Below are 57,671 nucleotides of genomic sequence, written 5' to 3'. Positions count from 1 at the left end.
TCGTGACGGAGCTGGCCTCCGCACGCGGCATAGGCCGCGGGGCGGACTCCGATATCACGGTGATCGGGCACGACCAGGCTTCCCGCCGGGTGATAGGTGTCCTGAACCGGCTCCGATTGAGCAAGCAGCGCAATGAGGTTTCCTCGAGCGCATCCAGGCCCGTGGCGATGGTGCTGCCGGTGAACGATCCGGAAAAGATCATCCGGGACGCATTGCGGTGGGCCGGGATGTCGAGCATCCAGGACATGGTGCTGCCCGCCGGTGCCACCTTTGCCGATGCGGCCGAGATGGGTGCGGCCAACGCGAGGCGGTGGCGCGGGTGGCCGAGCTACGTGCAAGAAGTGCTCAGCAAGCACCATCCTGATGTATTGGCCCAGGCCGTCGGTCTACCCGACGAGGTACGTCACAACGCGAACCAAGCAACATTGGCGACCGACATGGCCGCAGTCGACGCCGCAACCGCCGCTGGGGAGTCATCCGGCGCCGCACACCGGCAGCGACTGGCGGAGGTCAACGACACGGACCGAGCGATGAAACTGGCTCGACAGCTCCTGCGGCGGGAACTGGACGAGGATGAGATTCAGTTGTTGTCCCGCACCCGCACCCCGGACGGCGATTTCGAACTGATGATCGGCCTCGGAAGGCCCAGTACTGCGGCCAAAGTGCAAAGGCTCGTGCTGGGCACCGCGAAGACCGGCAGTCCGAGTGCGCCGATCTCGCTGGCAGTCACGCAGTTCCGGACGCTGCGCCGGTCGTCGCCCGATGCCGCACTGGTCTTCATCGTCCGGGTGGCCGACACCGATCGGTCTGCGGGTTCGGGCGGTGTGGCCGAATCGGCCACGGCCGCCGCCGAATCGGCCGCGGAGCGGTTCGTAATCGAGATCGTGGCCGACAATGCTGCCCGCCGTGCGTTGCACCCGTACGAACAGCGCCCGTACAACCACCTTGTCGGCCTGCCGGCCGGTGCGCCCGGGGTACTGCACGCCGCACGGCTGCTGTACCGGCGGGGTGAGATCGACCTGGTGTCCGGGGATTCGGCCCCCGTCCGGTCCGAGAACCCCGTCGGGAGCATTGCCCTGCTGCTGGCGGATGCTCGGGCAGAGGTGGCCGAAATCCACGGCGAGATCGAACGACTGATCGGAAACCTGCGATTCGGCGGTGCCGCTCCGCTACTGCCCGCGCAGGCGTTGGAACTCGACCGGATCGATGACACCTTGCAGGATCTGGCCGCTGCGGGAAGTCCCGATGCGGGCAACGCGGCGATTCTCAGCGAATGTGTCGGGCTCGCAGCACAATTGCGACTGGCCGTCGTCTTGGGGAACCACCTCGGCAAGGATCGGCAAACAGGACGCGACGCACAGTTCTGGACGGATCTGGACAACCGCCGGCAGGTCCGGGAAGCGGTGAGTGTGCTCGCCGGGCGCCAGGTGCTCGCGGTTCGGATCGCTGATTTGGTGCAGGGAGCGTTGTCCGACAGCACTATCGATCTGGACGAGGACTCCGAGCTCTGGGCGCTGGAAACGCTGAACGAGCTGAACCTGGACCGGATACGGGACTGGGTGGCGGAACTGTCGGCCTCGGCGCACACCTCCGAGCACCGGGATCGCGTCACCGAATTGATCGGCCTGGCAGCCGAATTGACGGCGATCGATATCGAAGCCGCGTATCTGCGCTCCCGGACCCGCGACGCTGTCGAGATGTCGAGTGTGGGCACTCTGGAAAATGCTGTGTCGGAGGCCTATACGTATCGTGCTGGCCTGCGACAGGGATTGGATGGTCAGAGCGGGGCCCTGAATGTGCCCGCCGACACGGGCATCAACCCCGATCGGGTGCGCAGACTGTATGACGAATTGCTCCGGGATCTCGGTGAACGGTTGCGGCTACCCGAGCAAGAAGTGGACCCGCGTCGCATACACGGCGCGATCGAGTTCCTGAAAACCGTGAATGACCCGCGCGTGGGCGAGTTGTCCGGGCTGGAACTTCGGCTCCGCGGTCTGCAGCGACTGCTGGAGAGCTCGAAGAGGTTTGCCGAAGCCGATGAGAAGTTGCGGTGGTTGGTGCATCGAGCAGAGCTGCTGGCCGCCGCTCGCAACGCGAATGCCGCGCTCGACGACGAGGTTGCCGGTTTCGCCGTCGGCCTCGGCCTCGACCTGGACGTGTGGGCGGATGAACAGCTCGCGACGGTGCTGTCCGAGATCACCGAAAAGTACCGGCCCGCAATGGCTCCGCGGCCACCGGCGGCGCCCACGATCCGGTCGGGCGTCGTGCCGGAGTCCGAGATGGCCACGACTGAATACGATTTCGAGGAGCGTCACAGTCCGGCGCTGGTGTGCGGCCCGAAGGTGCAGGCCGTCATCGTGGCCGGTGCGGGCGAGCAGGCCGCCGGAATGAATCCGGCTTCGGTCGATGACTGGGAGATCATCACCGGGGGGATGACCGGATCGGCGTTCGCGAAGGGGCTGGATGCGAACTGGGAGTCGAATTCGCCACTGAAGGGGTCGGCGGCGCTGGCCGAGCTGGTGTGGCAGGTCGGACTGGACGACAACGACGTGTCCATGGCCGCGGCGGTGCTGGATATCAGCGGTCAGGGTTTCGCGCACGCGGTCGCCGTGGTGCGGGTGAATCAGGCGCTGATCGACGAGTTCCCGCAATTGGAGGGGCAGATCGGTCGAGTCGCGGTGTTCGACAATGGGTACGACGAGACCGACAGTGGGTGGATCGTCGGTGACGTCGCGATCACTCGGTGGATACACCGCGCCGGTCCGGATGTGCGGAAGGTGCACCGCCTGCTGTTCGGTGACGACGGCGCACCGAAGCAGAGATTGGGCGATCGGCAACCGTTGTCGCTGCTGGGACCCGCCAAACCAGTGGGTGTGCGAATGGCCGGGCCGGCCGATGGCAATGGGCCGTTCGCACACGGCCAGCAGGTTTCACCGGTCGGGGACCTCAGCCGGTTGGCGGCGCTCAGCCGTCGCTGGTGGGGACTCGGCCCGAAAACCGGCGCGCTGCCCGACCCGATGCCGCCGCTCGAGGAGCTCGAGTATCAGGAGCCGCCGCTGCGTGACGACACCGATCGGCTTGCCGATGTAGTGGAGCCCCACCGGGTCGACTTGATCACTCATCGCGGCCGGCCCGTCGCGGTGGCCAAGACCCGCGTGCAGCGCAAGCGGGACGGGACCAACCGCAGAGGCCGCATCGCCTGGGAATTCGATCGAATGGCTCAGCTGGGAGTTGTGCCCGAAGTTCGTGAATGGGAGGGCAAGTACGGCCCGGCGCTTCTGGTGGAGTACGTGCCGAACGAGGGAGACCGCAGCGCGGAGAACCTCGAGGCCCTGGGCATCTCGGAACTCTGGCTGGACCCGGTCGCTGTGCTGCACTTCGTGTTGGCGGATAGAGACGCGATGTACCCCAACACGCCGTTGGTGCTGAACCGGGACGCCCCCGACGACGCGCCGGACCACGAGCGGCGGGGCATCATCAGCTACGACCACGAGGGAATCCTCGAGGGGCTGAATCTGTCCGAGCGAGCCGCTGAGGACCTGTCGGAAGACGAGCCGAGCATCTGCTCGGCGGTGGTGCTGGCGGTGATCGGCAAGCGGGTCAACGACGGGCTGTTGGAGCGGCTTCGCGCGATCGACCTCGAGGATTTCCGCCACTTCGTTCAGGGGCACGGATTCTCGGAGATGGTTGCGCGTGCCGCGGTCGACCGATTGGCGGAAATCCAGCGGTATGGCCGCATCACCGGAGAGAGCTGGCCGTATTCCATCTCGGGGAACTCCCCCGGCGATGCCTATCTCGCGCTGGAGAAGGCGATGCGCCGCCTGTCGGACGAGCTGGCGGGATACGGGGTGTCGACGGACGGCCTCGGCGACGACGAGTTGGCCGCCTTGATCGACAGCGAAACCGACGAATTCCGGCTCGGCGCGCTCGTCGCGTTCCGGGGTGTCGCCGGCCGATTCCGGAAAGAGGCGGGGGAGCTCGCCAATCGGCGGGCGTACGCAGCCCGGTTGGAGCACGAGCGTGCCGAGAGACAGGAGCCGGGCCAGGCCGTCGGGCCTGTTGTGTCCGTGGTGTCTGCGGTGGCGGACCTCAAGCGGACGGGTGTGGGCGTCAGCGATTCGCTGTCGGATCCGCAGCTGTCCGCCGAGGCGGTGACCGAGCTTGCGAATGCGTTGGGCACGGCCATGATCGGCGCGGTGTTCCCGGATTTCTTCTTGACGGTGCAGGAAACTTCCGATGGCCGGCCGTTCGAGCTCTTCTACGACGGCGAGCAGGTGCTGGGGCTCGCGGTACACCCGGACGTCCTGACCCCCGGCAAAGCGTCGCGGCTGCGCCCGAACGCCATGTGGGGCGATCACCGCGAATTGTTCGAGGATCGACCGGTCTACAGCGCGGCGCTGGAGGTGTGCGGAAGGCTGCTGGCGGTCCGCGTCGCACCGGGTCGGCTGCTCGAAGAGCTGCAACGCGGCTATGACGCGCTCTCCGAAGCCCGCAGGGCCGAAAAGGATTTCGCAGGGTGGGCGGAACCGATTCCGGTCGGCGAGCTGGATCAAGATGCGGCACTGGGTGTCGCCTTCGCCGTGGGCTTCCAGGAGCTGCCCCTGCCGCGTCGCCCGCTGGGTATCGCATACGCCCTGATATCGGACTTCGTCGCGGGAGACGGTGGCGACGCTGACGCTGTCCCGGACGCAGCGAAACAGCTGCGACCAGGTGTGGCCGCAGCGGGTGACGATGCCACCATGTCGTCCGTCGCAGACAGGGACGTGCACGCAGAACTTGACAGTCGACGGCGTCGTAGCACGACCGCGCCGGCACAGACCGAGCCCTTGTCCGGAGCCGTCGGCGGGAAGCCGGAGTTCGTCGATCCGGCGGTGGCGAGGCCGCGGAGAGGGCGCGGCGCGCCTCCGGCGATCAACGCCGATTCCGAGGGGATGGGTAGTGGGCGAGCGGCAGCCGGTCCGATCGGCGCTCCGTCCGGCGGGAGCGATACTCCACAGCTACCGCTGTGGCGTGCGGTGGCTGTGGATGCCGCGGTGTCGGTCCGGACGGTGTTGTCCGTGGTCAAGGGAATGCCGGTACCCGGCCCGATCGGCGCACGGGTCGCCGCGGCGGCGGAGCTGCACGGCCTGGAGCTGACCGCGCCGGTGTCGGCGGACCCGGAATTGGAGACCGAGTCCGATCCATGGGCAACGGCGTGGGATGTGGCTGCGGCAGCGGGGGTTTCGCCCGCGACGGTGCGAGAGGTGGTGTCCCGGCGTGTGTCGGTGCACGACCTGTCGAACCGTCGCGTGCTGGCCGCCGCCGTGCAGCTGAGCTACCCGGACCTGCCGATCAGCCTGCATGCCGCCATGCGCCAAACCGCGGCGATCGCTGCGGCTGCCCGCGTCGACGAGGACGTTGTCGTCTGGGTGCTCGATGGGCGGCTCTCGGTCGAAACCGAGTACGGGGCAAAGGTTTTCGACACCATATTGCAGCTGATCGAATGGGAGGCTCAGCCGGCGCGCGGTGTCGAGGGATTGATTTCCGCCTCGGCACCGGAATACGCGGCAGCACCGAGGAGAATGCCGGATGCGCAGCCGCCGGAAGGGGTGGGAGACGGCGTAACATCCTCGGCCGCAGGTGAATTCGACGCTTATGACGCGTTGGAGCAGCTACCCGAGCAGGCCCGCATAAAGAAGGTGGCGGACAAGGCCGGGGTAGCCGAGGTCACCGTCGTGGATCTGCTGGTAGGTCTGGAAATCGACGAGCGTGTCGCGCAACGGATTCGGCGCGCCGCCACCCGGATCGAGTCGAGGTTGCCTCGCCCGCGGACGGCGGAGGCGGTTGCGTGGATCGCCGGCGCTTCGGTGAACTCGGTCATGAAGGTGCTCAACGGTCAGCCGTTGCACAACGAGGACGTCGAACAGCACGTCAGGGATGCACTCGAGCTCGTCGGGCCGCTGGTTCCGGGACAGCGCCGAGCGGACGGCACGCCGGGCGCGGGCGGCACTGTGCCGGGGCAGCGGGAACCGGAGGCCGGGCCAGGTCGGGCGGATGGTCTGCTGCCAGGACAGCGGCAACCAGAGGGCGACCAGTCCGGCCGTCCACGCGGTTTCGTCGAATTGATCGCCGCCATGCTGCCGCAGTGGGCGACGGCGCAAATCGCCGGTGAGCAGGCCGCCGGCACCACCCAGGACGGTGCCACGACGCCGTCGGCCCCGGATTCCGACGACCGGCGAGCCGCATTGCTGCGCGCCGCGCAGAGCGGAGATCGCGACGCCATCCGCGAATTCCGCGCCGCGCAGGACGCCGCGCTGCTGGAGTGGCTGAAGTTCGAGGTGGAGGACAAGGAGGTAGCGGCCCGGCTGCGGGAGCGGGTCTTCGATCTGGTCTTCGCCAAGACTCTGCCGCCGGGGCATCGATCCAACATCTGGTTCATGAGCCAGATCGGCCTGGTGGTGGCCGAAGAACGGGCGCGCCAGGCCTTCACCGAACGGGTGTGGGCGTCGTTCCTGCGCGCGGGCGGTGTCGACGAGAGCCGGATCGCCGGTGCCGCTTCGGGATCCCACCCCGGCGGTCCGCTGACCGCCGTCGCGCCCGAGGTGCTGCAGGCCGCCCTCGCCTGCCTGGCATCGCCGGATGAGTACTGGATCATCTGGGAGCACCACGTCCACCGGCACGATCTGGATACCCTCGCCGCGGCCACCCACAGGCCGGTATCCGAGCTCGAGGACCTTGAACGCCGGGCCGTCCGGGCGTTCCTCACCGAGGCGCGGTTGCTGTCGGACCCGAATGCGCTGATGCGTCATGTCGATCGGGTCGATGGTGAAGGCACCGATATCGACCGGCCTGTGCACGACGTGGCCGCGCGGATCGAACAATTGGCCGGGCAGGTCGCCGTCCAGCTGCATGAGAGGTTCCGGGAGCAGTTCCACGTTACCGAGACGACGTACACCCAGCAGTTGCGGATGCCGGACGGTTCGAAGATCCCGACCGGCATTTCCAAGCAGACTCGCGCCGAGATCACGGTCGATATCGCGAACCTGACCTTTGTGGAACTACCGGAATACTTCCAGGAGGAGTACCGGCACCAGGCCGAGACCGCGCTGCGGATTGCACTGGCGGTACAGGCTGCGGGCGTGGAACTGTCCACCCCCTCGGCAGTCGAGTTGATCTCCGCGCAGATTCACGAAACATGGGTCGACGAGCAGGTTTTCGTGCACCGCGACCCCGGCGTGACTCCCGAGCAGATGCGGCCGTTCGAGGGTCTGACCGTCGATGAGGATTTGCACGCCACCGACCGAGCGCCCGGCCGCGTCGCCGCCGAGCTCGCGGTCGCAGCGCTGACCTCGCAGGCCCTGGATCACGCCGGTTGGCAACAGCACCGCCATGAGGTTCTCGAAGAGTGTGCCGACCTGATGGCTTGGTACGGGTGGCACGATTCGCTCGACACCCGGGCCGCGCTGCCGCCCGCGGGACCGATGGACGGGAGACCTGCGAAGTCGGTTCCGAAACCACCCGCGGTGCTCGGACTCGCGGCAACCGTCGTGGACCTGGTGTTTGCGCATACGCCAGGGGCACAGGTGACGCTGCGCCCGCGCGTGGAGGGCAGCGCAGGTGGCCGCGAAATGTCGATAGATGTTGTTTTCACCGGCGCGGCCTTGTCCGACGAGTCGATGATCGCGGCGTCTCGGGCGCTCAGGGAGCTGCCGGATCGGTGGCGGTTCGAATCCGACGGTGACACCGACACTTTCCGGATCGAATTCCGGGAGCGGCCGTCTACCGGTTTCGAGGAGGAGCGTCGCATACGCGATCAATTCCTCGCCGGAGTCGGGACCGGTGAGCGGCGGGCCGACCTCCCGAAGGTGCGGGCCTGGCTGGCCGCGTTCCTGAGAAAGAACAAATGGCCGGAGGACTCGAGCCTCGAGAGCGAACTCGCGGTCTCCGAATGGGGCTCCAATGCGTTGGACCACACCGACGGTCCGGTGCTGCTACGCGCGACGCTGATCGAGACGCCGGGCAATGCGGCGTCTCCGAAGCGCATGCTGGTGGAAGCCTTCGATGTCAGCAGCCACTTCCCGCCACCGCTGCCGAGCGGCGGGAAATCGGCGGATCACAGCCAGCTCGACGACATCCCGGACGATCTCTCGTTCAACGAGGCAGCAGACCTGTACTTGGCCGGCTTCGAAGAAGGCGATGACTTCGGCCTGCCGGGTATCGATCTGTCGGCAGCCGACGACCTCACGGCGGTCGAGGCCGAAGCCCCGGCCGCCGACGCGGAGCGTGAGAAGCCGGTCGAGAACCGGAAGTTGTCGCGCAACCGCGGCCGCGGCATCGTCGCCGAACATATGGATCAGCTGGGCGCATATCCACTCGTCCGCGGCCAGCGCCACCCGTACCTCAAGGCGGTGTGGTTCATCAAATTCGCGGCGGCGCAGGAGGAGTCGTCCCCGGCAGCCGATCCGTTCGAGCCGGCACCCACCGATATCTACGGGATCCGCGCGCTGCTGGCCGAGAACACCGATATCGACCCAGATACCCGGGCCCTGGTGGCAGCTGCCGTCGACACCGCGGTGGTGACATCGGCATTCGAGGTGGAGCGCGATCCCGCAACCGGCGCCGAGCGCGACGTCACCGCCGGTACGGCGCGCGGCTCCGGTCTCTACCGCTACGACCTGTACCCGGCCAGCGAAGTGCGCACCGAACAGCACCGGCCCTGGCACACCGCGGATGCCCCGGACTCGTCGGATACCGGACAGAACGAGTCCGCGCACACCGGGTACCGGCTGGATCTGCTGGATATGGCCGAGACCGGCACGGCCCGGATGAGCTTGCGGGTAGTGGGCGGCGAGCAGCCGACGCTGGAAGTATCGGCGCGGCTCGATGACCGCCACCCGAGGCGTATCACCGCACTGGAACAGGTGATTCGCCGCCTGACTCAGGACTGGGTGACACCACGCCAGGCGGCCGACGCCGCAATGGCTGCTCTCGGCCGTCAGCTCCGCGACGCGGTCGCCACGGGTGCCGCGTACGCGCACGCGTCGATATCGGGTGCGCCGGGCGAGCGAACCCTGACCGTCTGGAGCAGAACCGCGCAGGGACTCACCGGTGTGACGGTGACCGAAGCCGACGGGGCCGTTGCGGATGCGGATCCGGCAACGGCTCCGCCCCAGGTGAATCAGGAGAGTACCGAAAAGCCGGTCGGGACAACCAGTTTCGCAAGCGGATTCGCCGATCTCCTGGGCGCGCCGGTAACGGTGCGCGGCGCGAGGCGGATGGCCCCCCTGGCCGCCCACGCCAAGGTATGCGGTCGCGAGGTAGAGCTGAAATTCCAGCAACTGCTGGGCGCCAACGGATCTCGGATCACTCCCGCGCCCTTGACCGACGAGCTGGTAATGGACGGCATGACCGACCGGTCCTTCGCCGCCGGTCTGGCCGCGGGCTGGCGCGAGCAGCCGTTCGGCCGGGGCGTAACCGGCTTGGAGAAGGCGCTGGACGCGGTGCGCAACGGCGAGGTACGCCCCGGAGACCGGGCCGCCATCGCGGGCATAGTCGATCACGGTGCCATCGGCGCGCACGCCTTCGCCATCATGCGCGTGAACAAGGCACTGGCCGCAGCGAACTCGAAACTGCGCGAAGGCGATGTGGTCGTGTTCGACAACGCCGATCCGGTAGCGGCCCACAATGGTGGCTGGGTCGTCGGAGACACGGCGATCGCGGCCTGGATGCAACGCGTGACCGCCGGCAGCAACGCCGTGATCAGAGGTATCGAGTTCGACGAAAACCTCGACGCGGTAGTCGATTTCGCCGAGCGCCCGAGTATCGGCCTGGCCGGAATGATCGGCGCGCCGCCGGAAGTGCCGTCGTTCCGCGACCGGGTGCACAGAGCGATGACGTTCGGCGAACCACGGGTGACGGTGCTCAGCGAGTCGGGTGACGTCCGGGTGGAGTTGGCCACGTTCCCCGATGGCAGTACATACATCCGGGACGTGAGCGACACTGCGGATCTGACAGGGGCGAAGCTCGTCAGCCTTGTCGAGCAGATTGCCGCAACTGCGGTCGAGGAGCTGGTCAACGAGACACTGCCAGAAGCCGATCCGGAACTTGCACAGTGGGCGGAGGCCGCGCGCGCACTGCGCAAGGCAGCTGTCGACACCGAACTGGTGGGCATCGCACCTCATCATTACAAAGACCGCAGCAACTTCGGTGGCATGTGGCTGTACCGGGACATGGACGAGGCGAAATACCGTCGTACGCTGGCGGATCGGCCCGACCCCAGCTCGCCTGCCGGTTTGCTGCGTGGCCTGGTAGAGGCTGTGATCGGAGTGGCCGATAGCCCGTACGCGGCACGATTCCGGGATGAAACTTCGCGGTGGCTGGATCATGGTGTGCCGCGGCCGATCGTGGCCGCGGTGTGGCGGCACGTGGCGCCATGGGGCAATGGACGTTTCGAGCGCTTGGGCTTGTCGGACAGCGAATACGAGCGCCTCATGGACAAGTTCCGACAGCTCGAATTGCATGCGCCGCGAACGCCGGAGCAGGAGCTGGCCGACACGCATTTCATCGCCGACCCCTTGGAGCGGGAGCGGCGCGTCGCGGCACTGGTCCAGCAGTACCCGCAGCTCGAGCAGCTGGCCGCAACCCAGCTCGATGCCGCGGTCGCCGCTGCGCTCGGCCAGGAGTTCGACGGTGTACATGCGGCGGTGGACCGCCTGGAGCGTGCAGAGGGCCGAACCTACCCCCTGCCGGACCCGGTTGTACGGGAGCGATTCATCGCCGATCCTCGTGAACGGGGACGCATGATCGCGGATCTTGCGCGCCGGGATCCCCACCTTGCCGCCGAAGCCAAAGCCATCCTGGTCCGGGAATTCCTCGGTAACCTTCCAGGGCAGGATCAGGACCTGATCATCACCGGGCACGATCACCCCGATGTCGGTGTCGATGCAGTCCGCGACGCGTTACGTGGTTTGGCCAGAGCGTTTGCCCTGATTCCCGACCTGGCAGACCATCCGCTCGAACTGCAATTCGGATACCCGCCGGAAAGTCTGGATGCCATCGGTCAGGCCAGGGCCCTTGTGGGCGGCCGGGACCGGATCATCCTCAACCGCTGGATCGCCTCTCGCCCCGACGTGCTGGCCGAGAGGCAGCGGAACAGCGCGATGACCGGTTATTTCGGGTACGGCACTGGGAAAACCTTCTACGACACGGTCGTACACGAGGCCCTCCACGTGTACGACCACATTGTCGGCAGATCGTCGGGCGTTCTGCGACGTCTCAGTGATGGCCTGGCGCCCATGCTGATCGCCCTGCATGCGGAGGTGGAAAGGCGTACCGGGATCTCGCGTGCGGACTGGTTCTCGTCTTTCGGCGTTCTCCGCAATCTCAGTGATGGCTTGGAGGCCGTGCTGATCGCCGTGCATGCGGAGGTGGAAAGGCGTACCGGGATCTCGCGTGCGGACTGGTTCTCGCTCCTGCCTGCATACTGCTTCGCCCCGCTCGAGCGGGATCCGGAGACCGGCCGGCCTATCCCGGTAAGGGACCCGGAGACCGGCAAGCCCATCACAGTGCTCAATCCGGTTGAGGCGCTGGCGCAGGGCGCCGAGGAGGGGGAAGTCCGCGGCGCGATGGTGGGCACGCCGCTGTGGGCGATCCGCGAATACGTCACCACCGGGCAGGTCCCTCATATTCCTGTGAACGCGCCGATTCATTTGCCGCCGCATCCCCTGGATGCTCGGCTGACCGGCTCGGTCGCGCACATTGCGAAGGTGTTGCGTGACTCCTACGGCCGGGACATCCTGGATGCTCAGTCTGTCGGTAGTGTTACGACACTGCGTGAGCTGATGACGGCTGCCTCCGCGGCTACCGGCGTCAAGTCCACTCTTCCGAATACTGCCGCCGGCCGACTCTTGAACTCGGGACACGGCTCAATCGCCGTGATCGCTGATGTGAGCCATACCGACGGCCGGACCGGTTTTCAGGCCGCGCCCTACATCATGAAGAACATCCATGGCGAGATCTACGTCCAGCGGGAATCCGGCGAGCTCCAGCCATTGCTCCAGGCGGAGTCGTTCGTCCGGCCGGGTGAGTTACTGAAGTCGCGACGGGGCGTCTACCACACCTATTCGATCATCTATGACCCTGAGGGCACGATTGTCCCGGCACAGCCTTATGTGATCCCCAATCCTGTTCCGCCGAAACGGATCCGGAGGCCGCACAACACCTCGCGTGACGACTTCATGGACGCCGGGCACCTGAAACTCCCACTCGGCGAAGGCGAACAGCCGACCGGCACGCCGGAGACGGATATGCCACGCCAGGTCCTGCGTGGTGCGCCGGAGGACGGCGTGCGCCGCGATGAATCGGTGCAAGCGGCCGATGGTGACGGGTCCGCGGTGCTAGGCACGGAAGCATGGCAGGGACGGGTCGCACAGGATGGGACCCCGGTGTTCCGGCTGGGTGTGGACCGGCTTCCGGATTCTCCCGCGGAACGGGCCGCGTTGCTGGCGGCCGTGACCCGCAGAGCGCCCAAGGTGCTTCGCCCGGTGATGCCGGATTCCATCGAGGAATTCATCAATGCGGTCGAGTCGCTGCATCCGACCTACCGGGAGTACTGCGATCTGGCGTTCTTCCAAGGTGATCCGCCGAAGAACTCGAGTACGCTGCGAACCCGCATCGCAGACGCGCTGCACCGGCGGTTCAAGCCGAGGGACGTGCGCCAGACGCCGATGCGGGAACCCGCGCCCGGCCGGACCGGAACGTTCTCGCTGGCCGATGAGGGGCTGTCGCCGAATCCGGTGTTCCGGCTGGGTGTGGATCGCCTCGAGGACCTCCGACAGATAGAGCGCGTCGCCCTGTTGGGAGCTGTCGGGTCGCGCGTCCCCGACGAGGTCCGTCATGCGATGGCTGGTGATCTCGAATCGCTGTTGGATGCGATTGCGCAGCTGCCGCCGGACCAGCGGATGTACTGCGACCTGGTGTACCTGCAGGGACTGTCCGACACGGAGGTCGTTGCGCGAACCGTGGGCATCGAGCCCGACGCCGTGGACGCCCTCGGCAATACGGCCGGCCGGGCGGTGCGCGGCATCCTCGACGGCGCATCGGAGCATCGGGCGCGCGGCGGCTCCGGCCACCGGTCGACACCGGACCGTGGTCCCGAGGGACTGATCGGCGCTCGCCCACCTGTCGATAGGCCGGTACCTGACGGCGAGACGGCGCCCGACGACGGTGCGATCTCCATCCTGGTCAACGAGCTGACACGACGGCTGGGGTTGCAGCGCGGTGTGCTCACCCAGGGCATGTTGCGGCATGCGGTGGAGATCATCCAGATGCAACTGCGGCTGATGCCGGCCGGGCAGTGGCAGCAGATGGTGCAGAACCGGGACGTCGATGATGTCGCGGCGCAGGTTGCCACCTGGCTGGGCGAGCAGGTCCGAGTCGACGCGAAGATTGCACAGCGCACGATGGCGATGAACAAGACCGCGGTGCGCTCGTCCGCCGCACGCGAAAGCCTGCGGAAGTCGCTCGAGGCGCTGCGAGCGGCCGAAGCCGAACGCCTGGACCGCGGGCTGTGCCGGATTCTGGCTGTGCCGGAGTTGGACCGCGGATTTGCGCTCGGAGATCCCGAACAGCCGTTGGCAGCGCTGCGGCGGATGGCCGAGGACCTGGGTTCACCCGAGCTGGTCGAGCTGGTCGAGCTCGCCGACCGTTATCTTGCGGTGCGCTGGCAGGAACTCGCCACGGCCACAGCAGATTCCGTGGTGGCGACCGATTCCGCCGGACAGCTGCCGCGACGTATGTCGAATGCCGAGGTGCGGGATGTTGCGCGGCGGGCCGAGGTAGGCACCAACTTGGTCCGCCGTTTCCTGCGGGGCCTCGAGCCGGCCGATCCGGCCAGGCTGACGCGCATCCGGGAGGCGTTGGAGCATTTCGGACACAATCCGCTGCCGAATGTCACCGCCGGTCCGGAATCGCCGGCACCGACGCCGCGGCAGATCGGCGGCAGCGATGGTGTGCGTCGTGGTGCCGGTGCGGCAGATCCGGCGGCGATCGCCGGGAGCGTCGAAGTCGCCAGCGAGACAGTCACATTCGAACTCCCGGATGCGCTGCGGGACGGACCGTTCAACTGTGCGCCCGCGATGGTCGGGTTCGTCAACGACTTCCAGGACGAGATCGGCGCGCCGCGTGGGCCGGGGTTGGCCGATTCGCCGGAGATCGACCAGCACGGTGTCTCCGAGGAGGCGATCGCGCGCGGGATCGGCCTCGAGTGGGAAGAGGATGGGTTCGGCGTTGGGACCGAGGGGCTACTCGCGGTGCTGCGGTTGGTCGACGATCCGGCGGCCCGCAAGGATCCGACTAAGCGCCGGGCAGTGGCCGGTGTCATGGAATTCGGTGATGCGGGTGGGCACGCGTTCGCCGTGAAGATGCGTGCCGACGGCCGGATCGAGGTCTTCGAGAAGGTCGGTGGAAAGGTACAGCGCTGGGTCGGCGATGCCGAAGTCCGTGCGTGGCTGGCTCGTTGGTCGGGAAAGGTCGGTCGAGTACTCGGGATCGTCGTCGGAAAGACACCGGGCTCGGGCAAGCTGTTCGTCGAAGGTCGCAACCGTGCCGAAATCATCGCTCGCGCGGCGCCGAGGGGACGTATTCGCGGCTTGGCGGTCGGGGTGCGCACCGAAGTCGCCGGGGCGCCTCTCGCCTCGACCGAGACTTGGAGTCGATCGCAGCGCGCATCGGCAAAGTTGTTGGGCCGGGCGGGTTTCCGGGTCGAGCGGGGCAGCCTGGACCTGCGTCTGGACGGCCGGGAGTTCGCACACGCCGTGCCGCCGGTGTCCGGTGTCCGGGCGCTGCGCTCATGGCTCGAGCACTTGGTCATAGGGCGGCGAGCCGATCGGATCGTGGTCGACCTCGTCGATGCCGGTGCCCGGGTTCAGGAGCTGGCGCGCGAGTTGGACCGCAGGCCGATCGCGGGGCTGCACGAGCTGGTGGTCATCGACCGCTACGGCACTGTCGTGCAGCTGGATTCGCTCGATGGTTCGGATGCGTCGGACGAAAACGCATCGGCTCCGGATGCGCACGAGCGCAACGACTCCGAACAATTCGATAGCGATGTCCAGGGCAACGCCGAGTCGGGCGGGCGTGGGCGCGGCGACGACGGTGGCGACGGACCCCCCTTGCCGCCGGAGTATGGCGACGAACCGAACGGCCCGCAGCTGCCGGCTGCCCTGGCCGCCATCCGATCCGCCGATGAACTGCGCCTGCAACAGGTACTTGCCGAACTGGTGACCAAAGACGGTTATCGCACCGACGATCTGACGCCGGAAAAATTGTCGACGAAGCTTGCCGACTTCTATCGGGAAATGGAGAAACGGAGCAGCCAGCCGCGGGGGACGGTGACCGATGCGGCCGGGGTGCAGCGAGCTATCGACATTCTGTCGGAACACCTCCCGCCGGACGTACAGGCATCGGTCAGGCAGGCATTCGGGGATCGGTACTCATGGATCGCTCGAGTCGATGGCCTGCATGCTCGGATCACGATGATCGACCGGTTGGACGCACTGCTGTTCGACACATATGCCGACGGTGAACGTGACGAGGAGTTCCGATCGCTGGCAGCCCAGGTTGTCGAGCTCGGCACGGTCGCTGCCGAATTGAGTGAGAGGCGGAACGTACCGCTGTTGCCGCAGCAGGTGCTCGGTGTTCCCGACTGTGGTTGGGAACCTGGGGAATTGCATCCGGATGCGACCGTCAAGCAGGCTGTGGGAGACCGATTCGCCATGGCCGGTATGCAGCTTGCCGAGGCGCTGCCCGGGGTGGATCTGGATGCTCCGGCGGTTGCTCAGGTCGCAATGTTGCTCGGTGACGATTTGCTGCGCGTGCTCGAATTGGAGCCGCTGGCGGCGGAATTCGAGCGGCTGCGCGCGGCGAAGGACGCGATCGATGCCATCGACGCGCAAGCCGAGCGGCTGCGTGATGCCGCCCGCCGATTGGACGACGCCCTGGCGGGAATGGTTCCGGCATCGGATGGCTCGCCGGCCACACGGTTCGGGCTGGGGCTGGAGCTCTTTGCGTTGCGGCTGCGCACAACGGCCGAACTGGACGCCGAGCGCGAGTATCTCGTCGGCGATGGTGCCCCATTCGGAGTGCACCCGGGCGAATTCGACAGTGAGCAGTTGCGGCGGTTGCGTGCTCGCCGGGCAGCGCTGGCGCAACAGCTCGCCGGGTTGCTCAACGGTGTCACCGCGCAGGATTTGACGCCGGGCCGGGTCGACGAAATGGCGAAGGAGCTGGGACCGGCGCTGGGCAGCTCCCCGGTGTTCGACGCTATTCTGGCTTTGGTCGAACTCGATGTGATATTGCGCGACGCTGCCGAATTCATCGATGAGACCAAAGCCGCCGGGTTCCGCGCCGAGGTGTTCGACAAGCTGGAGAAAGCGCTCGAGGAAGCGCATGCGGAGCAACGAAATTCGGCGCGTCGGCTCGCTGCCCTGGGGCGTTCGCAGTCCGCCGAGCCCGCTGGGCAGATGGCGGCTGCGGTCATCCGGTTGCGGCAGGCGGAAGAGCGGTTGGCGCGGTTGCACGCCGAGCGCAAGAAGCTCGGTGACCTCGCGAGTGCGCTCCTCGACACCGGGCACTACCTGGGTATCAGGATCGAAGCCGTCCTGGACCAGATCGACTGGGTCGACGAGGATGGCATCGACGCGCGAAGGCGGCTGGATGCGGACCTCGACCTGGCGCGCCTCCACAGCGTGCGTGCCGAGCTGAGTATGCGGCTGCATGCCGCCCTGGCACGAACGTTTGCGCTGATCACCGCCCCGCGAGAGCTGTCGGCTCCGAGGTACTCGCACCAATTCGAGGTTGCTGTCGGTGTTGATCGTGGGCCGGTTTTCGGTGAGACGGCTGCGTTCGAGGTCCCGGATGTGTTGCGGGATGGGCCATTCAATTGCGCACCGGCGATGGTCGGATTCATCAATGATTTCCAGGACGAGATCGGTGTGGCGCGTGGGCCGGGTTTGGCGGACTCGCCGGAAATCGACCTGCTGGGGGTGGACGAGGAAGCGATCGCGCGTGGGGTCGGACGGGAGTGGAAGGATCGTGGTTTCGGACTCGGTATCGGCGGGCTGCTCGGGGTATTGCAGTTGGTCGACGATCCGGCGGCCCGCAAGGATCCGAGTAAGCGCCGTGCGGTGGCCGGTGTCATGGAGTTCGGCGATGCGGGTGCGCATGCGTTCGCCGTGAAGATGCGAGCCGATGGCCAGGTCGAGGTGTTCGAGAAGGTCGGTGGCCGGGTCCGGCGCTGGGTCGGCGAAACGGAAGTCCGGGCGTGGCTGGCTGAACGGGCCGTAGGGGTCGGCAGGGTGCTCGGGATCGTCGTGGGGAAGGAGCCCGGTGCGGGCCGGGTGTTCGTCGAGGGTCGTGATCGTGCCGAGGTCATTGCTCGTGCGGCGCCGAAGGGCCGGGTTCGTGGCCTGGTTGCCGAAAGTACTGCTGCACAACCGGTTCCGGGCGGCGTATTGGCCGCGTTGCGATCGGAGACGTATATCGGCAAGTCGGCTGAAGAAGTGGTCGAGGCAGCGCTGGCCGGCGATGCGGAGTCGGTGCGGGAGTTCTGGAGTGCGGTCGATCGATTGCCAACCGAGGACCAGAAGCGGTTGATGAGGCTGACCTACGGGCGGGCGCCGGGGCAGCGGGAACTCATCCGTCACGACATCGTCGACCAGCTGGTCAGGGCGAAGAATATTCGGGCGCTGCGGATTCGTGCACTTCATCACGTGGCGGCCATGCTCACCGGCCGTGAGAATTACGTGACGCCCGTTGGTCCCCCGTTGGAGGCTGTCAGGACTGCCCTCGGCGGTGACGCGGAGTCGGTGCGGGAGTTCTGGAGTGCGGTCGGCCGGTTGACGGCGGAGAACGAGAAACGGCTGCTGCGTCTGAAATTCGCTCCGGAGCCGGGGCAGTTCGATCTCGAGCCGGGGCAGACAGAACCCACGCTCAGGGATATCGCGCCGCTGATGCCCGAGGTCAAGGATCTCCGGTCGTTGCTGACGCGCGCTGCGCGGCATGTGGCAGACAGGCTTGCCGAAGGTGAGCCGGACATGGATGCCGGTAATGCTGATTCGAAGTACGCAGGACACGACAGCCCTGCAGGGGATGTGGTCCGTGCTGCTTTGCGTGGTGACGCGGAGTCGGTCGAGGCGTTCTGGCAGGCCGTCGGTGAATTGAATTCCGAGAACCAGAAGCGTCTGCTGAAGCTGAAGTTCGCTCCGGAGCCGGGGCAGTTCGACCTGAAGCCGGGGCAGGCAGAACCCACGCTGACGCAGATCGCAGCGGCGATGCCCGAGGTCAGGGATGTCAGTTCGCTGCAGTACCGCGCTCTGCAGGATGTGGCGGACAGGCTCACCGGCGGTAGCAAGGAGGCTTCGAGTCCGGATGGTCCGGCAATGGACGTGGTCCGAGCCGCCCTGAGTGGTGATGCGGCGTCGGTTGCGGCGTTCTGGCGGGCCGTCGGTGAATTGAATTCCGAGAACCAGCAGCGTCTGTTGAAGCTGAAGTTCGCTCCGGAGCCGGGGCAGTTCGTGCTGGAGCCGGGGCAGACCGAACCCACGATGCCCCAGATCGCGCCCCTGATGCCCGAGGTCGATGATCTCCCCTCCACATACAAGCGCGCTGTTCGCTTGGTGGCGGAGGCACTCACCGGCGGCACGCCGCCTGCGGCGTCGAGTAGTCCGGCATTGGATGCGGTCGCAGCGGCACTGGCTGGTGACGAGAAGTCGGTGCAGGCGGTGTGGAATGCCGTCGCGAAGCTGAGGTCCGAGTACCAAAAGCAGTTCATGACGCTGAGGTACGGACCCGAGGAGCTGGAGCTGTGGCAGATCGCGCGGCGGTTGCCCGCGGGCATGGACATTGTGTCGCTACAGAAACGTGCTGTCGGTCGCGTGGCGGCGGTGCTGGCCCGGCACGAAAGCGCCGCCGGTGCAGCAGCCGAGGTAGTCGATACCGGCACAGAGACTCGTCCGGCGAGGCCGGTTCCGCAATCGCGAAAAGCGTTGGCCGCGCTCGAAAAAGCCTGGGAGACGAACTGGAAGCGGATTTGGCGGCTCGCTCGGCGAGAGCTGCCACCACGGCAGCTGGAGTACCTCGAGAAGCGGTTCAAGCTGGGTTTGGAACCGGATGAAGCGGCGGCGGCACTCGGACTGGACGCGAGGGCATTCAATGCCTTGCAGTACCGCGCCATGCTCACGTTGGGGCCGTTGCTGCCCGCAGAGCCGACGGTCACAGACGGCGCAGCGACCACGCTGGTGGCGAGCCAGGATGCTCCCACCGAGGCATCGGTTGTTCCGCAGTCGGATGGTGACCGTTTCGGCCGGTGGTTGACCGACACGGGGCATGAGCCGGGCGAGACCGAAGCCGGGCCGTTCAATTGTGGTCCGTTGGTGCAGTGTTTCGTTCGCGATGCCGTACCGGGTGATGTGGGTGCGCTGATGCGTCCGAAGGATGTGAACGACGAGGCGATCGCGCTGGCGGGTATCGGCAAGGTCGAGCTTGTCGAGGGCATGAATATCGGTTGGGGCGAACAGCATTTCGGCACGGGTAGAGATGGCTTGGCCGCCATGGTCGAGCATGTTCGTCTGCACGGTGGTGTTCTGGTTGGTGGTATCGACCCGGCGGGTGACGGACTCGGTCACGCATTTGCAGTGGCACGGGTCGATGAGGCTTTCGCCGAGAAGCTGAACGCTTTGCCTCCCGAGCTGCGTGGCCAAAATGATGTCGTGCCTGGTGAGGTGGTTGTCTTCGACAATGCTGCCGGCGGTTTGCTGCGTGGTAGGGCGGTAAAGCGCTGGGTGAACTCCGGCTGGATCGGCTCCGCGAAAATCCATGTGGCGGGCCTCGATGCCGAGGGCAAGGCCATCGATGAGTTCGAGAGTGCGAAGGTTCAGGCTGGACGTGGTCCGGCCGGGAACCTGGGTGCGGCCCAGGACCGTGGCGACGGCGATGCGAACGCTCCAGAGGCCGGTCGCGTTTTTGGGCGGAATCCCATTGGTGGGCAGCCTGTTTCGGGTCGATCGGGTGGTGCTGAGGCGGGTGGTTCGGGTTCGGGAGTGACGGTTGATCGGTTGCGTGTGCAACACGAGGCCGCGGTGGCCCAGTGGATGGCGGTGATACGCAATCCGAGGGTTAGGGCACGGTTGATCGAGGAGGTGTTCCGCAGGGCAGGGGCTCGTATCGGCGAGCTGGCAGAGGGCGCGGATGCCGGACGGTGGATCAAGTCGCTTGTCGCTGACGTGCTGGCGAATTTCGCACGGTATATGAACTTCCGGCGTGCGGTCGCGAAGGCGGTAACGGAAGGGCAGCGACGGGTACTGGTCGAGGCGAGTAACGAGGCCTTCGGAAATGCGGTGGCGACGCTCAACGACAGTCAGCGTCGGGTGCTCACGCTCCTGTTCATGGACGGCGGTATGTCGTACGAGGCCGCTGCTCGCAGGGTGCGTCTCAGTCCCGACTTGGTGGCCGCAATGGTGCCGCAGATTCTGCGCCAGTTGGTGGTCGAGCTCAGTGTGCCCGTATTGCCGACAGACGGTGCGGCACTGGCAGATCTGCTGGCCGGTGGCGGCGTGAACCTGGCCATGTCAGATGGCAAGCTCGCGCCCCAGATTGCCATACTCCGGGCGGCACGCGACGAACATCTCGATGTGCTCCGCGTGCTGGTCGAGCGGTCCCGCCCCACCCACAGGGAAACATTTGTACTGTGGTTCACCGGCTACTCGGTGGACGATATCGCTGCAAAACACAATGTCGAGCGAGCCGCCGTCTATGGGAATCTGCAAGCGGCGATTTCCGCCCTGGCCGAAGAACTTTCCGCAGCGATCGAGGAAGCAGACGAGAAGGCGCGTTACGCCGAAGAGGCACGCCGGTTGGCTGAGGTGCGGGACATTCGTCGTGCAGTCGAACGGGATGCGACTGCGACGGAACGGTTGGTCCTGACACAGGCAAGTGATAAGGCACTGCGGCGTGCGCTGGATGACTTGACACCGAAACACCAGGCGGCGATCTTCCTGCGGTACTGGAAGAATGGGATGTCGTCGCAGGAGCTCGCCAGGGCCCTCGGAGTCGGCGAGCCTGAGGTGGATCACCTGGTGCGCGACCGGATTGCCCGCCTCGCGGAGATGCTGACCCCCGACAGTGAAGTACTGCTGTTGGTCGAAGCTGTCCACGCGCATGAATCGGCACTGCTGGAAGCGCATCTCGGCGATCTTTCCGAGCTGGAACGTGAGTGTTACGAACTCTATTTCGAACAAGGTCTGTCTGTTCCGGAGATCGCTGCCAGGCGACCCAGGAGAATCCGTGCACGCAATTCGCGGGCATTGACCGAAGATGGCGTGAGCGCCAGACTGTGGCGGACCGCGCGCACTCTGAGCGATCGACTCCCCATCGAGGTCAGGATCCGCTACCGCAGTGCTGGTCCGCTGCGGCGGGTCACCGTTGCGGATGTGGCGCGAGAAGCAGGGGTGAGCCTGAGCCTTGCCGGAAAGGTGCTTCGGCCGAGCAGCGGCGTTGTGGTGTCGGATACGACCCGCGCAGCGGTGGAGGATGCGTCCCGTCGGCTCGGCTACCGGAAGAAGCGGCCCGGCGTAATCGTCGATGCCACACCGTCGGGAATTCGCTCGACCACGGGCGGCGCCGCAGCGTCGTCGCCGGTCCCGACGGTGAACGAGGCACCGACCCCGATCGGGGAGACGCGGCTCAGCAAGGAGATGCGGAAGGTTCGCGCCGCGGAGCGGGGGGATCTCGGGCGAGCCATCGGCAGACTTCCCGATCAGGATCAGCGGGTCGCCGCGCTGCTGTTCCTGCGGCGGATGCAGGTGCCCGAGGTGGCGCGCGAGCTCGGCACCACCTCGTGGTCGGTGCGTAGCCAGAAGCCGGGTCTCGCTCGTGCGCTGGCGGCTTTGCTGTCGGGAGGTCGGCCGGTCACTGACGCCGAAGCAGTCAAGGCGCTGCTACGAATCCGGCTTCATGAGCCCGATGTAGTGCAACGCATACGGGCGGGGCTTTCCGAGGAGCAGCGAGCCCGCTTCGACCGATACTTTTCCGGCCGGGCGATATCGGAGGTCGCGTCCGACGAAGGCGTCTCCACTGGGGTGATTCACAAACGGATGTACCGGCTGGCAGGTCTGCTGGTACGTGATCTGCCGCTTCGCTTGCTATGGAACTATGCCTCCGGTGGAGCGTCCGCCGGTCCGGCGTTGGCGTTCATCGAGGCGGTCAGCAAGGACGACCTCGATGCGCTGACTCTCCATCTGTCCGAACTCACACCGCTGCAACGCGACTACTTCACGCTGCATTTCGTGCGGGGTGCCTCGGTGGCCGAGATCGCTGAGTCGCAGCAATGCGAGCAGGTATCCGTACGTGACCATCTCTACCGCATCGCCCAGAAGTTGATGCCGCTCCTCCCGCCCGAGCTGGAGGAGCGCTATTTGAGTCAGGGGCCACTGTGGCGGGTCACCATCGCGCGCCTGGGAAGGTTGCCCCATGTCGTCGCAGTGGATCTTGTTGCGGACGCGTTGACGGCCAACACCGATGCGCTGCTGCCGTATCGGAATGAGTTCACCCCACAGCAATGGCAATGTCTCGCACTGGAATTCATGCACGAGCCACCTGTCCCAGCCGAGGGATTGGCCGAGGCGCTCGACCTGACCGCGAAGGCCGCCGACAGTTTGCGGCGCCGCGCCGTCGCGCGGGCCGCGGAACTACTCACCATGGAATTCGATCCGGCGCAGGTGCCCGGAAGCCCGAAGCTACCCGCCAGCGGCGGTCCCGATCTGGATCTGATCCGCAACACCTCGCCCGACACGGTGTGGGTCGCAGTACGGACATTCCCGCCACACCAGCGGGAGTTCATCAGGCTGCGATTCCTGTCCGATCCTCCGCTCACCATCTCTGAAATCGCCCATGAGATGGGGGTGGGCTATTCAGCAGCGAGCGCATTACAGGATCGGCTCGTCCCGAAGGTTGCTTCGGCACTCACCGATGGTGCGGTTTCCACCGTGGGTGGCCGGGCATTGGAATTCGTCAAGCTGACCTGGCATGACGATCGGAAGGCGTTCCGGCGTGCGCTACGGCAACTGCCGGCCGATGAGCAGATGTGTATCCGTTCGCGGATCATCAGGGAGGAATCCCGTGCGCAGATGGTGGTCGCGCTGGCCGAATTGGAGCGCACCGAACAGGGTCTCGCTCAGCTGTACAAGTCGGCAATCCGCCACCTCGCCGAGGAGATCACCGGCTTCAAGCCACCCACCCCCGCCGAGGCAACCGAGCGGATCGAGGCGGCCCAGCGTCACGCCGTGACCGAGTTCGAGGAGCTCGTCCGCGAACTCGACCCGGAGCGGTTCACCGACGACGAGAAGCGTTATCTGGAACTGCGATTCGCCGGTGGTTTGTCATCGGGAGAAGTCGCCGCCGCGCTCGGCAAGACCACGAACGCGGCTGCCCGGCTGCGGGCCCGTGCCGTTGTCAAACTGGCGGAAGTGCTTGTCGCCGAGCTGCTTCCCGGTGCCGATCGCGACAAGTACACGATCCTGGACACGGTACGGCCCGTCACGATAGCCGACGTGGCGAACCTTGCCGGGGTATCCACCGGTACCGCTCTGCTCGCCTGCAACGGCAGCATCGACTCGCCCGCGGTCGCGGCTGCCATCGACCGGCTCGGCTTCCGGCCGTCACGACGGGCCCGGGGCACGATGGGTGGCGGCCGGCCATTGACGGAACAGGCCGGTCCTCCCGACGTCTTCCGCGCAGTCGATTCGCATCTGTCACCGGACCACCGGGCATTCGCTTCCGGGCGCGGACTGCGCGGCGATGCCTCCGGTGTCGACGGTGTATTCGACCGAGTCGGCGGTACCGTCCCGGAACTCACCGCTTTCGCTTTGTCGCTGGATGTGATCGGTAATCGGACGTCGTCGGTCGATTCAGTGGGTGGGCGGGGTGCTTCGACACTGCACGGTGAGCCGGGGCATGTGAATGATTGTGTGCCGGTGGCGTTTCGGGGGTTGGAGGTGCTGCACGGGCCCGGGTTGGTGGATTGGGCCGAGTTGGGTGAGGTCGGTTCGGCGGGTGTGTCGGGTGGCCGGATAGCGCGTGCGCTGGATCATCGGCCGCGGGGTTTCGACGGTCGTGCCGCGGTGGTTGGTGAGTTGGCTGGGCGCGGTGTGGGTGCGGCTGCGGTGTTGTTCGAGGTGTACGGCGACACTCGTATGGGACATGCGGTGTTGCTGGTCCACAAGGGTGGCGGCCGGGTTGTGGTTCGTGAGGGTGGGGTGGAGACGGATTTCGACGAGTGGGTCGATCGGCGTGATGAGTGGGGTGTGCGGCGTCCGGAACCGGCCGAGGTATGGGCGGTGGTTGTCGAGGAGGGTGGGGAGGTTGTCGAGGAAGTCGGTGATCCGGGTTCGCTGTTGCCGTCGGATCGGGTTTTCGGGCGGAATCCCGATGGTGGGCAGCCTGTTTCGGGTCGATCGGATGATGCCGGGGTACGTGGTCCGGGTTCGGGGGTGACGGTTGATCGCTTGCGTGCGCGGCATGAGGGCGCGGTGGCGCCGTCTGTGCCCGAGTACGACACCATGCTTCCCGCTTATTCCGCGACCGAGCCCCGGTCGGGCGCGGCGGTGTTCCGGCTTCACGTTGTCCGCGACTGGGAATTTCCCGACGGTCGGCGTGGCACGGTGTTCCTCGGGCCGGACAGGGATCCCCACAGCACTGCCGACCAGTCCGGTGATCCGCTGATCCTCGGGTCGAGACCGCAGGACTACTACAGCGGCGAATTGTTGCACTACGACGCGTACGTCAACTACGTGGAGAACGGAAACGGACCGGGCATCGCGGGCGTCGGGACCGCCTGGTTCGTCGAGGGCCGGCTTACCAAGCTCGAACCATTGGGCGGCGGGCTGTTCGCGAACGTGAGCGCCGACCCGAAGAACGCCGCAACCCTGTTGTTCGATCTGGCCGAGGCAGGAATCGATCTCGATACGGTCGACTTCGATCCCGATGACTTCACTCCGCCGGGTTTGCTGTGGCGGAACGAGTTCGGCGCGTTGACGTTCGACGAGGTCCTCGCGGGGCGTGGCCGCGATATCGCACGATTGCTCGTCGGCTACGGCGTCGGCTTCTCCGTGGACCTGGTCGGGATGGAGTCCTCTGGCGACGGCATCGAAGTGGTATTGAAGCTCGACCCGGTGCGCGGGAAACCCGGCCGGGTCACCGTGGTGATGCGGCGGGTGGATGGCGTTGCGACGGTGGAGCTTCGCGATGTCGATTTCGGCGCGGAGCCGGATCGGGTCGCGGTGATAGTGCGTGATCTGCGGGAACGGCTGACTGCGTGGATGACAGCATCGGGCGCCGTGTGGTTCGAGGCCGGCGAAGCATCGCCGGCCTCGAACCAGACGGCGTCGGAGCCCGCCGCGACCGTATTCACGACGGATGGATCGACGCGACGCGTGCAGCATGTTGTACGCGCCCGGGACACCGAGGTCGATCCGCAGGCGAAGGCAGCGGCGGTGTCCTGGTTGGCGCACCAGCTACCCGGCTGGTCCGAGGTGAACATCGAGCACGCCGCCGGCATACTCGGCACCCTGCTGGACAACGCACTGGTGCATACCTCCGGCAATGTGCAAGTCGCGGTGGAGACGACCGGTGATCTGTTGCGGGTCACCGTCTTCGACGAGAAGACCGTTTTTCATACCGAGGTCGATCTACCTCCCGTGCCGGGCCGGGTCGAAGCGGCCGACGGGCCATGGATGCGGTCGGGTGTCGATCTGCTGCGCTACCACGAGGAGGGCTGGCAGAAACGGGTCTGGTTCGAGCTGCATCGGTCTGATTGGGTCGAATCGGATCGACCGGTTGGGGACGCGGTTGCGAACGACCTACTCGGCTTCCGGCCGGTGCGCGGGGAACGGGTTGGGCCATATGGCGCTCGACCTGCGGCCGCGCCTACCGGTCGCCCCGATAGCAGCCATGCCGTCGATAACCGTCTGCCGCCGGATACCTGGACATTCGTTGCACCGCGCGGATCCGGGGGTGACGCGGCTGGTGTCGACGCTGTGCTTGCCGAAATCGGTGGTTCTCGGTCGGGGAGGCAGTACGGGCAGGCGCGGGTATCCGTGCTGCCGTCGGTTTCGGTCGACGACGGTGTCGTCGCTCATGCCGCACCGGCGGATTCGACCGGTGCGCGGGTCGGCCTGAATGATTGTGTGCCGGTGGCTTTCGACCAGTTGGAACCCGGTCTGGTGGATCGGTCAGCCTTGGGCGAGGTGGGACCGGAAGGGGCATCCGGGAAACGAATTGTCGCCGCGTTGCGTGGGCACCGTCCGGCCGGGTTCGCGAGTCGGGCTGCGGTCGCTCAGGCTTTGCGAGGTCGTAAGGCGGGGGCAAAGGCCGTGGTCTTCGAGGAGTACGACGGCATGGATATGGGCCATGCGATTGTGCTGGTGCACCGCGGCGAGGGTGAGATCGTGGTGTTGGATCGAGGCCGCGAGAAGGCGTTTGTGCCGGGTGAGGAGCCGGCGGGGACGACCCGGGTGTGGGCAGCGGTGGCTGAGGACCATACGTTGGTGGAGGGGCTCGGCGACCCGCGACTGCCCGCTCTGCCGGATGACAAGTTCTTCGGTTTGGCGCACGACCTGATCGGCGATCAGCTGGTGGCAGTGGTGGCCGAGGCCGGTCCGGAGTGGCTGGCGCGGTTGCTACCCGGCGTCGAGATGCGGCATGTGCCGGACATGGAGCGGGGTGTCGCCGGGAACTTCGAATCCGCCGAGATGACCTATTTCCTCCCCGTATCCGGATTGGATCTGCTGACCAGGGGTAAGGGCCTGGTTCACGAGAACGAGCATGCAGTGGACTTCACCGACGAACCTCGGGCGGACGCGCGCACCATGCCGATCGCCGAGTACACGCGCGCAGTATTGCGTCGTGAGGCACGGGCTTTCGCTCGTGAGGCAGTCTGGTCCATCTCGATGCGGGCTCGTGGGTACGCCGTCGATACCCCGCACGGCTCTCACTTCTTCGTCTATGCAAAGGCCCATGACGCGGCAGTCACGGCCGCTCTGAAAGCTGACCCGAATGTCCCGGATTCGCGGCAAATGACGATCGGGTTCGCGGCCGGTGCTCGGGCCCTGGAGCTGTTTCTCGCCTCGCCGCACAAGTTCGACGAATATGTCGTGCGCCCGAACCGGTTCGATGAATTCGTCGCAGCGCCGGATGAGTTCGAAGAAGCCATGGCATCGGTCAAGAAGCTTTTCAGATTCGGGTCGTATGTGTCGAAGGCGCATCGTGAATGGCGCGATGTCCGGGCGTCCGCGGGGCAGTCGAACATACACGAGCCGACCACACAAGAGCGTGCGGCAGATATCCGCCGGGCGGCCCTGGCACGAACTATTGCCGACCGTGATCTCGACCTGGTGGATCGCGTGCTCCAACAGGAGTACGAGCGACAGAGCGCTATTTCGCCCGGACCGGTGTCACACGCCGAAACACGCCGCCGCGACCATGCCGCGCTGCAGCTCCGCGATGTGGAGGCGGCGTGGGCGGCAGCGGAGCGGGATGCACTTGCCCGCCGCGACGAGGTCGATGCGCTGGTAGCGCGTGATGTATTGCGCAGGGTGCTGGACAGCGAGCCCGGCCGGCCGTTGACCGATCACGTCGCGGTGGTCGCCGGTGACCGACCGCGTCTGGTGGTGGTGACCGGCTCGGAAAATCATCTCGGGCTGCGGGATGCCGCGATCGCCGACCGTCCGGATTTGGCCGATATGGCCTGTGAGTATCTGTCTGCCGACAGCGACTCGAACGGCATTGTGACCCTGGACCGGGTCGAGAGTCCTCAACTCCAGCCGGAACCGCAGCCGGCGGGAGTGCCGTGGCTGAATTTGGCCGGGCAGGCTTCTGCGACTCGGGTCGCCCGGGTTCGGGAGTTGCTGCGTAAGACGGAGACCGGCCGGTGGGCCGATAAGATGCTGAGCGACAACGGCATTCATGTGCTGTTGGACGCGCATGCCGACGACCGGCTGTATCCGCTGTGGAAAGTGCTGGTGCTCGATATCGGTGGTTCCGATGCGGAACTGGCCGCCGCTATGGTCGCGGGTGCTTTCCATGTCCAGCAGCAACAGGCTCGCGGCCATACCGCGGTGCGGGAGTTGATGACCTCCGACGACCCGGACGAGTGGGTGAAGCGCCGGCTCGCGGAGGAAGCCGAGGCACAGGCTGGGCGCGCCGAAACGCTGCGGCAATTACGACAGCTGTGGCGAGACAGTCCCGACACCGAACCGCCTGATGTAGCGGCCCCCGATCCGCTGGAACTGGCTTATACGAAGGCTTACCAGCAGGTTCTCGACGGAGTGGAGCCCGGTCGTCTATCGGCGGCCGACATCGGACGCGCTTGGCAGGCCGGCATCGCAGCAGTGCTGCCGTTGCTGGAACACGTCGGACCGCGGCTGGCCGCCGGAACCTATGCCGAGATCTACAAGCGGGTGTGGACCGACGCGAAGGGGATCGAACCGGAGTCCGATACCGAGACCGACCCCGCCGCAGCTCGGCTCACAGATCTACGTGGCGTCGCCGCAGTGCTCGGAAAAGCTGTGGGGCACAAGGAGGCTCAACTCTGGTCGGTGGCACGGTCAGCGGAGTTGCCTTCGGATCCGGTGGATGATGGTGTGGTTGTTCATGCCGCGCCGGAGGATTCGGCCGGTGCGCGGGAGGCGGGCCACATCGCCAATCAGTGCGGGCGGCTGGTGTTGGAGTTGCTGGATTGGGTTGCTCCGGACCTGATTCCGAGTGCGGCGGAGCTCGGTCTGGGTGGCATGGTGGTGAAGGACATCGTGCGTATCGCGGGGGCGGATCCGAGGCATGTTCGGCGGTTTGCGATTGATCCGGTTCGTCCGCATCGGGGTGTTGTGGACGCGTTGCTGGCGTTGCCCGAGGATCAGCGCGAGGGTGCGTCGGTGTTGGTGTTCGACGGTTTCGACAAGGCAGACGAGCATGGTGTGGCCGGGCATGCGTTCCGGTTGGTGGTGCGGAACGGTGAAATTCATATCGAGGATCCGGGTAAGGGGGTGTTCGGTCGGTTCGAGGATGTGATGGGTGCGGGGTTGGTGGATTTGAAGGGGGTGTGGGCGGTCGGGTTCGATCGCCTCGGGAATTCGCTGGATCTGCCTGGGGCACAGGCGAATGCTGCCGATCTCGAGTTCGCGGTCGGTTTGTCGCAGAACCCCATTGCCGATCAGGTAGTGGCGATGGTGGCCGAGGCCGGGCCGGAATGGACGGCATGGTTGGTGCCCACCGTCAAGACTCGCCATGTGCGGCATCTGCTGGACGCGAACGGTGAATTCAGATCCAAGGATCTAACGAGGTACATCCTGGCATCGGGTCGTGATTTTCTTTCCCAGGCGATTGACTTGATTCACGAAAACCAGCACGCCGTGGATTTCCTTGCAGGCAGTCTCGTGAACCGCTTCACGATGTCGCTCGATGAATATGTCGATGCTGTTTTGCATCACGAAGCAAAGGCTTTCGCCACACAATCCTTGTTTATCAAGGCGATGATCGCACGCGGCTACGAGGTCAGCCCTCGGAGAAGTTACCCGGTCTTCACCAACGCCTATGATGCCGCGGTTGCGGTTGCGCTTGCGCGGAAGAATTCTCCGAACCTCACCGAGTCGCAACTCGAGGCTGTCGGCTATCGGGCCGGTGTCAGGGCCCTTAAAAAATTCCTGGCGATGCCCGAAGCGGACGGGACACCCGCAGACTATGTGGCAAGGGCCGAGGCGCAATGGCACAGTAGCCGGGCCGAAGTCGATCAGGTGAACCTACACACTCCGAGCACACCGGAGAAAGCGGCAGAGATCCGGCGATTGGTGCTGGCCAGAACTGCCGCCGACCGGGATCTCGCAATGGTGGAGCGCGCGATCGAGCGGCATCGTACTGTCCAGCCCACCGGCACGTCGCCTGCCGATACTCGCCGGCGGGAACATTCTGATCTGCTGCTGCGCGACCTGGTCGCATGGCGGTATGTGGCGGCGCGGGACGCGGCCGCGACCCACGCCGCGGTCGATGCGGCGGTCGCGCGTGACGTGCTGAACGTGGTGCTCCAGCACGAGCCCGGCATGCTGCTGACCGATCATGTCGCGGTGATCGGCGGCGATCGACCACGCCTGGTCGTTGTGGCCGATGAGGCCGATCATCTTCGCCTGCGCGACAACGCGATTGCCGCGCACGCTGAACTTCCGGATTTGTTCGGTCTGAGCTGTGAGTACCGCTCGGCCCGCAGCGATGTGGATGCTGTGGTGCAGGTGGAGCTGATCCGGAATCCGGAACCACGCCCGGAGCCTGAATTGCCCGAGGTTCCCTGGTTGGACTTGGCCGAACAGACGTCAGCTCGCCGTATACGCCGGGTCCGACAGATATTGCGCGAGACCGAAATCGGGCAGTGGGCAGACCAATTGCTGAGCAGTGGCATCCACATACTTTTGGAGGCGAACGCCGACGACAGGTTGTACCCGGCCCGGAAGGTTCTGGTGCTCGATGTCGGCGCCTCCGATGCCGAACTTGCCGCCGCCATGGTCGCGGGCGCGGTGCATGTCCATCACGAGCGCAATCGCAGCGCTGGCAGTGCCATTCAAGATGTGATGGATCCGGATCGTGAGAGATACGTGGCCGCTCGCCTCGAGGAGGAAGCGATAGCGCAGGCGGCGCGAGCCGAGGCGATGCGGCAACTGCGGGAGGCCGGCCACGACACGGAACCACCGGATTCGCTGGAACTCACCTATTCGCAGGCATTCCGCCGTGCCCTCGATGCGGCTGCGCGGGGGCGCCCGCCGTCGGTAGCCGAACTCGAACTTGCCCGGCAGGCCGGTGTTGCCGCGGTACTACCGCTTCTGCAGCAGGTCGGGCCACGACTGGACGGAATGAGCTACGCCGAGTTCTATCGTTCGGCCTGGCGCGATGCTGGTGGGCATGATCGGGTCGATGCCACAGCGGTTGGCCGAACAACCTTGGATGCACAAGGCGGACACCCTGATTCCTACCTCGAGCCCTGGACTGAGCTCGATGTCGAGGGGCAATTGACTGCGCTGGTCCCGGAATTGCGTGCGGCGCTGGAGCATCGCGATAAGGCGCGCGCCGAACTGGCAGTGCTGACAGATGAGAAGCTGGCCGAATTGGGACCGGTTTCCGGTGAACTGGAACTGCTTCGGCGGGCCACCGATTCGCGGACCCGTGCCTTCGTCAGGTCGATCGACGCGTATCACCGATGGGCTTCCCGCGCCGCTGCACTCGACGCTGCGGTCCGTGCCTACGAGGAGGCCGACCGCCAGCGTGCCACCTGCGATCTTCTAGCCTTCGAGCGCTCGCTGGATCCGGTACAAGTGCGGCCGGGCACACCGTTGGTGGGTGACCTGACCCAGGAGCGCGATCAGGCGAAAAACGAATTGGCCCGATTCCTGGGTATCGAACCTACGCAGGTCACTGCGGACCAGGCCTACAACCTGCTGGGCCAGGCCCAGCGGCACCAGCAGTTGTCGAACTCGCTGGGCGATCGCGTCGACCGGATGGCCGCATTGTGTGAACGGTTCCTGGCCGTGGATCCGATCGTGCGGGCCGTCGAATTGCTGCGCGAGCGGGAGGCGCAAGCCCGGCAGCTCGACGCGCAGATCCATCCTGTGGTTCCGGAGCCGAAGTCACCGGAAACCCAGATCGCCGAAGCGCTCGCCCAAATGCCGGATCTCGGCGCCGACAACCGGGCCGCAGTCACCGCAGTGCTCGGAAAAGCGTTGAAGCACAACGGTGCCCGGCTCTGGCCGGTGGAATATATCGGTCCCGGACATCGCGTTCAGGTGCGCGATGCCGACGGCGCCCGGCTGCTGGACGTCGAGATGGGTAATGGCACGGTACGAGTGCAGGCACGTCTGAAGGCTCAGTCGCAGCCCCGGGCATTGCAGGCGGAGCTGCTGCTGCCGGAGCTGATGACCGGATGGACCCATCCCGATGCAGTTACCCGGACGTTTACCGCGGTGTTGAAAGGGCTTGCCGGTATCGGTCCGCGTCCCGGCGCACGGCTCACCGAGGGCGACGGTGTGTTCACCATGGAGCTGTCGGGTTCGAGGGGTTCCCGGCAGCTCGATGTCACCGCCGACACCGACCGCGGCAACCTGGCGTTGTATTTCGATGAGGGAGACGATGATTCGGGAGGAGGCCGGGGTAATCGAGGGCTGCTCCCCGGCCCCGATAGCGGTGGCCCTGTGTCGGCGTATTCCGGCATTGCACCGATCCGTTCGGTGCCGCACGGTGATGTCGGTCATGTGACCGAGCAACTCGGTATACATCCGCGATCGGATTCGATGGAGCCCGAGCCCGAACCGGTTCGATCCGGTGCCGACGTCATTCGCGAAACCGTGCGCGCGGCAACGAGAATCGACGACACCGCCCGGGACGCGATCGTCGCCATCCTCGACCGGGCGCTGTCGGTGGACGGCACCCGGCCGGCGGTGACGACGACCGGCGAGGACCACACCCTCCAGGTCGTCGGTGCGGACGGCCCGCCGGTCTCGGTAATCGCCGGCAGTGATTCCACCGTGGTGGTCGAACTCCCGATCGGCACCATCGGCAAGGCACAGGTTCACGGCGTCGAGCATGCGGTGCGAGAACTGTTGCGCGGCTGGCCCGCACATCAGGTGGGCACCGCTGTCGCCGAGGTCGCCGCGTGGAGTTTCGCTTTGCTGTCTTCGCGCGACGGCCAGGTGACCGCGGAGTTGGACTGCACTCCCGGCGACCGGCGGCTGAAGGTCACGGTGGACAGTGATCGCGGTACGCAGACCCTGATGTTCGGCGAGACGGACCCCTCTCACCCGGCCCCGGCTTCCGTCCCTGCCTACACCGATGGCACCACCGAGTATCAGCTGTCGCCGCAGTCCGGGCCCCACGATGAACCGACCCCTGAGCCGGTACCGCGTGACGCGCAGGTGGGAGCACGCCAGGACCGCGCCGCGTTGCGCGGCTCGGCGACAGCCGTATTCGGCGTCGACAACCCCGCGCCGGGACCGATGGATCCGGCGCGGCTACGGGCGGAGGGTGTGGCGCGTCGGGACCACGCCATCGCTGCGTTGCCGTATTCGGCGGCGGCGGAATTCGGTGTCTCCACCACGGCGCCCGGCCTCGACGATTTGGTACGACTGCGCGACCTGCAGGCAAGGCTGGCGCCGACCGCGACATGGGCGGAGCACCTCAGACGGCGGCTCGGCGCGGTGATCGACCTGGTGGCCGAGGTCGTTGCCGCAGACATCCGCATCGCGGGCGTCGATGCGCCTGGCGCGATCCCACACTGGAACAATTGCGCGCCCAGGGCAGTGCGGTTCGTCGGGGAGTTCGTGGAGTGGACGACCGGCACGGCGCCCGGTGTGGTCGAGGACAACCCTGTCGTCAGGGCGGCTGGGGTGCCGGAGATCGAGATCGCACGGGCGTTGCGGGCGGAGTGGCGGCGGTTCGGTTCGTTGAGCGAGATGGTCGAGCATGTGGCCGACGGTCATGGGGCCATCTTGGGTGCGATGGGTTTCGGCGGGTCGGGTGAGCACGCGTTCGGGCTGCGGTTCGAGGACGGCACGGTGGTCGGCTTCGAGGTCGACAACGGGGTGGAACGGACGTTCTGGGGTTACGCCCAAGCGATGGCGTGGGTACAGGAGAAGGTGGCTGCGGGGGCTGTCGAGTTCTTCGGCGTCGCTATCGATGAGTTCGGCAGGGCCGAGCGGGAATTCGTCGATGGGCCTGGTCGACTGGTTGTGCGCGGCCGGGACGCTCCGATGGGGCCGCTGCGGGGCATGCCGAGACGGCGCGCACCTCGTGCCGGACCGGAGGATATGGGCACTGCGGGGATGAACGAGGGCATCCTGTGGTTGTCTCAGCCTCGAAAAGTCCTTGCCGAGCTACTGATACATGATTCGGACCGGGGCCGGTCCGCGGATTGGCTGTTCACCGGTCCGGGCACGGTGGCAGGCAATGCTTTTCGGGTGGAAGTCGCATCGCTGCGATGGATCGGTGGAACCGGTGAGAAGGGGCTCGCGGTCGAATTGACCCTGTCTTCGGCGCAGGGTGCGTCCGGTCGGGTGATCCTGGAAATCGTCTCGGACGAAACGGGCGAGTGGGACTGGGATCGCGGTTATCCGACGCTGCTTCGATATCGGGAAGTCGATTTCGGTCCACAGCCCGAGAGCATTGCGCCGGTGGTGGGGATGCTGCACGAGCGGATCACCCAGCGGATGCTGAACGACAGGAATCGCTGGGCGCCCGGCAATGAGCAAGTCCCGACCGAGAACGTCGCCGCGCCCGCCGGACAAACCCGGAGCTTCGCGAACGCGTCCGAGTTGGCGGTGGAATTGTCTGTCGGGGAACTGAACCCGATGGTGACCTTTGGTGGTGAACTCGGCGCCGAGTTGGACTGGAACCCGGGGCAGTCGGTAGCTGAGCCCGATCTGTCCAGCGTTCAGCCTTGGCTGGAAGAACAGCTGGTGGGTTGGGTCGGATGGTCGGTCGGCCAGATCGGTGACCGGGTGCGTGAGCTGGCCCACGGCGTGATTTACCAGACCAGATCAGAAGACTCGGTGCACTACGGTGACCTCACGCTGGTGCTGCGCGCGGTCGCCGGCAGATTGCGGATCGAGCTGCACAACAACAGCCGAGTGTTGCAGCCGGTGCCCAATATCGGGATGAGCCGTAGCTGGGCCGGGGTGGAACGCACCGCGGACGGCGCGGGCACGGTCACCTGGGTAGAACTCGAGTCCACCGTTCCCGATCTCGTTGCGCCCGTGCAGGACATTGTCCATCGGGCCGGGGCGTCGTCGCTGGCGGCGGCATTGTCCTCCCAGGGCGAGCCGGACGAGATCGTCACGGTATCCCGGCGGCGGGGCGGCATCGTGGCCGAAATTCTCAGCTGGGCAGGCGAGTTGGGTGTAGCACCGGCTGAGTTGCTCTCTTGGTTTCCGGAACTGGGTGAGGTGATGTGTGCGCTGCCCGCGGCGGCCGTGGACACTTGGGCGCGAGCGGACTTGCAGGAACAGATCGAGCAGCAGCGCAGGAACAGCAGGTTCGACGAGTCGCGGCAGTCGCGGCTGCACCAGTTGGAAAGGGCCGCCGAGACGCTAGAGATGGTGGGCCACCAGATCGCGGAACTCGGGCTGCGGACCCAGTTGTTGTCGGCCCGGTACCTTCCGGACCACGGTCCCGACGGCGTCGTGGTGCCGGACGGGGGACGGACGCAACTGTTGGTGGCCATCGGGGATACCGAGGCAGACAGCGATGCCGCCGACATCGTGGCAACGGCGGACGCGGTGATCTGGTATCTGCCCGGGCCGGTGCCGGGCATCCTCGGCTTCGAAGACCAGATGTCCGCCGCCGCCTACCGCCTCGAGCGGCAGAAGCAACGGGAGCCGTCCAAGCGGGTGGTATTGGTGATGCTGCTCGACAACGACATGAGCGACCGGCTTGCCTCGGCAAGGCCCGACAGCGAGACGCAGCGAATCCGGACGGCGGTGGATGCCCGGAACCTGGTGGATCGGGTGGCGTCGATGAACGCGGCCAGGGAGGCGCTCACCGGTAGCCGGGCACAGGTGCTGCTTGCTGGTCACGATGCCGGGGTGGACATCGTGCTCGAGGCGTGCGAAACGCCCGAGATGCGAACCCAGTTCGACGGTGATCCGCAGCTCGAGGATCCGTCGCTGTATCCGTTCGAGGCACAGTTGGTGCAACTAGAGCGTGCGGTGCCGGCGCAGCCGGGCGAGCTGCGGGAGCAACGGCGCCAGGAGTTGTGGCAGCTGCGGGTGCTGCTGCGCTGGCTTTCCAGCGAGGTGGGGAATTTCCCGGAGCCGCGTGCGCTCTCGCTGGGGTGGGGCGGCAGCGCGGAGGTTGTGCTCGGTGACCTCGGCACCGCGCGGCGGATAGAGGTCCATGCGACCGTGGGGCGCACGAACCCGATCTCGCTGCGGGAGAGTCTGATACGCGGCCTCGACCGGCACAACGCGTCGGTTGCCGAGCTGCGGTCGCCCGACGACGACGCGGCGGTGGCGACACTGGTGTGGCGGGGGCCGGATCTTGCGGCGTTTGTCGAACGCGTCACCGAGTTGCTGGAGCCGCGGTATCGGTCCGAGCAGCGGCCGCAGGTCGTGATCAACACACATGAGGCGGACGACCCGCGGGAGCAAGAGCCTGATCTCGGAAAGTCGTTGGTGACGCTGGCTTTCCAGCAAGTCGAGCGCCGTGCCCAAGCGAAGGCTGTCTTGCGCGAACTGGCCGACGACGCGAACACCAGCCTGGATGAGCTTTTGGCGCCGGGCTCGCTGGTGCGTGCGGACTGGGAACAGCGATTCCGCGAGCTGATGCCGGCGGTTGCCGCGCGTCACGGAATGTCGGTAGACGTATTCGCCGACCCGATGATCGCTCGGCGAGTGTGGCAGGATTTGGACCAGTCGATCCGTTCCCGGCCGACCGATGACATCCATGATGATGTCGTCTTCCTGAACTTGTTCGAGGCGACGCTGGCCTTCGCCACCATCCAGCGAGCCGACGCCCGCCTCACGCAACTCGTCGGCGTGGAACTGGTGCTGCGCGACGCCGCGACGCGTATGCATGAGCGGATCGACACCCGGGATGCCTTCGTGCACTTCGCTTCGGCGGCTGCCACCCTCGATCAGCTCGCCGGCCGGCTGTTCGGGGCGGATCTCGCGGTCGGCCTGGCTCCCACGGAGGAAGCGAAACTCGTTACACGCCACCAGATGAACGACCTGTTCGACAATCTGCTCGCCGATCTCACGCGGACCGCGAAGGCCGGGTCGGCGGCACCCCGGCCGCGGCTCGGCGAAATGCTGGTGGGGTTGCGGGCGCAACTGCGTGCGGATCCGATCGCGGCGCAGCGGGCCGCGCAGCTCGATGCGCTGGAACACAATCTGCGCAGCAGCCATCGGCAGCGATTGGCGGCCAAGCGGCGTTATTTCACGATCCGTACCGAGTGCATCGCGGATTTCCCCGCCGAAGTGGAGTATCTGGGCACCGTCACCGATCCGATCGACCCGGCGCGGTTGGTCGCGCGCATCGGTGAGGTCGTCGGCGAAGGTGAAAATTGGCGGTCGCGGGTGGCACAGCTGGATCGGTTGCGCACGGCCGCTGAACAATACGTCGCTTGGGAGGATCGGTTCGCTCGGTTGCGTGCCGCCGCGGACCAGCTCGAGGCGGTGGCGTTCGAGCGGCTGGTGATGGAGACCCCCGATGTCGAACTCCGGTACAACCAGCGGTTGGATCAGGCTTTTGCTCAGCTGACGGAGCTGTTGGCCGAGCCGGAACCCGATATGGGTGCTCGCCCAACGCCCGGTCCGGATCGACACGCTGAGCGCGGCAGGCCGACGCGGGCGGTTCCGGGCGTAGGCGATGGTGCGGTCGAGCCGAGCCGAGCGCAGCTGTCACATCGGTCCGACGACATCCCGAAGATCTGTGCGCTCGAGATCCTGCACTTCGCGCGGCTGCTCGGTTTCGAGTTGGCCGGGGAAATCCCGTCGCTGTTCGACGAACAGATCCGGCTGGCAGGTCTGAACCCGGTCGAATTCGCGAAGCTGTTGGGGGCCGATTGGGCAGAAGAGCCCTTCGAATCCCTGGAGCAGATGCGTGCGTTGGCTGCCGAGGGCAAGTTCGTCATGGGTGCCGTCGCGCACGAACCGTTCGGCGCGCACGCGTTCATGCTGTACCGGCGTGACGATGGCCGGGTGTGGGTGCACGAACGCAAGGGCCACCAGGTCATCGATGTGCTGTTCGTTGAATGGCGGCAGCCGAAGGGCGGGCTGCACGGCATCGTGTTCGATGCGCATCGCAAGCCGTTGCGTCCGTTGACTCCTGGGCAGGAACCGACCGGCAGCTACCCACTCGCGAACCTCGCGGGCGCAACGACGGGTGTCGCACCGACGCCTGTTACATCACCCGGACAGCTCCAGCCGGATCCGGCTGCGCCCAGTGCCGGATCAGGGCTCGGCGAGACTGCCGGGATCCTGGACGCATTGCGCGAGCACGCCACCCGTCGAGCGGTCGAGCTGTTCGGCGCCGAGCCGAAGCTCGGCTGGGTCAGCGCCGACGAGGCGTGGCGGATGGTCGAGTCGCTGGGCCGGATCGACCCGCGCCGGCTGCGAGATGGCATGCGGGTGCTGAATTTCGACATGCGCAGCAAGGTCATCGAACGGCGCATTTTCGAGGGGCGCTCGGTTGCCGAGACCGCCGCGGACCTGGGGATCACCACAGACCGGGTCGAAGATCTCCAGGCGAATGTCGGGGCACAATTCGCCGAAAACCTTGCTGGTGTCTGGGTGTGGAGACCCCGTGGCGCGGCGGGCCCGCGAGTCATCGAAGCTTTGGCCGACGATCCCGATGATTTCCTGCACTGCCTGGCGCTCTTGTCCCCGGACACGGCGGACGCGATCAAGCTTTTCCTGCTGGGCTGGTCGGATGCCGAGATTGCCGGCGAGCTGGGTGGCGAGGTCAGGACGGTCGCGAAACTGCGGCAGCGTGGGGTCGGCCTGGTGGCCGAGCTGCTGGACACCGACCCCGCCGACCGGAAGCCGCAGCGAGCGATTCAACGCCGAACGGGCGCCGCTGCCACCGAGAGCGTGATCCCCTATCAGCGCCCGGCAGTCAAGGGACTTCCGAAGAAGCTGCGCGGCCTGATGAACTGCGCCCCGGCGGTGGCCACCGCCGGTAGGGATTTCATGCAGAGAGTGGCCGGCATTGTGCCGAATGCGCCTGCGCTCGTGGACAGTCCGGGGGTCAAAGCCAACGGTGTCCGGGAAGACGAGCTGGCGCGGGCACTGGGCGCCGACTGGCATGAGGGCGGTTTCGGCTCCGGTGTCGATGGTCTGCGTACGGCGCTGCGGATGGTGCGCGACGGGGAAGTCGGGTTTATCGCAGGCGCGATGGTATTCGGGGATGCGGGTGCGCACGCCTTCGCGATCGAGCGCACCGCCGACGGCGGGGTGGTGATCACCGAGAAGATCAACGGAAGGAAAAAGACCTGGTCCAGTGAGCGGGGTTACCGCACTTGGCTTTACGAGCGGGCCGGCTGGAATATCACTGCGGTGCACGGCATCGTCATCGGCATCGATGGTCGCCCCGAGGTGCGGTTCGACGAAGGACGCGACCGCAGCGAGGTGCTCGGCGACTCCGCCCCGGCAGTGCCGATCGGTGGCATGCCGGACGATCGTGCCGAGTCCCGCGCGGGGCCGCCGTCGCCGCACCGATTGGGCACCGAGCTACGTCGGCTGCGTGAGTCGCTGGCTCCGTCCGACAGTGCCGAGGAGAACTGGCGCCGTGCCCCGTTGACGCTCGATTTCGACGGAAATACCGAGTTCCGGTTGTCCATATCCGATTTCCGTGGTGCGACGTACCGCTTCACCGCGAATGACATCGACCGAAACGTCGAAGTGGTGTTCGGACAGGCGCTCTGCCACCGGTTCTCCTCCGCCTTGCACAACATGACCGGCTGGGACATCGTGGTCATCGGCAGGCCGCAGCGTGACGGGACATGGGCGCCGGTGCACAGCGCCGTACATATCCCGGACAGCAACGACCTGCTCGATATCACCGGCCGACACAGCCTGGCCGCACTCATGGAGCGCTATGGGGTAACCGAGTATCGCGTGGTCAAGGACGCGCGGTGGATGCCCGGGGACATGGTGACAAAAATAGACCACCTGAGCGGTGATCGGTTCTGGTGGGCTGCCGAAGAACGCGTTCAGGTAGTCGAGGTAATCAGCCACTTCGCGCGGTTTGTGCTGCGGGACAACGGGTACGGTGATCTCGCCGACGCGGTGGCAGCGGACTCCGACGTGTCCGCGATCGACCCGAAACGTCTGAGCTACAACAGGTTGGCGCGGCTGCATCGCAGGCGCGGGAAGACTGTCGCGGAATTGGCCGCACTGATATCCGATGACGCGGCGGCGTTGACGCCGGACCGGATGGCTGCCCTCGGTGCCACGCTGCGGGAACGAGGCGATCACACCGCGCTGGACGTATGGACGCGGTTGCGTGAAATCGACGCGAAAATCGCCGAGGGCCGTGACCATCAGCGCGGCCTTGCCCGGGTCCGGGTACTGGAAAATCTGGAATACACCTTGCACCAGGTGTATTCGGCGTACCAGCGGGAGGAGCTCACCCTCCTCGAGCGTCGCCATGCCTACCTCGCGGAGCGGCCCCAGGACGAGGGACGGTTGGGCACCGGCCCCGACGCGCTCGACCAGATACGTCGGTTGAGTGCCCGAGGACGGTCCGGCGTGCTCGGACGGTTACGCGGTCGCCGCGAGAGCCATGAGGGTGATCGAATAACCCGGATTTTGGACACGATGGCGCAGGCCGCCGAGAACCGCGAACACTGGGCCCGACACTTCGAGCGGCTCGAAGGGTATGTCCGCGAACTCGACGCCCGCGTCGAGGAACTGCGCCCGGCCGACGAGACGCACCGTCGCGGCGGCGAACTGGAGACCGCGCTGCTGGAAGTCGCTCGGGCCGTTCAAGAGGATTCTCGCGTCGGGCCGCGTAACGACGACGACGGCTGGCGCGACCGGCCGGATGCTGAGATGGTCGTCCATCTGGACGGGGCCGCGCCGAAGAATTGTTTCATCGATGCCGGGGTGGCGGTCTGGCGAGCAGTGGGTGTGGAGCCGCCTGCCGAGCTGGCCGGGTTCGATGCCGGGCTCGCCGGGACGGATCCGCGAGACGGCGCGATGAAGATGCGCGCGGGTTGGCATGAGGAACCCTTGACGGTGCACGCGGTACACGAGCACGTCGCCGAGCACGGTGGGGCCGTGCTCATGGGGGTGACCTTCCAGGGGTTGACCGAGGTCACCGGTTTCGGACATGCGGTGGCGGTGAAACGGAACGAATACGGCGACGTCGTGGTCGAGGAAGACGGCCGCGAGATCTCGTTCTATGACTGGGTGCGGCGTCGCTCGGTGATCGATCAGGTGTTCGCGATCTTCGTGAACGAGGCTGGGGTAGCCGAACATCCGTTGGAGCCGGGGCAGGTGCCGTCTTTCGTGCCGCGGGCGCTGGAGGGCGTGCGCCTCGGTGCTCGGCCAGAAGACGGCATGCCGTCGACCGATGAGCGGCCGGAAGAGCAACAGATTCCGGCCACGGAGCCGGAGACTTCGGAAGCGACCGGCGCATCGGGTGTGCGCGCACCGCAGGGCTCGGGCGACGGTGTCACCAACTGGCGCCAGCTGCGGACCGAGAACGAGGTTGCCCTGGTGCGGGCGCTGTATCACCGGCCCGAGGTGCGTCGGGCCGCGGTCGCTGTGCTGGATCGGTTGCGTGCGGTGCTGGCCCAGCTGCACCCGTGGGCGACGTCGGAACAGATCGACTCCGCCTTCTACGCCTACAACGTTCCGGGGGCGCCGGAGACGGTGCGCGATCCGGATAAATGGGGCGGTGCGGTGCCGCGGTGGGTATCGCTGGAAGAACTGCGTCGGCACGGGAATTTGCGGGAGCTGATGTCCGCGATCCTCAACGCGCTGGTTCGCAACGCCGAGGTGCAGAGTGCGGCGGGCACCACGTTGAACGAGGGACTCGCCGCGGTTTTCAACGCGGATGATTGGGAGCTGGCAGCGGGCGCCGCGGGGTTGGACATCGATGCGCTGCGCCCGGTTCTGCGGAATATCCGGGACGCGAAACCGGACTCCGAGATCGTTGAGCGGGACTTGCGCGAGGTTTCGTATTTTGTGCGCGACACTCCGGCGGCGCAGGCCGCGGTCGAGGAATACCAGGGCAGGAATACGGCCAACCGCGACCGGAAAACAGAGGCGCAGCGCCGCCGGGCATTCACCGTCGGAAACCTGTTGCACCTCGGCATGCCCTTATCGCCTCGGGAGTTGGCGGCGATTCCGCCGGAGCAGCTGCGGCTGTTGCGAAAGAAGGTACTGGGGCCGGACTTCGTGCTACCGCGGGACCCGCGCGGCCGAGTAGATGTCGGCCGCTTGGAGCGGCAGTTGCTGCGTATCCCGGGCGATCAGCACGGTCACGTCGAAGTGCTCTACACCTACGACTCCCAGGGCCGCCGGGTATACAAGTCCGGCAAGGCCGTCGTGGACCGCGTGATCGTCTTCCATGACCAAGGACCGATCGCTCCAGCAGCCGTGGCGAATACGGACTTCCGGCTCTTCGATGTCGCATTGCCGTGGCGGCCGGGGACAGCGCTCGTCGAATTCGACAACCGCAGCGCCTGGTTTCAGGAGATGGCGGTGGTCCGGGGTATCCCGATCACCGCGGGAGTCGCGGGCAGCACCGCACGTTTCATGGCCCCGACCGAATGGTTCATGACTCCGCAGGACTGGGCGAAGCAGGATGTCGAATGGGAGGACTTCCTGTTCGCGGTCATCGCTTTCGTGGCATCGCAACATCATTCGTTGTACGAAGTGCTGCGGGCGTTGCAGATCATCGGCATCGATCTGGTCGACGCCGACCCGAATACACCGGAGTTCGTCCCCGCGTTGTACCGCGGCGTCGCCGACCGGGTCCGCGCCCGATATGGTGCCGGGGCGCTCCCGAGCCGCCCGGACCATGCCGCCGAGGCAGCTCCCGCGCCGGCGAGCGGGGGTAGCCGGTCCCGTTCGGTGGATACGAACGGCATTGCACCGATCCGTTCGGTGCCGCACGGTGATGTCGGTCATGTGAATGACTGCGTGCCGGTGGCGTTCGAGGCGTTGGATGAGTTGCACGGTCCGGGGTTGGTGAATTGGTCCGAGTTGGGTTCGGTGGGGCTGGAGGGTGTCTCCGGTGGTCGGATCGCTGCCGCGTTGGGGTATAGGCCGGCTGGGTTTGCTGGTCGGGCCGCAGTTGTTGGTGAGCTGGCCGGTCGTGGTGAGAAGGCCGCGGCCGTGCTGTTCGAGGTGTACGACGACACCGGTATGGGGCACGCGGTGTTTTTGGTGCACAAGGGTGGTGGTCGGGTTGTCGTGGTCGGCGCGGGTGGGGTGGAGACAGACTTCGAGGAGTGGGTCGAGGAGCAGCGGATCGAAGGCCGTCCGGAACCGATCGGGGTGTGGGCGGCGATCGTCGACGAGGACGGTCAGGTTGTCGGGGGGTGGGTTGAGGAGAAGTTGCCGCTGTTGCCGTCGGATAGGGACTTCGGGCGGAATCCTGATGATGCGCGCCCGTCGGCGGTCTCCCCTGGAGATTCCGATGCCGAACGTGACGGGGTCGGCAAAGAGTTCCACCACCGAGAAGACGGTCTGGAGTGGAACGCCGGTGCGAACGCAGCCCCGGCCACGAGCGATAACAGAGGTAAACCGTCATCGAACCCGCCAGCCGGCACACCGACGTCGGAGTTGACCCCGGAACAATTGACCCTGGTCGTCAAAGAGTTTGTCGCACAGGGAAACTGGGAGCAGGCCATCGCTGTGCTGAAACAGCGGTTCGGCGACAAGGTGTATCGATGGATTTCGCGCCGCTACGACGATTCACCGCTGGCACGCGAAGTCGCCGAGGAAGCGTTCGCCCGCGCGGTGTATACCCTCCGGCAGCTGCCTGACGACCTCGATATCGAGCGCTGGATCGTTGCCAAGGCCAGGGGATGCATTCCGCGATTCGACATGTTCGTCGAATTCCGGCGACGACTCGTCCTGGCGGTCGCTGCGGTCGGTGATTCGGATACCGTGGCCCGCCCGGTGATGGAAACTCCGGGCCAACTCGTGGAGGTTCTCGAGAGGGCGACTCTCGCACAGCTACAACATGCCATGGAATCGCCGCTCCTCAGCGACCCCCAACGCGAATTGCTCGACGCTCTCTGGCCGACGCCGCGGCACCCGCGTATCGGGCCTGCTGGAATCGGAGTCGGCCGACCCGACGGCATGAAAGTTGTGGTAGCTGCCCGCATACTCGCCCACCAGCTGCGGGTGGATATCGGACAGGATGGAGTCTCCGAGCCGGAAACAGACGCCCCCGCGATACCCGATCACGATCACAGCTTGCCCGCCGATGGGGTCGGCAATATCGAAGTCGGCGAGGACGACGCCGAGTCGGATCCCGGCCGAGAATACATGGAGGTATTCAGACGGCTGAGCACATCGACAGACGCTCGAATTGCAGATGAGTTGGGCGTAACTCGACAATCTCTGTATCGACTGTACGTCGAGATCGCCAAGAGATTGAATATCGACTACGGTCGCGCGCTCGCCCGAGTCGCCGGGGATCGAGCGGAATCCGAAGGCGCACAGAGAACGACACATGCAGCGGAAAAACAACTCCGCCCGGTACATTTTCCACCACGCCACGCCGAACTGCTCAGACTGTTGGGTGAGGGCAAGACAACCGCGCAGTGTGCTGCGGCAATGGGATTGTCTGCCAACACTATTCAAAAATACACACAGCAAATCGGTAACCGCTTGGGCCTCAAGCTCCGAGACGTCATACTTCGGCACGTAATCGAACTGGGTATTGTCGAAGCATCGACCAGTCAAATGGTCCGGCCGCGATTGTCCGATCGAGAAAAGCAAATTATCGAAGCGCGATCACAAGGCATGAGCTACGCCGAAGCGGGCGAACAACTGGGTATTTCCAGAGCGACGGCGTATGGGATCGGAAAGGATGTCCTGCACAAACTTTCCGCAGACAACTGGACGGAGGTGTTCGATTTCGCGGTCTCCGAGGGGATAATTCAGGAACCTTGGGAACAAAAACTCCATAGAATTGTGCTCCAACTTCTCGCAGCCGGTCATACCATCGCGAGTGCCGCAACAGCTTTGAACCATTCACCCGCGTGGCTGATCAGCCGCGCTGCCGCCCTCGCCACAGAGCTGGATGTCGCTGTCCACAGCACCGATGAACGGTGGACTGTCAACCACAACACTGCTTTGGTGGCGACCGGAATCCGGCGCGGGCTCATCGACGCACCCGCGCAGTTCCCGATCGTCCTGACACAACAGGAAAGAGCCATCCTCGCTGCGAAAGCGCAAGGCAAAACGGCTGAGCAGTGTGCAGACGATGTACACCTGTCACCCAGCGCCGTGCATCAGGTACTTGCCGAGCTGAGGAAAGTCACCCATTCGGAGACCACAACCGAACTGGTGGCGAAGACGATCCACCAGTGGATTTCCACCCCTGTCGAATCCGATGGGCGACAGCATGCCGAATTGATGCGCATCCTCACCATGATCGCCTGTGGTCACGGCCGAAAAGAGATAGCGGCAGAATTCGACCGGTCACTAGGGTGGGTGAATATTCGGTACACCGCGCTGGCGGAGGCGTTCGGCGTCGTCGACAATCAGGCAGCGCTGGCCGCTGCGGCCATTCGCGGGGAGATCCTCGCTCCCCCGCCCCCGGCGAATGAGCACTCTGTCGACGATGCTCAGGACCGCCGGATTATCCTCCTCAAGGCCGAAGGCAGGTCCGACCAGGCAATCGCGACGGAACTGCAGCTCCCGTTCAAAGCTGTACGGACGACGATGGCCCGTCTGAAGAAGCTGACCGGCAGCGGCACCACCGGACAGCTGATCGCGAAAACCATTCACTTGGTTGATGTCGCCGAGGCCCGCACTGCATATGCCACCGGAAAATCCGAGTCGCCCTCGGCTAGCGGTGACGCCCCAACGGGCAAGGTCCAGCAGACTCTGGACGCTGCGGTACGCACAATGCAGCGCGCAGTTGCCCGCCCGGCCACAGCGGCGCCGGAAAGCCACGCCGAGGCCGCGCCGACCACACGCGAGCTGACCGCGCTCCGCCAGGTCGCGGCGGGGTTGTCCCTCAACGCGATTGCCCCGAATCTCGGCGTAACCGCACCGAGGGTGCGCGCCTATCTCGATGCCCTCGCCGCCAAGCTGGGCACTGATCGAAGCACACTGACCCGGGTCGCCGAATCCGTGCACGCGGCCGCGGAGGGCATTATCGAACCGGTCGGCCCGACAGGTGATTTCGCATCGCTGACCCGCCGCGAGAAGCAGGTTTTGCGGTTGCTTCCGCGCAGGCTCTCCGACGCGGACGCAGCGCGGGAACTAGGCGTTTCCACCAGGGCGTTCCAGCAGGCGCGGAACAAACTTCGCCGGAACCTCGGCACCTCGGATATCAACGCGATTATGGAGTGGGCCGTGCAGGGCGGTTACGCCGAGGCTCCCGCCGACACAGCCGCCCGGCCCGAGCATATCGAAGCCATCGACTCGGCCTTGCGGACAAGCGTCGAACACCTACTGGCAGTGGGTGAATCGAGTGGCGCGGTTCCGGCGCCTGAGCCTCCCCAGGTCCCGCTGCAGGCTCGGGGTGTGCCTGCGGCACCGGAACTGGAGGTGACGGCCGAGTGGACCGATCCCGCTGCTGCGACGACGGATGGACTCGAGGACTATCAGTGCGGTCCGAAGGTCGTCGAGGATGTGGCTCGGTGGTTCGGTCGCAACGACATTCGGTTGCTGGGCAGGGCCGGCCTGGGCGGGGTGCTGGTCAGTGTGATGGAGGATGCGCTGGGTGGTCGGGCACAGCATGTCGCGGGGTTGGCTGATGCGGTGGCTCGTTTGGATGCGCACGGGCGGGTGCTGGATGCGCGGGGGGAGGGTGACGGGATTGCGATGGTGGTGTTCGAGCCTGCTTTGTCGGGTCGGCGGGGGGATTTGGGTCATGCTCGGTGGTTGATTCGTCATGTCGACGGTGATCGTGTGTGGTTCGAGTTGCGGGATCCGGGTAAGGGGGAGTTCATTTCGGATTTCGTTGTGCCGGAGGATGTGCCGGGTCGGTCCGGCATGTTGGCGTTGTTCCTCGATCAGGATGGCCGTCCGGTCTCCGAGGGTGTTCCGGATCCGGATGCGGATGCGGATGGTGGTGTGCGATGGCGAGGACCTGCCGACGATTTCGCCGTCGGAATGGCGCCCGCGGATCCCTCCGGACAGGTGCACGCCGACTTGTTCCGGCCGCAGGGCGCCGTGGACGACCCGCGCCCGTCCATGCCCGGGGCGGCAGCCGAAGCTACGGTCTCCGCGGCCTTGCGGACCGGTCGATTGCTGCAGGGACACAACAATTTCAACTACGCACTGCCACGGCAGGGCTTGTTCGTGCGAATGCGCAAGCCGTCCGAAGGCGTGGATCCGCGAGTGTTCCGGGAGCACGAGCTGCTGCGGTTGTTTGCGAAATACGGGGTGGAAAATGTGCCGCTGCCCTATGCGGTGCTGACCGAAATGTGCTTCGACCGGTGGGTGGCGACCGAGTCCACCCCGATCGTGATCACGAGCATGCTGCCCGGCCATCAAGCATCCGCCAGCGAATATCACGCCGAGCGCGAACAGGTCATGGGTGGCTACCGCACGCTGTGGCGGCAGCTGGATCGGATCCCCGAACCGGAACTGCGCGCCCTGCTGTTGGAGGAGATGCCGGAAAACCGGGACACCGCAGGGTTTTTCCGCTGGATCATCGATAAGCAGCGGCGGCTGTTCGAGACCCTGCTGCAGAATGAGGACGCGGCGGCAATCATCGATCAGGCGGAGATTCCGAGGAATATGTTCGATCTCGTCGAGGCAATGGTCGACGAGGCGGAACCGGAAGACTTCACTCTGCTGCACGGGGACGATATTCCGGACAACACACAGCTCGACCCATTCGGGATGGTGGATTGGGATCTGGCCCTGCTCGGCCCACGATCCTGGGACAAGGCGATCCTCCATCACCGGGGCGTGGCCGGTTATCTGTCCAGCGCCGATATGACCCCCAACGTCAAGATCGCAGTGGCCATCCTGCATGCGCAGCGGCTCGCACACGACACGGTTCCCGCTGTGCTGGGGCGGCAGCTGGATCCCAGTCGCGACACCACGTACATGGCCAGCTATGCCGCTGTCCGGGAGATGGCGGGCAAGTCCACCCGCGGCTGCGTCGATCTGGTCAAAAGGGCGAAGGGACACGACCACGGTCTGATCGTCGATATGGCGTCCGATCCCACGGTGACCACCGTGCCCGTCCGCGAGGACGGCCAGGTCTTCGACGAGGCGACGATCCGAGAAATTACGGCGGCGATCCGAGGCGTCGCCGATAAGGCGATGGCGGGCTGGCCACCGGTGAAACGCCACGCGGCGAGTACGGCCGTCGCCTTCGCGGTCGGAAAGGCGTTGCGCAAGTCCACCGGCAAGGTGGTGCTCACGGTGGTCGGCACCAGGGAACCGTGGTGGAATCGAGTCACGCGGTTCACTGTCCTGCACCGCAACCCCGATGCACTCGGCATCGAGCTGCCCGCCGGTGTGCGTGAGTGGACGGGGGACTTCGAGGACACTCGTTTGAGGGAGAACCCCGAAGGGTGGGCAAGGTCTTTCACGTTCGCGATGCATACGCGCTATTTCGGGACGGTGAGTGCGGATAAGACCTTGGATCCGTTCGTGTCACCCGTCGGCCGGATTGTGGCTCCCGGTGCGCTGCCGGCTCCCCGGCAGATGGCGCGGGCGTACCGGACGCTGGGAGACCACCAATCCGCGAGGCTCGAGATGGACCGGGCCGAGGCAGAGTCGCTGATCGACCTGATCCCGCGTGCCAGTGTAATCCGGATCGAGGGCACCCACCGCTGGTGTGTCGTTGTCGGCGACGGTTTCTGCGTGGTCGGGGACCGTGCGGGCCTGCCGGGCCCGCCCCGCGGCGATGGTGCGGGGCACGAGCACGAACTGCTTGCGATGCTGCATCGTCACGGGGTGCAAAGGGTGCCGCGCCCGCTGTTCGTCCTGGATCCGGCGGTGCGGGAGGAGGGGCCGGGGCCGCTGATCATCGAAGAGCGCCTGCCCGGACATCCGCTGTCCGCAGCCGATCATGTGCACGTCCGGAATGAAGTCATCGCTCCGGTGGAGGCATTGCTGCAGCAGCTGCGACAAGTGCCCCGAGCGGAGGTCGGCGACGTGCACCTGGTCGCGGAGGATCCCGCGGAACTGCTGCGGAAACTCGTCGACGAGGACATGCGCTTGCTGGCGGAGTATCCGGAAAAGCTTGCTGCCCACAATATTCCGGACCAGCCGTTCGCGCCGATCCTCGCGATGGCCGCTACCTTGCAGCCCAATCGGTCCCAGCTGATTCCCGCCGCGCTCACCATCGACAACATCCTGTTCATGAACGGCCAAGTGTCCGGGTTCATCGGATGGCGCCGGGTGATGTGGGCCGACCCCGACTTCGCCTGGGCGACACTGGGTTTGTCCCTCGGTACCGAGCCCCGTGGTGGGAACGAGGAGATCTACCACGGCTATCTCCGCATCAGCAGATTGATCCGGGCATTGGCCGGGCCGGAATCGTCCGAGATGACGGCAGACCTCACCTCCGACCTGAACTACGCCCGCGGGCTGTGGGACGCACCGACCGCGGAAAATCGGGCGCAGGCCGGAACTGCATCGGCCGAGCCGCCTGCCGGCCCCGCTGTTTCAGGAGAATCCGTCGCTCGGCTGCGTGAGCGGTTCGAGGCGGCGGTGGTACGGCGGATGGCCGTGGTGGGCAATCCGAGGGTCGCCGGCGATCTGGTTGCGGAGGTGTTCCGGCGCGCTGACGCCCGTACCGGTGAGCTTCGCGATGGCCGGGATGTGGGCCGGTGGATTATGTCGCTGGCTGATGGTGTGTTGTCGGATCAGGCCAAGTTCGTGCGGCATGTCCGGTTCCGTCGCGCCCTGGAAGCAGTGGCGCAGGGCGCGGAGCGTGCGGCGTTGGTTGCCGCGAATGATCGGGACTTCCGGAATGCCGTCGCCGCGCTCACCGATGGGCAGCGTCGAGTGCTGATGTTGCTGTTCATGGGGGACGGCATGTCGGTCGAGGCGGCGGCCAGGGCGATGGGGGTCGGTGCGAATGTGGTCACCGGTCTGATGGGGGAGGGACTGCGTCAGCTGGCGGTTGAGCTGGGGGCGGAGCTGGACGAGAGCCGACCCGATGATGCGGCTATGCCGACCGGTGGAGTAGAGTTGGCGGAGCTGCTCGCGGGTGGCGGTGTGGTTCTTGCCACGTCCGGGGGGCTGCTCGTGCCCGCGGTAGCTGTGCTCCAGGTTGCGCGCGACGAGTATCTCGACGAATTGTGTCGTCTTGTCGAACAGTTGTCTCCTTTGTACCGGGAAACCTTTGTCCGGTGGTTCCTCGGCCAAGGCGCGCCGGCGATTGCCGAGGCGGAAAACGTCACGACTGGCGCGATCCATCATCGTCTTCACAGGATCGTTCCCGGTCTGGCCGAACAGCTGGCTCAGCGTATGGACGCGGCGGCCCTGGCACGCTGCTTCGATTGGCTCGGCCGAGGTCGACTCGCTACCGATCAGCTGCAGGCGCTTCGACTGCACGTCGAAGGAAAGTCGATCGCCGAGATAATGCGACTGATGCGGCGCACCGATGGCAGTGTCAAGCGGCTGCTGGCCGAGGCCACGCAGCGCACCGCAGCAATGCTGCCCGTCGAGTTCGGCCATCGATACGCGTATCTTGTCGAGGCGCTGCCCCTGGACCCCGGGCAGGCTGCGCAGCTGCACCTGCTTCTCCTGACCGCCGAAGCGGATGCGGAATTGTCTTCCGAGACAATGACATTCCATGATCTGGCCCGGTTGCTGCGGGCGGCGATCAGCTCGGGTCGACTGCTGCCGGGGCAGCGGCTGCCGTCGAATCGCAGTCTCGCCGAGCAACTCGGGGTCTCGGTCATGCTGGTGAAACGGGCCTATGCCCGGCTGGCTGCCGAAGGACATCTGCGCACCCGACAAGGCTTCGGAACCACCGTCGTCGGCCCCGACAGTTCGGTCGCGCCCGTCTCCAGCGATGAAATGGAATCCAGTGCGCGCCATGCTGTGCTGCGGGTTATCGCGGGTGAACCGGTGGGCGCGAAACCCCTTCGCCCCCGCCTCGCAACCTTGGTGAACGCACTGCGCGTCGCCATAACTACCGGTATCCGCCCGGTCGGCGAACGCTTGCCCCCGGTCACGGATCTTGCGGAACGCCTCGGCGTGTCGGTGGACACCGTATACCGGGCCTACGCCCGGCTGGCCGACGAAGGGTATGTGCAGATCCGGCATGCCTTCGGCACCGTGGTGGTGTCCGACCGGCCGGTCGGCACTATCGGGCAACCAGCCGGTACCGAGGCGGAACCCGACTCCGACGATCGGACAAACCGTGATAGTGACGACGACACTGCGGGGAGCGCCCCTGCGGGTGTAAGCGCATCGTCGCCAATGCGCCCAGCTGCCGTGGGCGGCGAAACCGATTCGGCCACAGGCGTTTCCGATGGCCCTCAGACGACTGCCATCGACAGCGAAAACCGCGACGATGATGATGGCGACGGCGGCGGCGCCCCGGCCACTCGACGACCGGGCGGACCGCGAACCGGCGGTCCTGGGAGCGGTGGTCGGCCCGCGCCACCGGTCGACCCGAGAGATCCGGGGAAGGTCACCGCTTTCGGTCCCGGTCTCTCGCCACGGGCACAGGCGTTCGGTCCCGGTGCCCTACCGCCGGTGGTGTTCGATCCGGCTGCGGTGCTGGGTCTGCCTCCGCATCGAGCCCGTGGATTGGATGGGCTCGGGTTCGGTCCGCCTGCGGTGGTGGCGAATCCGTTCGGCGGCGTGCCCGACGGTGCGGTGGCGTATGCCGCGAATGGCGGGGAAAGCGGCGCTTTCGGTGGACGCGGTGACTCGGAATCCACGCGGGACACGTCGCCGGCGTGGGCGGAAGCCGGACCCGGCACCGAAGCCGAATCGTCCGCCCATGAGTTACTCGCCGACGCAGGGGAAGAGTTGCCCGCTGACGCACCGAGTGGGCACGGCGATCCGCGTTCGCGGCTCGAGGCGGCCGAGGGCGAGCGTACGCACCGCCGGCGCACGGTGGCCGAGTTCGCGTCTTCGCCGGAATTCGTCGCGCTGGAGCAGCGGATCTTCGGCGTGCTCGGTGATCGCCGGGTGGCGCGGGAGATCACCGACCGAGCCTACCGGGGTGCGGTCGAACGATTCGGCCGAATCGGCGATCGCGATGTCGAGGAGTGGGTCCTGCTCAGGGCCCGGAACTTGATGGTGGAGCATCGCAGGTTCGTCCAGTTCCGGCAGCGGATCTGGGAGATCTTCGTCGCTGGTGCCGATGTCGAGGAGTCTGGACAGGCGAGCCGGGCACTGGCCGAGGCGACGAGAAAAGAGATACAAGACGGCATCCGCAACGCGCTTAAGACCAACCAGCAGAGGAAGATCCGTCAGCTGGAGCAGGAGCTCCCCGGCGCGGCGGTTGCGGAACCGTTGCTACCCGCGGACGTCGAGACCGTGGATCCGGTGTTGTGGGGCGCTGTTCGGAGGTTGGCCGTCACGATCGCCGCCGAACACGCTGGGACCAGTATCGCTGACATGCGGCTGGCTTCGTTCCGGGTGGACACCCCGGACGAGCTGGCGGACCGGCACACGGTTTCAGCAGCCCCGACTCGGTCGGCCCCAACTCGGTCGGCGCGGACTGGGCCTGCGCCGACTGATCCTGCGCCGACTGATCCTGCGCCGACTCGGCCAGTCCCGGCTCACGGAGCGTGGAATAAGCGGGACAAGAAGGCGCTGGCGAAAGTCGAGGCGGCTTTCGAGGAGGCGCTGCACGCGACTGCCGACGGTGACAACGATAAGTTCGAAAAACTACAGGCCGTCATTCGGCAGCTCGACAACTCCGACCAGCAGCTGTGCCTCGAGCTCCGACACCAGGGGGACTTGACCTTCACCCAGATCGCCGACGAGATCGGCGGAGACCGCGACGAAGCCGCGACCGAAGAGCTGTACCGCGGCGCGGTACGAGCACTGGCCGAATTCCTTACCGCCGAGTCCGAAACCCAGAACCTAGCCGAGGCCAAAGCTCGTGCCGACGCCACCCTGGCGGCCGAGATCGTGTCCGCATGGGCTCGTAGCGACCACACCGACCGGTTGCCCACGCCGATCCAGGAAGCACTGCATACCGACCGGACGACATTGGTAGCCTGCGTTGCTCGGTTGTCCGATGTTCGGCGGGCATGCCTGGATATACGTGTCCGGCGCGGGCTCTCGAACAAGGAGTCCGCCGCGGAACTGCGCCGCAGCATCAAGGCGGCAGAGCAGCTGTATCAAAATACGCTGCTGGAGCTGGTTTCGATGTTGCGTCAGGTCCACGGTCACAATGCGCGGGCCGTGGTTGCGGCGGCATTGCGTCAGCTGGATGAGTCCGACGAAGTGCAACGGCGCTTCGCCGTGCTGGCGGACAGACAGCAACGGATCCTGGTGTTGCGCCTGCGGCAGGGCTTCGGATATGCCGATATCGCTCGCGATCTGGGCATATCCCGAGGCGCTGCGCGCGTGTTGTTCTCCCGTGCGATCGACCGGTTCGCCGGGCTACTGCTCGACGAGATCGATCCGGACGACGTCAGGCCACCGCGAGCCGCCGAACTCGGCCTCCGCGAGCTGCTGACCGCATTGGGCCTCACCACACCCGCTGGGTTGGCGCTGGAGATCGGTCGGTATCTCGGTGACATGGCCCGCGCGGTGACCATCGTCACCGATTCCGGCCAGTCGGAAACCCTATTCGCGTCGCCGGAATGGGCGGGATATCTGGCTGTCCGGCTGTGCGCCCGGTCCGTGCGGGAGATGAGCGTGTCGTTCCTGCTGGAACTGCAGGCGAATGCGGGCAGCGCGCGGCAGGCCGTTGGACGTGAGCAGCTGGAGTCGCTGTGCGCCCGGTACCGAGAGATCACCGATCCGTATGCGGCTGCCGCGCAGTTGGCTCAGCGGTATGCCGCTCTTGCCGGGCCTGGCCCCGGCGCGACAGTCGCGCGGGTTCTGCTGAACTGGTCACTGGAGCAGGACGGAAAGCCGCCGAGCGCTGTCGCCGCGTTCGACGAAGCCGTTCTCGCCGAGCCGTCGGATTGGCTGGAGACGGTTCGGGCGGGCAGCCTGCGCCACCGGCTCTGGCAGACCCGGCTCGACCATGCCGGGGGAGTGCTGGATCCGTTGGCGTGGGTGGATCCCACGCTCGAAGCGATCGGCCCGGCCGCCGACCCGACCCGATCCGAGTCCGACCGCCCAGTGGGTGCGGTGGGTATCGACATTGCCGCCGAAGCGGATTCGATGGCGCAGCGGTTGCACCGCGCTGCCGAGGCGGAGCAGACCTCCCGCGCCGCCGAGCCACACGGCGGCTATATCGAAGGACTGGTGTTCGCGGCGCGGTCCGGTGATGCGGCGGCGGAGGCCAGACTGCGCGATCTGTTCACCGCGGGGCTGTCGGAGCGAGTGGCGTCCAGGTTCGTCGATCCGGATGCGACGGACGGAATGGTGGACGAAGTGTTCGCGCGGATCGTCGCTGGCGCCGAGCCACCTGGCGAGGACATCGGGGCTTGGTTGGGGGCGGTGGCGGACGACGTGGTCGCGGCCCACTTCGAATCTCGTCCGCCGATCACCCAGCGGGACATCGCCCGAGCGGCGGGAGTGAGCCCACGTGTGGTCAGCCGGGTGTTCGCCGGAGACGCGACCGTGGCGCCGGACACCGAGCAACGGGTGCGCACGGTCGCCGAACGTCTCGGATACCGGCGGCCGGAGAAGGCCACCGGATCAGATGACCCCGCGGCGGGGGACTAAACCGCCGGTGCCGAAGGTGGGTCGTTCGGGGATACGGCTCGCGGCGAAAACGCTTCGGCCGCAATCAGCTCCGGAGCACCTGAAACATCGGCCGCACATACCACACAGCGCGCCGATCCGGAAACCGGTCAGGTGATGGATATGCCCGGCGGGCCCGTCGAGTCAGCCGCGCCACGAGCGGACTTCCGGGTGGGTGCGGGCAGCCAGGACGATGCGAGCGCGTCGCGGGCGCACCAGCCCGACGGCGACATCGGGGACGACGAGCGCTATGTCGTGTCCGGTGACGGTGACGACGAGTCTCACGTCGGGTCCGATGACGATGGGGAGTGGCCCGATGACGCGGGAGCGCAATCGCCACAACGGCTCCCGAGTGCTGCTGCGGATGCAAGCGAATCGTCGCTCACGCGCGCAGCTGCTGCTGACAGCGAAACAGATTCGGTCACAGGTGGTTCCGACGTTACTCGGACGGCCGTCGCCGACAGTGCGGACCGTGACGACGAGGATGACGGCGACGACGGCCGCGCCCCGACCGGGGGACCGGATACTAGGCGGTCCTAGGGCTGGTGGGCGGCCCGTACCGTCGAAGGACCCGAGAGATCCGGGGAAGGTAACCGCTTTCGGCTCCGGTCTCTCGCCACGGGCACAGGCGTTTGGTCAGGGTGTCCGACCGCCGGCTGTGTTCGATCCGGCGGTGGTGTTGGGTCTTTCGCCGCATCGGGCCCGTGGTCTGGATGGGGTCGGTCTCGGTTCACCCCAGAAGACGCCGAGCAACTGATCGCCGAGATCCGTGATCGGATGCAATCGGAATCCGGCCACCCCGATACGAGGCAACTCGATTCGGCGGCCGGCGGTCCCGACCTGGACGCCATGCCGGCTGGGCCGGACGAAACCGATTCGACCGCGAGCAGTTCCACGTCATCCGAGGACGCCGTCCCCACGAAGACCGTGATGGCGCTGCCCGGGACCAGGCCGAGTTGCACCGAGCGCAAGCCGGAGAATCTGATCCGCTGGTTCCGGCTGTTCCTTCGGATTGGGTGAGCGGCAACCGAGTTGCTATGCCCCGCGATCCCGGATCCGTCGGACCGGATACGGACGAACCGGATTCGCGCCCGCCTGTTGCCGGGGTCGACCAGGTGGCGGTCGGTGATGCGACCTCGGCGTGGGTGTCGCATGGCCGTTCGGGGCACGTCAATGATTGTGTGCCGGTGGCGTTGCGTGGTCTGGAGGGGGTGCAGCGCGCCGAGTTGGTGAGTTGGTCGGTGCTGGTGGAGGTGGCGGCCGCTGGTGGGCAGGCGTTGGCGGACGTGCTCGCCGATGGTGTCGGTGGGCTTTCGGCTGCCCAAGCGCAGGAGCGTCGAGAGTCGGACGATTCGGCGGAGCCGGTCGGTGACAGTTGACCGAATGGTCGTAGCGCACTGGTGAACCGGCGCGGGCTCTCGGCTATGAGGGCTCGCGTCAGCGCCGTTCGTCCTTGATGGCCTTGATCACTTCGGCGATGCCTGAATTCAACAGGGTGGTAAGCCGTTTGGTGTCGGCGGAGACCGCGACCGGTGGGCTGGCAGGGGTGATGGCGTAGCGGCCGTCGTCGGTGAGGTCTCGCCAGCCCAATCGGCTGCGGGCTACGCCGCGGGGACCGAAGCGGGATAGTCCCTGCTCGACTTCGATGATCCCCTCGCCGGTGGCGGGGGTGCGGAGGAATTGGTCGGCCAGGCGGTCGACGGTGTCGTCGAAGGTGTCCGCTACCAGCGACTGGCCATAGGAATAGTCCAGATCGGGGTTGCGGTCGCGCGGGGCGAGTACGACATCGGGGAGCTTGCCGGGGGTGGCATCCGGGAGTTCGGCGATGAGGAGATCCGCGAGCTCCAGTGGACCGCATTCGCTGATGGTGTAACCGCCGCTGTGCCAAGCGGTTTCGCCGGGCAACTGCTTCAGCAGATATCCGTAGCCTTCGCGGCGGACCGCGAGCAGGCGGATCTGGCTGTCGGCGTCGTCGAAGTCGCTGCCCCACCCGTGCAGTTCGATCCGGATATCCGGCCGCGCAACGATATCCAGCACCGGTGCGACATCGTCGATCCTGCTGCCCAATTGCGCACGGAGTTCCCGTTTCTCGCGTTGGAAGTCCTCGTACAGCGGCGTGCTGCTGGTGAAGATGAAGGGGGATGGAAGCACATCCGCCTCGATGGCCTCCCAAGCGACGACGAACTCGAGGTCGGTGAATTTCCAGGTTCGGGTCATTTCTCCACAGTTACTTCTCCACGACGGCCTTGGCTACCGCCGGCGCCTCACCCAGTGCCTCTTCCAGATGTTTGTTGGATTCGAGGTACTTGGGCCGCTTGTACTCCTTGCCCTGCCCTTGGCCCTGGCCGGCGCCCGCACCGGGAGAACCGGGCGCACCGCTCGCGGGCACACCGGCGCCCGGTATTCCGCTGAGGCGGCCGAGTTGCGAGGCCGGTCCGGCGGCGCCCGCCCGGGGGAACAACCGCGCCGCGTCGGCTTCCTTCTGCAGTGCGGCAGCCGCGCTGCCACTCAGCCCGGCACCACCGCCGATCTTGCTGGCACCACCACCGCCGGCACTCGATGCACCCGACCCTCCGGAGAATGCCGGCGCGTTGGCTCGGGCCGGCGTCAGGCCGCTCGCCGCTGCTTGCTGCGCGGCTTGTGCAGCGGCCTGCATCGCGCTCTGGGCGCCGCCGATACCTTGCTGGGCGAGCCCGGCCGCTTGGCTCAGACCATCCAAACCTGATGTCTGGGTGGCGGATTGGGTGGAATCAGCCGTGGCCGGAGTGGTTGCCGTGTAGTTCGGTGTCTCGGCCTGGGAGGTGGTGCTGTCGTCGACTCCCTGTGCGAGCTTGGACGGGTCGACCGAACTGTAGTTGGAGGCCGTGGTCGGAACGGTGCCGGTGCCCCCACCGCTGGGGGTGGTGCCGGTGCCTCCACCGCTGGGGGTGGTGCCGGTGCCGCCACCCTTGCCATTGGTGTCTTGTTTGCCATCCGGATTTTCGCTGGAGGTGGACTTCTTCGGAGTGGTTACCGGCAACTCGTCCATTGATGGAACGAACAGCGATGAAGTCTGGACGCCCTGAACATAGTTGTTTTCCATGTTCTGGCGATATATCGCAAGATTTCGTTGGTTTGTGG

Annotated in this window: 6 protein-coding genes (2 of these 6 cut by a window edge); 3 read left to right on the top strand and 3 right to left on the bottom strand. The window is 66.2% G+C overall.

What is annotated here, in order from left to right; translation table 11 throughout:
* Positions 1-54,533, top strand: the 3' portion of a protein-coding gene (locus tag AB0L58_RS12155) for a sigma factor-like helix-turn-helix DNA-binding protein (protein WP_364385318.1). The gene continues 53,092 nt to the left of window position 1, outside the view; only the last 54,533 of its 107,625 coding nucleotides appear in the window; the start codon falls outside the window, past its left edge; its stop codon occupies positions 54,531-54,533.
* Between the two features lie 162 nt (positions 54,534-54,695).
* Here AB0L58_RS12155 and AB0L58_RS12150 read toward each other — a convergent pair whose 3' ends face one another.
* The gene (locus AB0L58_RS12150) at positions 54,696-54,836 is read right to left on the bottom strand and encodes a hypothetical protein (RefSeq protein ID WP_364385315.1); all 141 of its coding nucleotides are present in this window, start codon (positions 54,834-54,836) and stop codon (positions 54,696-54,698) included.
* Between the two features lie 492 nt (positions 54,837-55,328).
* On the opposite strand from AB0L58_RS12150, the gene AB0L58_RS12145 reads away from it, so the two are divergent.
* A complete protein-coding gene (locus tag AB0L58_RS12145; protein ID WP_364385312.1) occupies positions 55,329-55,571 on the top strand; it encodes a hypothetical protein in 243 nt (80 codons plus the stop codon).
* Between the two features lie 17 nt (positions 55,572-55,588).
* Positions 55,589-55,930 carry a hypothetical protein gene (locus tag AB0L58_RS12140; RefSeq protein WP_364385309.1) on the top strand — a complete coding sequence of 114 codons (342 nt, stop codon included), beginning with the start codon at positions 55,589-55,591 and terminating at the stop codon, positions 55,928-55,930.
* A gap of 58 nt (positions 55,931-55,988) precedes the next feature.
* On the opposite strand, the gene AB0L58_RS12135 is transcribed toward AB0L58_RS12140, so the two are convergent.
* Together AB0L58_RS12135 and AB0L58_RS12130 are read right to left on the bottom strand one after the other, a co-directional pair.
* On the bottom strand, positions 55,989-56,768 hold the full coding sequence (locus tag AB0L58_RS12135; protein ID WP_364385306.1) for an ESX secretion-associated protein EspG: 780 nt from the start codon (positions 56,766-56,768) through the stop codon (positions 55,989-55,991).
* A 10-nt stretch (positions 56,769-56,778) separates the two neighbouring features.
* On the bottom strand, positions 56,779-57,671 hold the 3' end of the coding sequence (locus AB0L58_RS12130; protein ID WP_364385303.1) for a hypothetical protein. Its footprint extends 1,201 nt past the window's final position; only the last 893 of its 2,094 coding nucleotides appear in the window; the start codon falls outside the window, past its right edge — the gene reads right to left on this strand; the stop codon is at positions 56,779-56,781.

The sequence above is a fragment of the Nocardia sp. NPDC052112 genome (assembly GCF_040680135.1).
Lineage (GTDB): Bacteria > Actinomycetota > Actinomycetes > Mycobacteriales > Mycobacteriaceae > Nocardia.
Note: the sequence above shows the minus strand (reverse complement) of the source record. Positions and strands in the feature narration are given on the sequence as shown.

Coding starts and splice junctions, on each gene's coding strand:
- AB0L58_RS12145 (WP_364385312.1), top strand. CDS start 55,329: ATGCAATCGGAATCCGGCCACCCCGATACGAGGCAACTCGATTCGGCG.
- AB0L58_RS12140 (WP_364385309.1), top strand. CDS start 55,589: ATGCCCCGCGATCCCGGATCCGTCGGACCGGATACGGACGAACCGGAT.
- AB0L58_RS12135 (WP_364385306.1), bottom strand. CDS start 56,768: ATGACCCGAACCTGGAAATTCACCGACCTCGAGTTCGTCGTCGCTTGG.